Source organism: Microbacterium tumbae (genome assembly GCF_054780175.1).
Genome location: NZ_BAAGWV010000001.1, coordinates 279,662 through 335,549 on the forward strand (window position 1 = coordinate 279,662; position 55,888 = coordinate 335,549).

At 70.0% G+C, this 55,888-nt stretch carries 51 protein-coding genes, 1 tRNA gene and 1 pseudogene (2 of these 53 cut by a window edge); 18 read left to right on the top strand and 35 right to left on the bottom strand.

Annotated features, from left to right (window positions below):
• Nucleotides 1-474, top strand: partial view of a hypothetical protein gene (locus ACYVGQ_RS01305; RefSeq protein ID WP_460782688.1) — the 3' portion only. 15 nt of this gene lie to the left of the window's left edge; the window shows 474 of its 489 coding nt (coding positions 16-489); its start codon lies beyond the left edge, outside the window; its stop codon occupies nt 472-474.
• Here ACYVGQ_RS01305 and ACYVGQ_RS01310 read toward each other — a convergent pair.
• On the bottom strand, nt 358-1,626 hold the full coding sequence (locus tag ACYVGQ_RS01310; protein WP_460782689.1) for a hypothetical protein: 1,269 nt from the start codon (nt 1,624-1,626) through the stop codon (nt 358-360). The genes ACYVGQ_RS01305 and ACYVGQ_RS01310 overlap by 117 nt on opposite strands.
• Before the next feature lie 86 nt (nt 1,627-1,712).
• Here ACYVGQ_RS01310 and ACYVGQ_RS01315 point away from each other — a divergent pair, with 86 nt between their 5' ends.
• Nucleotides 1,713-2,297: a 4'-phosphopantetheinyl transferase family protein gene (locus tag ACYVGQ_RS01315; RefSeq protein ID WP_460782690.1), complete on the top strand. Its 585-nt coding sequence runs from the start codon at nt 1,713-1,715 to the stop codon at nt 2,295-2,297.
• On the opposite strand, the gene ACYVGQ_RS01320 is transcribed toward ACYVGQ_RS01315, so the two are convergent.
• From ACYVGQ_RS01320 to ACYVGQ_RS01355, 8 genes and pseudogenes are all read right to left on the bottom strand, one after another.
• On the bottom strand, nt 2,257-3,615 hold the full coding sequence (locus tag ACYVGQ_RS01320) for a M1 family metallopeptidase (RefSeq protein ID WP_460782691.1): 1,359 nt from the start codon (nt 3,613-3,615) through the stop codon (nt 2,257-2,259). The two genes, ACYVGQ_RS01315 and ACYVGQ_RS01320, sit on opposite strands and share 41 nt — an antisense overlap.
• Nucleotides 3,612-7,532 (bottom strand): Pls/PosA family non-ribosomal peptide synthetase, encoded by a 3,921-nt coding sequence (locus ACYVGQ_RS01325; RefSeq protein WP_460782692.1) that lies wholly within the window; start codon nt 7,530-7,532, stop codon nt 3,612-3,614. Before ACYVGQ_RS01325 ends, ACYVGQ_RS01320 begins: the two co-directional genes overlap by 4 nt.
• An 11-nt stretch (nt 7,533-7,543) precedes the next feature.
• On the bottom strand, nt 7,544-8,269 hold the full coding sequence (locus tag ACYVGQ_RS01330; RefSeq protein ID WP_460782693.1) for a hypothetical protein: 726 nt from the start codon (nt 8,267-8,269) through the stop codon (nt 7,544-7,546).
• Nucleotides 8,270-8,404: 135 nt separating this feature from the next.
• Entirely contained in the window at nt 8,405-9,289 is an 885-nt protein-coding gene (locus tag ACYVGQ_RS01335) for a hypothetical protein (RefSeq protein WP_460783906.1), read from the bottom strand.
• A 90-nt stretch (nt 9,290-9,379) separates the two neighbouring features.
• A pseudogene (locus tag ACYVGQ_RS01340) lies at nt 9,380-9,598 on the bottom strand (tetratricopeptide repeat protein); the annotation flags it as partial.
• Nucleotides 9,595-10,797: an ATP-binding protein gene (locus tag ACYVGQ_RS01345; protein ID WP_460782694.1), complete on the bottom strand. Its 1,203-nt coding sequence runs from the start codon at nt 10,795-10,797 to the stop codon at nt 9,595-9,597. The pseudogene ACYVGQ_RS01340 and the gene ACYVGQ_RS01345, both read right to left, overlap by 4 nt.
• Nucleotides 10,798-10,963: 166 nt before the next feature.
• Nucleotides 10,964-11,054, bottom strand: a tRNA-Ser gene (locus ACYVGQ_RS01350).
• Nucleotides 11,055-11,318: 264 nt separating this feature from the next.
• A complete protein-coding gene (locus ACYVGQ_RS01355) occupies nt 11,319-12,365 on the bottom strand; it encodes a hypothetical protein (RefSeq protein ID WP_460782695.1) in 1,047 nt (348 codons plus the stop codon).
• A 102-nt stretch (nt 12,366-12,467) separates the two neighbouring features.
• Between ACYVGQ_RS01355 and ACYVGQ_RS01360 the strand changes: the two genes are divergently transcribed.
• A complete protein-coding gene (locus ACYVGQ_RS01360; RefSeq protein WP_460782696.1) occupies nt 12,468-13,244 on the top strand; it encodes a hypothetical protein in 777 nt (258 codons plus the stop codon).
• Here the strand turns inward: ACYVGQ_RS01360 and ACYVGQ_RS01365 are convergent, their stop codons facing one another.
• Nucleotides 13,245-13,874 carry a helix-turn-helix transcriptional regulator gene (locus ACYVGQ_RS01365; RefSeq protein WP_460782697.1) on the bottom strand — a complete coding sequence of 210 codons (630 nt, stop codon included), beginning with the start codon at nt 13,872-13,874 and terminating at the stop codon, nt 13,245-13,247.
• Between the two features lie 89 nt (nt 13,875-13,963).
• On the opposite strand from ACYVGQ_RS01365, the gene radA reads away from it, so the two are divergent.
• Complete coding sequence (radA, locus tag ACYVGQ_RS01370; protein WP_460782698.1) at nt 13,964-15,328, top strand: DNA repair protein RadA; 1,365 nt, start codon at nt 13,964-13,966, stop codon at nt 15,326-15,328.
• 7 nt (nt 15,329-15,335) lie between these two features.
• Here the strand turns inward: radA and ACYVGQ_RS01375 are convergent, their stop codons facing one another.
• The 4 genes from ACYVGQ_RS01375 to ACYVGQ_RS01390 all read right to left on the bottom strand — a co-directional run bounded on the left by ACYVGQ_RS01375 (nt 15,336) and on the right by ACYVGQ_RS01390 (nt 19,872).
• Nucleotides 15,336-15,752: a dehydrogenase gene (locus tag ACYVGQ_RS01375; protein ID WP_460782699.1), complete on the bottom strand. Its 417-nt coding sequence runs from the start codon at nt 15,750-15,752 to the stop codon at nt 15,336-15,338.
• A 220-nt stretch (nt 15,753-15,972) separates the two neighbouring features.
• On the bottom strand, nt 15,973-16,620 hold the full coding sequence (locus ACYVGQ_RS01380) for a hypothetical protein (RefSeq protein WP_460782700.1): 648 nt from the start codon (nt 16,618-16,620) through the stop codon (nt 15,973-15,975).
• On the bottom strand, nt 16,620-17,117 hold the full coding sequence (locus tag ACYVGQ_RS01385) for an amino-acid N-acetyltransferase (RefSeq protein WP_460782701.1): 498 nt from the start codon (nt 17,115-17,117) through the stop codon (nt 16,620-16,622). Before ACYVGQ_RS01385 ends, ACYVGQ_RS01380 begins: the two co-directional genes overlap by 1 nt.
• A 226-nt stretch (nt 17,118-17,343) precedes the next feature.
• On the bottom strand, nt 17,344-19,872 hold the full coding sequence (locus ACYVGQ_RS01390) for an ATP-dependent Clp protease ATP-binding subunit (RefSeq protein WP_460782702.1): 2,529 nt from the start codon (nt 19,870-19,872) through the stop codon (nt 17,344-17,346).
• 271 nt (nt 19,873-20,143) lie between these two features.
• Between ACYVGQ_RS01390 and ACYVGQ_RS01395 the strand changes: the two genes are divergently transcribed.
• The 4 genes from ACYVGQ_RS01395 to ACYVGQ_RS01410 are packed head-to-tail and all read left to right on the top strand — an operon-like array spanning nt 20,144 to nt 22,321.
• Entirely contained in the window at nt 20,144-20,749 is a 606-nt protein-coding gene (locus ACYVGQ_RS01395) for a hypothetical protein (protein WP_460782703.1), read from the top strand.
• On the top strand, nt 20,749-21,351 hold the full coding sequence (locus tag ACYVGQ_RS01400; protein ID WP_460782704.1) for a hypothetical protein: 603 nt from the start codon (nt 20,749-20,751) through the stop codon (nt 21,349-21,351). Before ACYVGQ_RS01395 ends, ACYVGQ_RS01400 begins: the two co-directional genes overlap by 1 nt.
• Entirely contained in the window at nt 21,351-22,094 is a 744-nt protein-coding gene (locus ACYVGQ_RS01405) for a hypothetical protein (RefSeq protein ID WP_460782705.1), read from the top strand. The genes ACYVGQ_RS01400 and ACYVGQ_RS01405 overlap by 1 nt, the downstream gene beginning before the upstream one ends.
• Complete coding sequence (locus ACYVGQ_RS01410; RefSeq protein ID WP_460782706.1) at nt 22,091-22,321, top strand: helix-turn-helix domain-containing protein; 231 nt, start codon at nt 22,091-22,093, stop codon at nt 22,319-22,321. The genes ACYVGQ_RS01405 and ACYVGQ_RS01410 overlap by 4 nt, the downstream gene beginning before the upstream one ends.
• Before the next feature lie 117 nt (nt 22,322-22,438).
• Here the strand turns inward: ACYVGQ_RS01410 and ACYVGQ_RS01415 are convergent, their stop codons facing one another.
• The 6 genes from ACYVGQ_RS01415 to ACYVGQ_RS01440 all read right to left on the bottom strand — a co-directional run bounded on the left by ACYVGQ_RS01415 (nt 22,439) and on the right by ACYVGQ_RS01440 (nt 26,512).
• Complete coding sequence (locus ACYVGQ_RS01415) at nt 22,439-22,825, bottom strand: type II toxin-antitoxin system VapC family toxin (protein WP_460782707.1); 387 nt, start codon at nt 22,823-22,825, stop codon at nt 22,439-22,441.
• The gene (locus ACYVGQ_RS01420) at nt 22,826-23,068 is read right to left on the bottom strand and encodes a type II toxin-antitoxin system Phd/YefM family antitoxin (protein WP_460782708.1); all 243 of its coding nucleotides are present in this window, start codon (nt 23,066-23,068) and stop codon (nt 22,826-22,828) included.
• A gap of 51 nt (nt 23,069-23,119) precedes the next feature.
• Complete coding sequence (locus ACYVGQ_RS01425) at nt 23,120-25,228, bottom strand: GmrSD restriction endonuclease domain-containing protein (RefSeq protein ID WP_460782709.1); 2,109 nt, start codon at nt 25,226-25,228, stop codon at nt 23,120-23,122.
• Nucleotides 25,229-25,411: 183 nt separating this feature from the next.
• Entirely contained in the window at nt 25,412-25,675 is a 264-nt protein-coding gene (locus ACYVGQ_RS01430) for a hypothetical protein (protein WP_460782710.1), read from the bottom strand.
• A 63-nt stretch (nt 25,676-25,738) separates the two neighbouring features.
• Nucleotides 25,739-26,044, bottom strand: coding sequence for a hypothetical protein (locus ACYVGQ_RS01435; protein ID WP_460782711.1), 306 nt, complete (start codon nt 26,042-26,044; stop codon nt 25,739-25,741).
• Between the two features lie 81 nt (nt 26,045-26,125).
• Nucleotides 26,126-26,512, bottom strand: a complete 387-nt coding sequence (locus tag ACYVGQ_RS01440; protein WP_460782713.1) for an N-6 DNA methylase — start codon at nt 26,510-26,512, stop codon at nt 26,126-26,128.
• A 70-nt stretch (nt 26,513-26,582) separates the two neighbouring features.
• Between ACYVGQ_RS01440 and ACYVGQ_RS01445 the strand changes: the two genes are divergently transcribed.
• Together ACYVGQ_RS01445 and ACYVGQ_RS01450 are read left to right on the top strand one after the other, a co-directional pair.
• Nucleotides 26,583-26,849: a helix-turn-helix domain-containing protein gene (locus ACYVGQ_RS01445; protein ID WP_460782714.1), complete on the top strand. Its 267-nt coding sequence runs from the start codon at nt 26,583-26,585 to the stop codon at nt 26,847-26,849.
• A gap of 67 nt (nt 26,850-26,916) precedes the next feature.
• On the top strand, nt 26,917-27,258 hold the full coding sequence (locus tag ACYVGQ_RS01450; protein WP_460782715.1) for a hypothetical protein: 342 nt from the start codon (nt 26,917-26,919) through the stop codon (nt 27,256-27,258).
• Between the two features lie 87 nt (nt 27,259-27,345).
• Here ACYVGQ_RS01450 and ACYVGQ_RS01455 read toward each other — a convergent pair whose 3' ends face one another.
• Nucleotides 27,346-29,112 (bottom strand): cation:proton antiporter, encoded by a 1,767-nt coding sequence (locus tag ACYVGQ_RS01455; RefSeq protein ID WP_460782716.1) that lies wholly within the window; start codon nt 29,110-29,112, stop codon nt 27,346-27,348.
• A gap of 64 nt (nt 29,113-29,176) precedes the next feature.
• On the opposite strand from ACYVGQ_RS01455, the gene ACYVGQ_RS01460 reads away from it, so the two are divergent.
• The 3 genes from ACYVGQ_RS01460 (at nt 29,177) to ACYVGQ_RS01470 (ending at nt 31,671) form a co-directional block, all read left to right on the top strand.
• Nucleotides 29,177-30,223 carry an LLM class flavin-dependent oxidoreductase gene (locus ACYVGQ_RS01460; RefSeq protein WP_460782717.1) on the top strand — a complete coding sequence of 349 codons (1,047 nt, stop codon included), beginning with the start codon at nt 29,177-29,179 and terminating at the stop codon, nt 30,221-30,223.
• A 149-nt stretch (nt 30,224-30,372) separates the two neighbouring features.
• Nucleotides 30,373-31,296 carry an endonuclease domain-containing protein gene (locus tag ACYVGQ_RS01465; protein WP_460782718.1) on the top strand — a complete coding sequence of 308 codons (924 nt, stop codon included), beginning with the start codon at nt 30,373-30,375 and terminating at the stop codon, nt 31,294-31,296.
• 165 nt (nt 31,297-31,461) lie between these two features.
• The gene (locus ACYVGQ_RS01470) at nt 31,462-31,671 is read left to right on the top strand and encodes a methyltransferase (RefSeq protein WP_460782719.1); all 210 of its coding nucleotides are present in this window, start codon (nt 31,462-31,464) and stop codon (nt 31,669-31,671) included.
• A 72-nt stretch (nt 31,672-31,743) separates the two neighbouring features.
• Here ACYVGQ_RS01470 and pheA read toward each other — a convergent pair whose 3' ends face one another.
• On the bottom strand, nt 31,744-32,694 hold the full coding sequence (gene pheA, locus ACYVGQ_RS01475) for a prephenate dehydratase (RefSeq protein ID WP_460782720.1): 951 nt from the start codon (nt 32,692-32,694) through the stop codon (nt 31,744-31,746).
• Nucleotides 32,695-32,756: 62 nt separating this feature from the next.
• On the opposite strand from pheA, the gene pgm reads away from it, so the two are divergent.
• Nucleotides 32,757-34,400: a phosphoglucomutase (alpha-D-glucose-1,6-bisphosphate-dependent) gene (gene pgm, locus ACYVGQ_RS01480; RefSeq protein ID WP_460782721.1), complete on the top strand. Its 1,644-nt coding sequence runs from the start codon at nt 32,757-32,759 to the stop codon at nt 34,398-34,400.
• Nucleotides 34,401-34,728: 328 nt separating this feature from the next.
• Here pgm and ACYVGQ_RS01485 read toward each other — a convergent pair whose 3' ends face one another.
• The 6 genes from ACYVGQ_RS01485 to ACYVGQ_RS01510 all read right to left on the bottom strand — a co-directional run bounded on the left by ACYVGQ_RS01485 (nt 34,729) and on the right by ACYVGQ_RS01510 (nt 41,384).
• Nucleotides 34,729-35,844: a glycerate kinase gene (locus ACYVGQ_RS01485; protein WP_460782722.1), complete on the bottom strand. Its 1,116-nt coding sequence runs from the start codon at nt 35,842-35,844 to the stop codon at nt 34,729-34,731.
• Nucleotides 35,841-36,872, bottom strand: a complete 1,032-nt coding sequence (locus ACYVGQ_RS01490) for a LacI family DNA-binding transcriptional regulator (protein ID WP_460782723.1) — start codon at nt 36,870-36,872, stop codon at nt 35,841-35,843. The genes ACYVGQ_RS01485 and ACYVGQ_RS01490 overlap by 4 nt, the downstream gene beginning before the upstream one ends.
• An 88-nt stretch (nt 36,873-36,960) precedes the next feature.
• A complete protein-coding gene (locus tag ACYVGQ_RS01495; protein WP_460782725.1) occupies nt 36,961-37,818 on the bottom strand; it encodes a sugar phosphate isomerase/epimerase family protein in 858 nt (285 codons plus the stop codon).
• Nucleotides 37,819-37,951: 133 nt separating this feature from the next.
• Nucleotides 37,952-39,415, bottom strand: a complete 1,464-nt coding sequence (locus tag ACYVGQ_RS01500; protein ID WP_460782726.1) for a DUF993 family protein — start codon at nt 39,413-39,415, stop codon at nt 37,952-37,954.
• Nucleotides 39,415-40,575 (bottom strand): Gfo/Idh/MocA family protein, encoded by a 1,161-nt coding sequence (locus ACYVGQ_RS01505; RefSeq protein WP_460782727.1) that lies wholly within the window; start codon nt 40,573-40,575, stop codon nt 39,415-39,417. The genes ACYVGQ_RS01500 and ACYVGQ_RS01505 overlap by 1 nt, the downstream gene beginning before the upstream one ends.
• 200 nt (nt 40,576-40,775) lie before the next feature.
• The gene (locus ACYVGQ_RS01510; RefSeq protein WP_460782728.1) at nt 40,776-41,384 is read right to left on the bottom strand and encodes a TetR/AcrR family transcriptional regulator; all 609 of its coding nucleotides are present in this window, start codon (nt 41,382-41,384) and stop codon (nt 40,776-40,778) included.
• A gap of 64 nt (nt 41,385-41,448) precedes the next feature.
• Here ACYVGQ_RS01510 and ACYVGQ_RS01515 point away from each other — a divergent pair, with 64 nt between their 5' ends.
• Nucleotides 41,449-43,545 carry a beta-galactosidase gene (locus ACYVGQ_RS01515; RefSeq protein ID WP_460782729.1) on the top strand — a complete coding sequence of 699 codons (2,097 nt, stop codon included), beginning with the start codon at nt 41,449-41,451 and terminating at the stop codon, nt 43,543-43,545.
• A 177-nt stretch (nt 43,546-43,722) separates the two neighbouring features.
• Here the strand turns inward: ACYVGQ_RS01515 and ACYVGQ_RS01520 are convergent, their stop codons facing one another.
• Complete coding sequence (locus ACYVGQ_RS01520; RefSeq protein WP_460782730.1) at nt 43,723-44,742, bottom strand: LacI family DNA-binding transcriptional regulator; 1,020 nt, start codon at nt 44,740-44,742, stop codon at nt 43,723-43,725.
• 72 nt (nt 44,743-44,814) lie between these two features.
• Here ACYVGQ_RS01520 and galT point away from each other — a divergent pair, with 72 nt between their 5' ends.
• The 3 genes from galT (at nt 44,815) to galE (ending at nt 48,294) form a co-directional block, all read left to right on the top strand.
• Nucleotides 44,815-45,990 (top strand): galactose-1-phosphate uridylyltransferase, encoded by a 1,176-nt coding sequence (galT, locus tag ACYVGQ_RS01525; protein ID WP_460783907.1) that lies wholly within the window; start codon nt 44,815-44,817, stop codon nt 45,988-45,990.
• Entirely contained in the window at nt 45,987-47,171 is a 1,185-nt protein-coding gene (gene galK, locus ACYVGQ_RS01530; protein WP_460782731.1) for a galactokinase, read from the top strand. Before galT ends, galK begins: the two co-directional genes overlap by 4 nt.
• A 142-nt stretch (nt 47,172-47,313) precedes the next feature.
• Nucleotides 47,314-48,294, top strand: coding sequence for a UDP-glucose 4-epimerase GalE (galE, locus tag ACYVGQ_RS01535; protein WP_460782732.1), 981 nt, complete (start codon nt 47,314-47,316; stop codon nt 48,292-48,294).
• Between the two features lie 134 nt (nt 48,295-48,428).
• Here the strand turns inward: galE and ACYVGQ_RS01540 are convergent, their stop codons facing one another.
• From ACYVGQ_RS01540 to ACYVGQ_RS01565, 6 genes are all read right to left on the bottom strand, one after another.
• Nucleotides 48,429-50,588, bottom strand: coding sequence for a malate synthase G (locus ACYVGQ_RS01540; protein WP_460782733.1), 2,160 nt, complete (start codon nt 50,586-50,588; stop codon nt 48,429-48,431).
• Nucleotides 50,589-50,590: 2 nt separating this feature from the next.
• A complete protein-coding gene (locus ACYVGQ_RS01545) occupies nt 50,591-51,016 on the bottom strand; it encodes a GlcG/HbpS family heme-binding protein (RefSeq protein WP_460782734.1) in 426 nt (141 codons plus the stop codon).
• Nucleotides 51,013-52,401, bottom strand: coding sequence for an FAD-binding oxidoreductase (locus tag ACYVGQ_RS01550; protein WP_460782735.1), 1,389 nt, complete (start codon nt 52,399-52,401; stop codon nt 51,013-51,015). The genes ACYVGQ_RS01545 and ACYVGQ_RS01550 overlap by 4 nt, the downstream gene beginning before the upstream one ends.
• Nucleotides 52,402-52,661: 260 nt before the next feature.
• Nucleotides 52,662-53,996, bottom strand: coding sequence for an MFS transporter (locus ACYVGQ_RS01555; RefSeq protein ID WP_460782736.1), 1,335 nt, complete (start codon nt 53,994-53,996; stop codon nt 52,662-52,664).
• 17 nt (nt 53,997-54,013) lie between these two features.
• Nucleotides 54,014-54,943 (bottom strand): polysaccharide deacetylase family protein, encoded by a 930-nt coding sequence (locus ACYVGQ_RS01560; protein WP_460782737.1) that lies wholly within the window; start codon nt 54,941-54,943, stop codon nt 54,014-54,016.
• Nucleotides 54,940-55,888, bottom strand: the 3' portion of a protein-coding gene (locus ACYVGQ_RS01565; RefSeq protein ID WP_460782738.1) for an ROK family transcriptional regulator. The gene runs 260 nt beyond the window's last position; 949 of the gene's 1,209 nt are visible here — the last part of the coding sequence; its start codon lies beyond the right edge, outside the window; the stop codon is at nt 54,940-54,942. Before ACYVGQ_RS01565 ends, ACYVGQ_RS01560 begins: the two co-directional genes overlap by 4 nt.

Genomic DNA, 55,888 nt, shown 5'->3' on the forward strand with positions numbered 1-55,888 from the left:
AGTCAGCGGATCGCCCTGAGCGCGCTCCTGTTCACGGTGATCGCCGTGGTCGGGGTCTCTCTCTGGCTCGACATCCTGCCGGTCGCCGATCAGGAGCGCGTGACGGTCGTCCGGGCCGAGGGGGACGTCGAGGTCGCGGGCCAGGAGCTCCGGTACCGGGCGGCGCGCTGGGACGAGTTCGCCGCGCCGGAGGGGGCGCGGTCCGTCAGCATCCGCCTGCACTCCTCCGGAGGTCCGGACGCGGCGCTGTGCGGCGAGTTCCGGCTGTCCGAGGCCGACGGCGGGCGGACCTGGCTGGACGCGCACACCGAGCTGGACGTACCATACGACGCCGGCGCGCCGTACTGCCAGGAGGAGTCAGCGCCCTACGAGATCCTCGCGGTCTTCCTCATCCCCGAGAACGCCGATGGCCCGTTCGTGCTGGACATCCCCGGAGAGGACGACGTCGTCTTCCGGTTCGCCGTCGAGCCCTGACATCCCGGCATCCAGCCCCGCCTCCGGCCGCCCGACGACCGCGTCGTAGGCGGTCGCCACCAGGGCGACCCGCAGCGGCTCGACGACCGCCGCGATCGCGACGAGGATCAGCGGGAGGAACGCATCCCAGAACTCCGGATCGTGCCCGCCGACGAGCTGGAGCACGCCGCGGGAGCCGGCGCGCTCCAGGAGCGCCCAGAGCGCATAGGCGAGCGCCGCCACGCCGAAGAGCACCGGCCCGCCTCGCCAGATCACGGCGACGGCGGCCCACAGGCTCTCCAGCCGCATCACCAGCGTGCGGGCCAGCGATCGCGCGGTGCCCCGCAGCGCGGAGTCGCTCCACTGACCGAGGCGCGAGCCGATGTCGAAGCTCGTCCCGTAGATCACCCCTGCCACGGTCAGCCAGGCGGCGGGAACCACGAGCACGGCGATGAGGATGCCGACGATCCACACCCCGGCCTCCCAGACGACAGCGACAGGCGCGAGGTTCGCCGCGAACCAGTCTCCGATCCCGCGCAGCCAGCTCGCACCGGCACGCTGTCCGAGCCAGTCCTGCACCCCCGACCACCACTGCCCGACGAGGGTGAACAGCATGAACGTCCAGAGCACCTCGGTGTAGGTCGCGACCGCGTGCGTCCAGGCGGGCAGCCGATGCTGGAGCCTCGCCAGCGCGAGCCGGATCGCCAGGGCGATCACGAGCACCGTGACGGACAGCGCGCCGACGGAGACGAATCCGCCGCGATCCCCGATCTCCTCCGCACCGTACCCGGAATCGGCGAGTGCGATGCTGCTGGCGATGGTGAAGAATGCGTTCCGGTCGGCGTCCAGCATCCCCCAGGCCGCGTAGAACGCGAAGAACGGCAGGACCGAGACGAGGACGGCGCCGCCGAACTCCCGATAGCCGCCGGGCTCGGCGAGCGCCGCGTTCGGCAGCGAGGGACGGACACTGAGGTACATCGCGACGTAGGAGATCAGCCGGGCCGCGACCGCGAGCGGCAGGATCAGGAGCCCGCCGAGCGTGGTGTACCCGCCGACGACGCCGGCGAGCTGGAGCACGAGTCTGTGCACCGCCTCGCCGCCCAGGTACCAGGCTATGAGGGCGGGCCAGTGCCGGGCGAGGATGCGCCCGAACGTCCGGAGGGCCTGCGTCATGCCTTCACGGTACCGTGGGGCGGGATCGATCCGTCGTCATCGGCCGCATCGGATCCGGTGGGTCGCACGGTGGGAAGGGAGCGTGCATGGCAGTCCTTCCCGGTCGCGCCGCGTGCGGGCCGGTCGTCCTCGCGTGGGCCCCCGCGCCGGATCCCGCGGCACGCTCACTCCTCGGACGGGAGCTGCTCGGCGCGCTTCTCAGGGAGCTCGGCGAGGGCGACACCCGCATCGCGCGCCGTTGCGCGCACTGCGGATCCGCCGATCACGGACGTCCCTACACCGTCTCGGAACGGGCCGTCGTGAGCCTCAGCTACGCGGAGGGCGTCGCGGTCGTAGCCGTCGCCCGCAGCACGGACGCCGGTGCCGTCGGTGTCGACGTCGAGCCCGCGTCCGCCGGACCGCTGACCGGCCTGGCGGCCCTGTTCGCACCCGATCCGCCGCCGGACGTGCGGGGCTGGACCGTCATCGAGGCGGCGGTCAAAGCCGATGGTCGCGGCCTGCGCGTACCACCGGGAGAGGTGCGTCGTAGCGGATCGGACGGATCGATCCTCCCCGGCGGCGAGCGTGTTCTGCTGCCAGGCGGCAGGGTGCTCGAGGCCGCCGCAGTCTCGGCGCCGGCCGGCTTCCTGATCAGCGTCGCGATCGATCCCCGCCCAGGATCGGGCCGGTGAGCACGGCGGCCTTCTCCCCCGCAGGACCCGCGGGGAGCTCGGGAAGCGCCTCCTCGTCCAGCCAGCTCCCGAACAGCTCCGCGAGAGACTGCTCGCTGTGCTGCGCGGCAAGCGCGAGAAAGGCAGCCGTCGTCCCCGTCGCATAGGCGTGCGCGGACGTCCAGTCGCGCAGCACGGCGAAGAACGCCTCATCGCCGATCGTGAGCCGCAGCGCATGCAGCGTCAGCGCACCGCGCGTGTAGACCCGGTCGTCGAACATCGCATCCGGGCCCGGATCGGCGACCACGAGATCCTGCGCGAGGTCCGCCAGCCTGGCATGGTGCGCGAGCGCCCTCGCGTGCGCGCTCGGCCCCCCGGCGGCCTCCGACCAGATCCACTCCGCATAGCAGGCGAAGCCCTCGTTGAGCCAGATGTCCTGCCAGCGGGCGAGACCGACGCTGTTGCCGAACCACTGATGCGCGAGCTCATGCGCGATGAGGCGCTCGAGGCCGTGCTCGCCGTCGATGTGGTTGGCGCCGAAGATCGCCGAGGCCAGCGCCTCGAGCGGGATCTCCAGGTCGTCAGGGGTGACGACGACGGTGTAGTCGGTGAACGGGTACGGCCCGAAGGCCTCCTCGAACACCGCCATCATGCGCGGCAGATCCTCCAGATCGGCATGCACCCTGGCGGCGAGCGCCCGGGGGAAGAACACGCGGCCTGGCACATCGCCCAGCGGCATCCGCTCCTCGACGTACGGGCCGATCTGCAGCGTCATGAGATACGTCGCCGTCGGGACGGGGATGTCGAAGGCCCACACCGCCCGCCCCCGCTCGGTCCGTCGGGTCGCCGGGACGGAGCCGACCACCGTGTAGCCGGGATCGGTCGCGATGCGCACCGTGTAGGTCGCCTTGTCGTAGGGCACGTCGTTGCAGGGGAACCAGGTGGGCGCCCCGGTGGGCTGCGAGGCGATGAGCAGACCGTCCTCGAGCTCCTCCCAGCCGAGGGCGCCCCAGCGGGTGCGGCGTGGCGACGGCGTCCCCGCGTAGTCGACGCGCACGCGCACGATCTCGCCCACGGCGACGGCGCCGCCGAGGGCGATCTTCACCTTCCGGTCCGTCTGCGTGAAGCGCGCTTCGGGCCGTCCGTCGACGCGCACCTTCCGCACCCGGAGCCCTACGAGATCGAGCCAGAGCGCGCTGGTCTCCTCCTCGATGCGCACGTCGAGGAGGGCGGTGGCGCTGAGCCGGTTGGCGGAGAGCTGGTACTCGAGATCCAGCGCATAGTGCTCGACGCGGATCCGCGCGTCGCCGGCCTGCGGGATGTACGGGTCCGCGCTCATCCGTCCGCCGCCTGGTATGCGCGGACCTTCACAGCGCGCCAGGGGCCGATCGGGTTCCCGCTCCACCTGCTCCCCGTCGGGACCGTCTCGCCCCGCATCACCAGGGATGCCGGCCCGACGGTGGCGTCGGCGGCGATCGTGGCCGCCGGCAGCACGACGGAGTGCGGGCCGAGCGTCGCGCCGGATTCCAGCGTGACCGTGTCGATGCTCATGACCCGATCATGGAACAGATGGGTCTGAACCACACAACCGCGGTTGACGGTGGCGCCGTCTCCGAGGTGGACGAGATCGGGCTCCGGAAGCCAGTAGCTGTCGGTCCAGACGCCGGTCCCGATCCGCGCGCCGAGGGTGCGCAGCCACACGACGAGAGCCGGAGTGCCGGCTGCCGCATTCGCGAACCACGGCGCGGCGACCATCTCGGTGAACGTGTCCGCCACCTCGGTGCGCCACACGAAGCTCGACCACAGCGGATGCTCTCCGGAGCGGATCGGTCCGACGAACGCCCACTTCGCCGCGGTCGTCGAGGCTGCCGCGACGGCCCCTGCGACCAGGAGCACCACGCCGGAGAGCACGACCGCTGCGAACAGCCCCGCCGTCTCGAGGAGCCATGCCAGGCTGAGGAGCACGGCGAGGCCGAGCGCGCAGGTGAGGACGACCGGGACGATCCGGCACATCTCCCAGAGGGCGCGCGCGAGCCGGAGAGCGGGACGCGGCCGGTAGGTGCGCTCCAGGTCGGAGTCGTTCACGACGCGACGCAGGCGGACCGCCGGCGAGCCGAGCCAGGAGGAGCCCGGCTTGGACTTCTCCGGGGCGACGGCGAGCACGGCGATCAGACCGTCCTTCGGCACGCGGTGGCCGGCGGCGGCGAGTCCTGAGTTGCCCAGGAAAGCGCGCTTGCCGATCCGCGCCCTGGCCAGGCGCATCCATCCGCCGCTGAGCTCGTAGGTGCCCACCATCGTGTCGTCGGCGAGGAACGCCCCGTCGTCGATCGTGGTCATGCCGGGGATGAGCAGGACGGTGGAGGCTTCCACCTCGCGGCCGACCTGGGCGCCCAGCAGCCTCAGCCAGATCGGCGTGAACAGGCTGGAGTAGATCGGGAACAGCAGGGTGCGCGCGGAGTCCAGCAGCCGTTCCGTCGTCCACGCCTGCCAGGCGACCCTGCCGCGCACCGGGTGCACGCCCTCGGTCATGCCGATCGCGAGCAGGCGAACGCACAGCACGACGACGCCGGCGAACACGACCCCGGTCAGGAGCACGGCGGGCACGAGCCAGGCGAGCAGAGGCGCGACGGCGGCGCCGAGCGAGGCGGCGCCGCGGACGCCTGCGGCGAGCACGAGACCGCCGGCGGCGAAGGCCACAAAGGGCAGCAGGCCGAGCAGCGCCGAGGAGGCGCCGTAGGCCCACAGCCAGCGGCGGGGTGAGGGCGGCGCCGTCGGGGCGAAGGGCTTCGAGGCGCCGCCGACCCTGACCGCGGGCGAGCCGGCCCAGCGCTGACGGGCGCGCACCCTGCCGAAGACGGCGGACCCTGGGGCGATCTCGGCGCCGCGGCCGATCTTCGCTCCGGGGGCGAGCGTGCTCCGCGCTCCGATCGTGGCCTCGGAGCCGATCCGGATCTCCCCGATGCGGACGGTGTCGCCGTCGATCCAGTAGCCCGCGAGGTCGACCTCGGGCTCCACGGAGGTGCCGTCGCCGATGTGCAGCATGCCGGTCACGGGCGGGAGGGAGTGCAGGTCGACGTCCCTGCCGATCCTCGCGCCCAGTGCCCGTGCGTAGGCGATCACCCAGGGAGCTCCGGCGAGGCCGACGGCGTCCACCTGCTGCGCGATCTGCTCGGCCAGCCAGAGCCGCAGATGCACGCCGCCGCCGCGCGGATAGTCGCCCCCGCGGACGCCGGCCAGCAGCAGGCGCGCCGCGACGGCGGCGATGGCCATCCGCCCGAACGGCGTCGCGAAGAGCACGAGGCCCACGACGATCACCCACCCTGGCGCGTCGGGAAGGAACTCGAAGCCCGGCACGAGCCGCAGCAGCCAGCTCGCGGTGAGCAGCCAGGTGAGCCAGCGAGCGCCGGAGAGGATGAACAGCGGGATGCCGAGGAGGGTCTGCACCCACTGCATCCGGCGCGGGGTCGGCCGCGCCTCGCTGTAGGCACGAGGTTCCTCCTCGTCCGCCTCCTCCTCCACGGCATCCGCCATCTGCTTCAACCGCGGCAGATCGTAGACGTCGGCCATCGTGAACTCGGGAGCCCTGGTGCGGATGCGGGAGACGAGCTGCGCCGCGGCGAGCGAGCCGCCGCCGAGCTGGAAGAAGTCGGCGTCCTCCGCGTTCGGCCGGGTGCCGAGGACGGCGAACCACTGCTCGGCGAGCCAGGCCGCGGCCCCGGAGAGGGCGGAGTCGCCGGCGCCGGCATCCGGCAGCGGCCACGGGAGGGCGGCCTTGTCGACCTTCCCCGAGGTGCGGATCGGAAGATCCTCCACGACGGCGAGGAGCGGGATGAGCGGGGCGGGCAGGGCTTCGGCGAGCTGGGCGCGGGCGCGCTGCCTGTCGAAGCCCTCCGCGGGGACCACGTAGCCGACGAGGAGGGCGATGCCGGCATCCGTCCTGCGCACCGCGACGGCGGCGGCGGTGACGTCGTCGACGGCCTGCAGCGCCGATTCGACCTCGCCGAGCTCGATGCGTCGACCGCCGATCTTGACCTGGTCGTCGACGCGGCCCTGGAAGAGCAGCCCCGCAGGATCGGCGCGGACCATGTCGCCTGAGCGATAGGCGCGCTCCCAGCCGAGCGACGGCATGGGGGCGTACTTCTCCGCGTCCTTGGCAGGGTCGAGGTAGCGGGCGAGTCCGACGCCGCCGATGATGAGCTCGCCGACCTCGCCGTCCGCGACCGGCTGCCCCTCGGCATCCACGACCGCGAGGGACCAGCCGTCCAGCGGGAGGCCGATGCGCACCGGTCCCCCGGCATCGAGGAGGGCGGCGCAGGCGACGACGGTGGCCTCGGTCGGGCCGTAGGTGTTCCAGAGCTCTCGTCCGTCGCCGACGAGGCGCGCGACGAGCTCTGGCGGGCAGGCCTCACCGCCGAAGATGAGCAGGCGCACGTTCTCGACCGTGTCCTGCGGCCAGAGCGCCGCGAGGGTCGGGACGGTGGAGACGACCGTGATCCCATGTCCGACGAGCCAGGGGCCGAGGTCTTCGCCGGAGCGCACCAGAGCGCGGGGCGCCGGCACGAGGCACGCGCCGTGCCGCCAGGCCAGCCACATCTCCTCGCAGGAGGCGTCGAAGGCGACCGAGAGGCCGGCCAGCACGCGGTCGCCTGGGCCGAGCGGGGCATCCTGCAGGAACAGCCGCGCCTCGGCGTCGACGAACGCCGCGGCGGAGCGGTGCGAGACCGCGACGCCCTTGGGCGTTCCGGTGGAGCCCGAGGTGAAGATGATCCAGGCGTCATCGTCGATCTCGGGCGGCGGCACGATCACGGTCGCCATCGTGCTCGGATGCGGGTCGGGCGTCTCGAGGATCGCTCCCTCGGCCCCGCCCTCGGTAGAGGCGGGCCGGTACACCCCGCCCCCGACGATGACGCCGCGCACCTGCGCCTCGCCGAAGACGAGATCGGCGCGTTCCTGCGGATCATCGGCGTCGACAGGGACGTAGGCCGCGCCGGCGGCGAGGATCGCCAGGATCGACACGTAGAGGGCGCGCTCTCCCGACGGCATCCGCACGCCGACGCGGTCGCCGCGGCGGACCCCTTGCTCCACGAGGCGTGCGGCCGTCACGTTCACGCGGGCGAGGAGCTCGGCGTAGCTGAGCGCGCCATCGGGGTCCTCGATCGCGGAGGCCTCCGGATGCCGCGTCGCCGTGTCGCGGAGGATGTCGATGAGGGTGCGCGGCGCCGGAGCCAGGGGGCTCCGATCGTATCCTTCCTGCACGGGAGCCCCGATCAGGAGGAGAGGAGGGAGATCAGCTGCGCCTTGCTGAGGCGGGAGTAGCCCGTGCGCCCCTCAGCCCGCGCGCGGGTGCGGAGCGCGGCGACGGTGAGCGCGGAGAGGTCGGATGCCGTGTCCGTGATTGCCGTACGCGCGGGAGCCTTTCGCGCGGGAGCCTTGGCCACGACAGACGTGGTCTCGACCGCGCCGGTCACGGCCGGCTCGGTCTGCTCCTGCACGGGTTCCGCAGACACGGATGCCACGGGCTGTTCGGGGGCCGACTTCGTCCCCTCCGCTGAGGACTCCTTCGACGTCTTCTCGGAAGGAGTCCTCTTCGATGCCTTCGCACGCGGAGCCTTCTCCTCGGCCGTCGTAGAGGCCGCCTCGGCGGACCCGGTCTTCTTCGACGTCTTCCCGGCATCCTTCTTCGACGACTTGGCCCCAGCGGCCTTCTTCGCGGCCGCCTTCTCCTCGGCCTTCGCCTTGGCGGCGATCTTGGAGACCGCCTTCTCGACCCGCTCCGTCGCCTCGTTCGCGACCTTGGCGACTTTCTTGGGCTTGTCCGCGAGCCTCTTCTTGGAGACGTCAGCCGCGTCCTTGGCTTCTTCGGCGAGGCTCTTCAGCTTCTTGGCGTCCTTCTTGGGGAGTTGCTTGCTGAGCTTCTTCGCATCCTTCGCGGCAGCCGCGGCGGCGTCGACCGCCGCCTCAGCCGTCTTCTGCGCGCTGGTCTTCTTCGCCATGGGAGTCCTCATCATCCGGTCGGCCGCCACAGCGACCGAGAGTGAACGCCCAGACCATAGCGAAGGCGGGTGAACGGCAATCAAACCCCGCGATCTCGGAGAGGCCTCGTTCCATCGCCGCACGGATGCACGGACTCAGAAGGGACCCTTGGACGGCTTTCCCCATAAGGCATCTGCGTTCGGGCGCCGCGCCCCCAGACGCCACCATGCGTCCGACTCCACCAGCCCGACGCTCTTCTCGATGAGGTCATGATCCGACGGTGGCGGGAGCGGGGGCGCACCCTTGAGAAGCGCCACAAGAGTGATCACGATGACGCTGATGAACACTGCGGCGACAGCGAGCATCACGGGCCCGAAAAACGCACCATCGAGAAAGCTGCCCGCGAGAAGGAGGACATACCCGACCCCGAGCAACACGGCGACCACGGCATAAAGCGGCGCATCCGCAAGCATCACCGTGACCAGCGCGCGGAGATCGCCCCGAAACCGCACCATGAACAGCAGCGCGGCGGTGGAAGCAGCCAGCGGTATCAGAAGCACAACGACGAAGTATGCGACGCGAGAGGGGACATCATCCGGGTAGGCGAAGACCGCGACGGCCGCCCAGAACCCCAGGAGGACTGTCCAGACGAGCGTGGCCCCGACGAAGATCAGAATCCATTTCCTCAACACCGCCAGAAGGTTCTGGAGGTGCAGTCCGTTCGAAGGTTCCGAGCCGGCCAAACCTGCGAACAGACTCATCGCGGCGGCCGTCCTGCCCCGCCGTTCGAGCGTCAGACCGAGCAGCTGCAGTGTGTACGGATCGTTCGGTGCCATCGACAGCGCGACGCGCAAGGCATGCTCCGCGGCCCGGTATCGGCCGATCAGCAGGTGGACGTGACCGAGCACATGATGCGTGTACGCAATGTCGGGGGCGAGCTCGATCCCTCTTCGGGCAGCCGCGAGCGCACGATCCGATGCGTCTCTCCCGTTCACCATGGCGTCTGCGAGTGCGAGGGTGGTGTGGCTCTGCCACGCCATGGGTTCGATCCGTAGTGCACGCTTCGCCGCGTCCAATCCTTCCCAGGGCCGGGCGGACTCGACCGCACTGAGTGCGAAGAGACGCAGAGCGTCCGTGTTCTCCGGGTCCTCTGCGAGGAGTCCCCGGAGATGCCCTCGCGCCTGTTTACCCTCGCCGAGTCGCTCCAAGGCCCGAGCGAGTATCAATCGAGCACGCGAATCGTGCGGCTCGGAGGACAAGACACGTAATGCCACGTCCTTCGCTCTCTGCGGCTGACCTGCGTCCAGGAGCGCTTCTGCAAGAGCCGGATCGCCTCCCGAAGGGCTCATAGGCGCCTCGTGCGCTTCAGGTAGTCCTTGAGGTCGTCGTACATGCCGCCGCTGTTGCCGAACAGGGCGATATTCCGTGCGGACGTCAACCAGTCGCCTATCGAGGAGCGGACGGTGTTGACGGCGTCGAGCAGATCGCTCATCCGGATATGGCGTGTCTCGCCGGTATGGACGCTGTCGAGCAGAGCGGTCTCCGTCGCCGATTCGCAGATATGGGCGATATCCGCCCCGCTATATCCCTCTGTGCGGCGGGCGAGGTCGACGACGTCGACACCCTCGATGGGACGATCACGCAGATGCGTGCGGAAGATCGCCTCCCGCGCGGGCTGGTCGGGGGGAAGGACGAGCACCATCCGGTCCAGCCGACCGGGCCGGCGAAGCGCCGGATCGACATCCCACGGCTGATTGGTCGCAGCCAGAATGTAGACGCCCTCGTTGCCCCCTGCGGACATGCCGTCGAGCTCCTCGAGCAGCTGGGCGACCACTCCGCGCATCGGCGTGGAGCCCATTCCGGTCCTGCGCTGTCCGAGAGCATCCACCTCGTCGAGAAAGATCACGCAAGGGGCATGGCGCCGGGCACGCTGGAACTGCTCATGCAGGTTCTGCTCGCTCACGCCCAGGAACGGATCGAGCACATCCGTGAGCTGCAGCGTGAGAAACGACGCACCGAGTTCGCCGGCGAGCGCCCGCGCGAGATAGGTCTTCCCGCATCCCGGCGGCCCGTAGAGGAGCAGGCCCCCACGAAGCCGCTTCCCGTACAAGCGGCGTAGCTCCGGGTTTCGTAAAGGAGCGAGGAACGAGGCCGTCAGACGATCCTTCACCTGCTCCATGCCGCCGACGTCCGCCAGCGTGAGCGTCGGGCGCTCCGCCTCCGGTTCAACGGGGGACGTGCCGGATGGCGCAGACTCGACGAAAGCAGGGCCGACGATGTCCGCCACCTGCTCTTCGGCTGCGCCCCAGTCATAACCCGAACCGGCCCCGACCGCATCGACCGGCGGTGCGTCGTGCTCGCTGGGCCGCGAGCCGCCGGCGAGCGCCCATCGCATGAGTTCGAGCGCCCGACCGTTGGACGGGTCTGCGGCGAGCAGGATGCCGAGGTGCGGGATCGCTTCCGCGAGCAGGCCGCGTTCGACGAGCAGTTCCACCGCATGAAGCCGCAGCGCCATGTCCTCTGGCGCGTTCGTCACCGCACGCAGCATCGCTTCGACGAGGGTATCCTTCACGCCGCAATCCTATTGCGACGTGAAAGTCGGGAGAGATCCCACAAGTCCAGCGGCATCGTGGGAGTGAAGGAGTGAGGGCTGTTCTCGGATGCCTCCAACCGCCTACCGCAAAACGAAAACCCCTGATGAACAGGGGTTTTCATGGCGGTGACGGTGGGATTTGAACCCACGGTAGGGGGTTACCCTACACAACTTTTCGAGAGTTGCACCTTCGGCCGCTCGGACACGTCACCGCCGAACAGCTTACGCGACCGGCGCCGTCCGCGCTAATCCGCGCCCCGCTCCACCCCGTCGCCCCGCGAGAAACCACTTCGGCGTCGAGAAACCACCGTCGCAGTGGTTTCTCGCCGCTGGAGGTGGTTTCTCGGCGCACGCGCCCGCGCGGCCACGCGCCAGGCGCCGCGCGTTTAACCACCATGAGACTTCTCTTGCCGGATGAGACGACGCCACCCAGACGCAGCCTCATCCGGCAAGGGAAGTCTCGCCGGCCGCCGGCCTCACCAGGCCGCGGCGACCTCCGCGTGAGTGCGCAGGATGCCCTCGGTCGATCCCTCCGGCGCGCGGCCGATGCCGCACTCCGTCGCCACGCCGAACACCGGCGCGAACTTCGACGCAGCCGCGATCCGGCGCTCGGCGCCTGAGGCCCCGTCCTCGCGGTGCACGAGACCGAGATACAGTTCGCCGTCGTAGGCCAGCCCCGCCAGCGGCGCGAAGTACGCCTCGTCGTCGTGCGCGATCGGGACGGGCAGGTGAAGCCAGGTGATCCTCCGCGACGACGCCGCGACGACGGCGTTCGCGTAGCGGACCAGGTTCGCGGCATCCGCCGGCTCGAAGAAGTGCTTCTCGCCCGCATCGCCGTAGCAGAGGTGCACGCCGACCTCGACGTCAGCGGGCACGATGTCCACCAGCGCAGCCAGGCGCGAGACCAGGCCGTCGGAGGGCTCGCCCGGCCACCAGGCGTCCATCACGGCGCCGTAGCCGGACGCGCGCTCGATGATCCCCATCTCGCTGGCGACGTCCCATTGGATCGCGAGATGCTCGTGCGGGATCCCCCCCAGGATCGCCTCCACCTCGCCGCGCAGCGCTGCCGCGTACACCGGCTCGATGGCGGCGCGATCGTCGCCGAAGAAGAACGACGACACGATGGCGACAGGGGTCGGCAGCGACACCTGGAAGCGGATGCCCGTCGGGATGACGCCCTCGTCGCGCAGGCGGGCGAAGACGGCGTAGGACTCGATCGCCGCGGCTGCGTACCCGAGCGGCGGAAGCTGGATCGTCTCTGCGTCCACGCCATCGGCGATCCGCAGCGGGCGCGCGTCCAGACCCGCCTTGAACGGGATCGGCTCGTCGCCGATCCGCTCGAGACCGTCCGCCTCGCCCAGCACGTCGGGCTGGAACATGATCCAGTGGAACCGCTTGCCGACCTCGCCGTCCGGGATGCGCTTGAGCCGGTCGCCGAGCAGCGAGGCCGCCGCCCGCATCGTCGTCTCGGCGTCGTCGTAGTTCACGCTGCCCACCAGGAGGGCGCCCTGCACCTGAGTCATGCACCCAGGGTAGCCCCGCCGGAATATCCCCGGTGCATCCCCTGCGCAGCATCCGGACTCCAAGTTAGGATGTCCTAAACGCATGCCGAGAGGAGCGCACTCATGGACTTCGTGACCTCATCCGCTCTGCAGGAGACGGGCTACGTCGTGCTCGACCGCGAGGAGCGCCGCATCGATCCCGCCGAATGGCAGGGTCTGGAGTACGTCGGCTGGCGCTCGTCCGGCATCACCCGGTTCGCTCCGCTGGCCAGCTACGCCGGCGACGTGGAGTGCAACGGCTTCTGGAACCACACCCCTCCGCGCACCGACAAGGACGGGGTCTGGGTGAGCGGGCAGACCGACATCGCGCCGACGCTCGTCGCGCTCGCGAAGGAGCCGGGGGCGAACATCGGACGCTGCCGGGTCATCGAGCTGCAGCCGAACACCTACGGCGACGCGGTCTACAACCTCCATCAGGACGACAACAACCGCCTGAACGAGGAGGGCACGGGCTGGGTGGTCCGCGGCTTCCTCAACCTCACCGACGACGCCGACTCGCTGCTGATCCTCCGCGAGGACCGCTTCGACCCCGCCACCGAGGTCCGCCTTCCGCTGCCGGAGGGATCCCGCATCCTCGTCGACACCCAGCGCTTCTGGCATGCCGTGTGGCACCGCGGCTCCGCCCCGCGCTACGCGCTGATCACCTCGTGGACGTCCGGTCCCGAGCTGGACGCCTTCATCGCCGCGCACCACGGCGACGCCCGCTTCCCCGGCGCGCCCCTGGACCAGGAGACCATCGACGACGCGCAGGTCGAGCTGCATCGACGGATCGAGGAGCGCAGGCGGGCGTTCGAGGCCGCGGGCGTGACGATGGAGCCACCCGTCCCGCTGTACGGCTGATCAGGCCCGCGCGAGGTCGCCGGCCATCGCGAGACGGATCGTGCACTCCTCGGGCCGCTCGGCCGCCAGGACGCAGGCGGCGACGAGCGGCCCCCCGGCCTCCGTCAGGATGCCCTGCATCAACCCCAGATGCACGGCGCACAGCACCGGACGGTGCTCGGGACGCCCCGCCGCATGCGGGCAGGGGGTGAGATCCACGGTGAGGGCGCCGTCGTCCACGACCGGCTCGAAGCCGCTCTCCTCGAGGTGCTCGACGAGAGCGTCGAGCTGGTACGTGGCCTGCGGGCCGAGATCGGATGCCGTGCCCGGCATCACGCGGCGCAGCAGGTCTCCGCGGCGCGCGGCGGCCGTGACCTTCCGACGAGCCACGGGGCTGGACGCATCGGGGGCTCCCGTCGCCGCGCTGTAGAGCGTGCGCGGTCGTCCGCGGGTGGCGCGGTGCTCGACCTCGGAGATCACGTAGCCGCCCTCCATCAGGCGCTGGAGATGCTCGCGGACCGTGTTGGCGTGCAATCCAGTGGCATCGCAGAGCTCCTGGATCGATCGCCCGGCGCGGGACTGCACCAGGTGCAGGATCTGCACCCGGGAGTAGCTCGAGATGGGCCCGTACACGGGCCTGCCGGTCGCCATGCTCTCATTGTGTCCGATCCGGCTGATCGTCCGCCGGGTGCGGGGCCGTGAATAATCACGGTGTCGGATGCCGCGACTAGCCTTGCTGTATGGCAAAGACCCGTCCCGCACCCCCGGCGTTCGTCTGCACGGAGTGCGGGTGGACCGCCGCGAAGTGGGTGGGCCGCTGCGGCGAATGCCAGCAGTGGGGCACCGTCGTCGAGCAGACCGCCGCGGTGGGCATCGCCCGTCCGCAGGTGACGGCGCAGGCTCCGTCGGTCGGCGCCCGTCCGATCACGCAGATCTCCACCGCAGAGGCGCCGCGACGCACGAGCGGGGTCGCGGAGTTCGATCGCGTGCTCGGCGGCGGAATCGTGCCCGGGGCGGCGATCCTGCTCAGCGGGGAGCCGGGAGTGGGCAAGTCCACGCTGCTGCTCGAGGTCGCCGCCGCCTCCGCGAAGGCCGGGCGCCGTGTCCTCTACGCGAGTGCCGAGGAGTCGCCGGGGCAGGTGCGCCTGCGCGCCGAGCGCACCGGCGCACTCCACGACGAGCTCTTCCTCGCGAGCGAGACCGACCTCGCTACGATTCTCGGGCACATCGACGAGGTTCGGCCGGAGCTCGTGATCGTGGACTCCGTGCAGACCGTCGCCTCCTCCCTGATCGACGGAGCAGCGGGTCAGCCCAGTCAGGTGCGCGAGGTCGCGGCGACGCTGATCCGCATCGCCAAGGAGCGCGACCTCCCGATCGTCCTCGTCGGGCACGTGACCAAGGACGGCCAGGTCGCCGGCCCGCGCGTGCTGGAGCATCTCGTCGACGTCGTCTGCCATTTCGAGGGCGATCGCCAGACCTCCCTGCGGTTCGTGCGCGCCCTCAAGAACCGCTTCGGCCCGACGGACGAGGTCGGATGCTTCGAGATGTCCGGAGACGGCATCGTCGAGGTGCCCGACCCCTCCGGCCTGTTCCTCTCCCAGGGCGCGGCGGAGCCCGGCACCTGCGTCGCGATCGCGATGGAGGGTCGGCGAGCGCTTCCCGTCGAGGTGCAGGCGCTCACGATCGCCGCTTCAGGGCCGAACCCGCGCCGGGTCGTGCACGGGCTCGACGCCTCACGCGTGGCGATGGTCCTGGCGATCCTGGAACGCCGCGCGGGCATCCCCGTCGGCAAGCTGGACGTCTACGTGTCGACGGTCGGCGGGGTCCGGTTCACCGAGCCGGCCGCAGATCTCGCCATCGCCATCGCGGTCGCCGGATCGGTCCGTCAGAACTCGGTGCCGCGGACGGTTGCCGCCGTCGGCGAGCTGAGCCTGGCCGGTGAGGTCCGGCCGGTGACCCAGGCCGCCCAGCGGCGCAGCGAGGCGGCCCGGCTCGGCTATGTGCAGGTCGTCGACGAGCGCTCCGGCACCTTGCGCGCCGCACTCGACGACGTCCGCGCACGCGCCGGCCGCCAACGCCCGAACGATGACATCCCGCCGTTCTGAGGACAGCTCAGCGGGCGATCTCGAGAGCCTTCAGCAGTTCGGCCGGCGGCGCCTGCATGGGATGGGGGCCGGCGATGTCCAGGAAGACCGTCGTCACGGCATCCGCGTGCTTGCTGAGGAACCCGCGCAGCCACTCGGCCGAGTAGATGCCGACGCCGGGCGGGAGATTGGCCGGCTTGTTCTTGGCATCGCTGAAGAGCAGCAGCGCGACGTCGCCCGAGGCCGGGTCGCGGTAGGTCCACACTTCGCCGCTGTCGAGGGGATTGTCGCGGGCGCCGGGCGAGATCAGCGGGACGACGGTCGTCCCGTTGCGCAGGGCCAGGGCGACCGCCGCCATGTCCTGCTTCTCGAGCGCGAGGGCGAGCGCCTCCGAGCGGAACTCCTCAGGTGCCGGCTTCTTCTTCGCGGTCTTCTTGCGTGCCATGCGTCCAGCTTACGAAAAGGGGCCCTCTCGAGTCCTCCATTGGGGACTGGGGTACTCGAGAGGGCCCTCGGGTTCTCCTCCGGCGGATGTCGAAGCGCTGGGGACGCTGAAGTCGACGCCACTGGGGATGGCATGATCACCGAATAGTCCGGAGAACCGTTTCAATGGTATCCCAAAATACTGCTCGTGTCAGCCCCGTACGGGTTCGGCGATATGTTCCTCAGTTCAGGATGAACTGCCTGGTGGCCATGCTGTCGAACCCGCCGATCGAGACGGCCACGTGATATGAGGCTCCCCCGCCCGGCGCCCTCGGCCGATTCCCGTCGTCACAGGTGTCGACGCTCGACCGGGTGCGATCCCACACCACGGGCTCCGCACTCGTGACGGTCTCGCCCGCCTTCAGCGTCGCGATCTGATCGCTCGGGTTCTCCTGGCAGTCGGTGGAACGCCACCAGGTGTCCGCACCGCTCGTGATCACGAACTGCTGCGTCGTCGTCCCGACGTTGATGGTGCAGTCGTCGGCGCCGTTGTTCGTCAACGAGATCGACAGCTTCGGCAGCACGCCGTCGGCGTATGCCTCGGCATCCGTGGTCGCCTCCACGAGGATGTCGGGCGCCTCACAGACGACGAGCCCGGGCGTCTCCGAGGTGGCGGGCGTCGGCGTATCCGTGGCATCGTCCGTCGGCGGTGCCGTCGTCTCCACATCCTCGGCGGTCGGCGTCCGGATCGGCTCCTTCTCCCCGCCTTCCCATGGTCTCGCGATCAGAATCCATCCGGCAGCGGCGACGACGGCGACGACGAGCAGGGCCGCCAGGCCGAACACGAGACGCCGTCGGCGATAGACGGCGGCGGACTGCCGTGGTGCCATCAGATCACCTTCAGCATCCGGGTGTTGCCGAGCGTGTTGGGCTTGACGTGGGCGAGGTCGAGGAACTCGGCGACGCCCTCATCCGGGCTTCGCAGCAGCTGCGAGTAGACATCAGGATCGACGACCTGCTCGCCGATCGGCGAGAAGCCCCGTCGGGTGAAGAAGTCCACCTCGAAGGTGAGGCAGAACAGGCGGCTGAGCCCGAGCTCGATCGCACGCTCCTCCAGGGCGTCGACGATCGCCCGGCCGACGCCACGGTGCAGCCAGTCGTCGCGGACGAGGAGGGTGCGGACCTCGCCGAGGTCCTCCCACATCACGTGCAGGGCACCGCATCCGATGAGCTCTCCATCGCTCTCCGCCACGACGAACTCCTGCGTCGCGCCGTACAGCACGGCGAGGTCCTTGCCGAGCAGGATGCGTCGCTCCACCATCGGCTCCAGGAGGCGATGGATGCCGAGGATGTCGGCGCTGCGCGCGGGGCGGACCGTGTGACTCACGCCGTCCAGCCTAGGACGCGCACCCCGGGACCGCCTGGACGGCGCGCGACGACTGCACGCGCCCGTCTCTCCATCGGGAAACCCAGACCGACCGGCCTCAAGCCCGGCGTGTCGGGCCCAAACACGCCGGTCCGCACGCGGATGGTCTGGGTTTCCCCGCGTAACGCACCGGCCTGAGTACGAGACGGGCCCGGATGCCGAAGCATCCGGGCCCTTCTCGTTCAGATCACTCGCCGCTGGCGACCGCCAGGTCGGGAGTTCCTGAGATGGCGCCGCCGGTGTTGACCCCGACCGAGACCTTCTCGCCGCGCGGGCCGGTCTCGAACAGGAACGTGCCGTCCTCGGCATCCACCTTGACGTGGTCGCCGGCGTTCAGCTCGCCGTGCAGGATCTTCTCGGACAGCTGGTCCTCGATCTCGCGCTGCATCGCGCGGCGCAGCGGCCGAGCGCCCAGCGCCGGGTCGAAGCCGACCTCGATGAGGCGCTCCTTGGCGGCCTGCGTGAGCTCGACCGTCATGTCGCGGTCCAGCAGACGGTCGCCGAGACGCTTGACGAACAGATCCACGATCTGCACGAGCTCGGTCTTCGACAGCTGCGGGAAGACGATGACGTCATCGACGCGGTTGAGGAACTCGGGCTTGAAGTGGCGCTTCAGCTCCTCGTCGACCTTGCCCTTCATCCGCTCATAGCTGGTCTGCGCGTTGCCCTCGATCTGGAAGCCGACCGGGCCTCCGGCGATCGCGGAGGATCCGAGGTTGGTCGTCATGATGATGACCGTGTTCTTGAAGTCCACGATCCGGCCCTGGCCGTCGGTGAGACGGCCCTCCTCGAGGATCTGCAGCAGCGAGTTGAAGATGTCGGGGTGGGCCTTCTCGATCTCGTCGAACAGCACCACGCTGAACGGCTTCCGGCGCACCTTCTCAGTGAGCTGGCCGCCCTCTTCGAAGCCGACGAACCCGGGAGGGGCGCCGAACAGCCGCGAGACGGTGTGCTTCTCACCGAACTCGCTCATGTCGAGCGAGATCAGCGCGCCCTCGTCGTCGAAGAGGAACTCCGCGAGCGCCTTGGCGAGCTCGGTCTTTCCGACGCCGGTGGGACCGGCGAAGATGAACGAGCCGCTGGGCCGCTTCGGGTCCTTGAGGCCGGCGCGCTGGCGACGGATCGTGCGGGAGAGGGCCGCGATGGCCTCCTCCTGACCGATGACACGCTGGTGCAGGGCCTTCTCCATGAAGACGAGCCGCGAGGACTCCTCCTCGGTGAGCTTGAACACCGGGATGCCGGTCGCCTGGGCGAGCACCTCGGCGATCAGGCCCTCGTCGACGACCGCCTTGGTGGCGACATCGCCCGAGCGCCACTGCTTCTCGAGACGCAGCCGCTCGGCGAGCAGGCTCTTCTCCTCGTCTCGCAGCGACGCGGCCTTCTCGAAGTCCTGCTCCTCGCTGGCCAGCTCCTTCTGCTCGCGGACCTTGGCGATCTTCTCGTCGAACTCGCGCAGCTCGGGCGGGCTGGAGAGGATGCTGAGGCGCAGGCGCGCCCCGGCCTCGTCGATCAGGTCGATGGCCTTGTCGGGCAGGAACCGGTCGGAGACGTAGCGGTCGGCGAGGTTCGCCGCCGCGACGATCGCGCCGTCCGTGATCTGCACCTTGTGGTGCGCCTCGTAGCGGTCGCGCAGCCCCTTGAGGATGTTGATCGCGTGCGGCAGGCTCGGCTCGTTGACCTGCACCGGCTGGAAGCGGCGCTCGAGCGCAGCGTCCTTCTCGAAGTGCTTGCGGTACTCGTCGAGCGTGGTCGCGCCGATCGTCTGCAGCTCGCCGCGGGCGAGCAGCGGCTTCAGGATGCTGGCCGCGTCGATCGCACCCTCGGCGGCACCCGCACCCACGAGGGTGTGGATCTCATCGATGAAGACGATGATGTCCCCGCGCGTGCGGATCTCCTTGGTGACCTTCTTCAGCCGCTCCTCGAAGTCGCCGCGGTAGCGGGAGCCGGCGATGAGCGAGCCGAGGTCGAGCGAGTAGAGCTGCTTGTCCTTCAGCGTCTCGGGCACATCGCCCTTGACGATCGCCTGGGCGAGACCCTCGACGACGGCGGTCTTGCCGACACCGGGCTCGCCGATCAGGACGGGGTTGTTCTTGGAGCGGCGGGAGAGGATCTGCATGACCCGCTCCGCCTCCTTCTCGCGCCCGATGACCGGGTCGAGCTTGTTGTCGCGCGCGGCCTGCGTCAGGTTGCGTCCGAACTGGTCGAGCACCTGGGATCCGCCCTGGTTTCCCGCGGGCGAGTCGTTGGTCTGCGCGCCGACGGCGGCCGGCTCGCGGCCGGGTGCTCCGGAGAGCAGCTGGATGACCTGCTGGCGGACCTTGTTCAGGTCGGCGCCGAGCTTCACGAGCACCTGGGCTGCGACACCCTCGCCCTCGCGGATGAGGCCGAGCAGGATGTGCTCGGTGCCGATGTAGTTGTGGCCGAGCTGCAGCGCCTCGCGCAGGCTCAGCTCGAGCACCTTCTTGGCACGCGGCGTGAAGGGGATGTGGCCGGTCGGCTGCTGCTGCCCCTGACCGATGATGTCCTGCACCTGCTCGCGCACGGCGTCGAGGGAGATCCCCAGGGACTCCAGAGCCTTCGCGGCGACGCCCTCGCCCTCGTGGATGAGGCCGAGCAGGATGTGCTCGGTGCCGATGTAGTTGTGGTTGAGCATCTTCGCCTCTTCCTGGGCGAGGACGACCACTCGACGGGCTCGGTCCGTGAATCTCTCGAACATGTTCACTCCTTGATTCGTTCCCCGCTGGCCTGCCTTGCCGGTACGCCTGGGGTCGAAGCGTTGATACATCGAGAGTAACGACCGGCGCGATGCAGTATGCCCATGTTCGCCGTGGGCATAGCCGGGCGTCCCTGCGCGACGCCGCCGGGCTCGATGGACCCGCTCGAGCCTTCCGCGCACCCCCAAGAACCGTGCCACCCCTTGACGGCCATATCGACTGTCGTTATGTTAATGATCATCGATAACAACGAATATCGATAAGGAGTTGATCATGAGCATGACGGAGGCCACCCTCGATCACCGCGATCGCGCGGCCGTGCTGATCGTCAGCTGGCTGTCCGCCGTCGCCCTCGCCCTGACGCTCGCCGGACTGGGCTTCTCGGTGTCGCACATCCTTCTCGCGGACAGCGTGTCCATTCCCGGCGTCCTGCCCGCGCAGCCCGAGACCCTGGGCGCGCTCTCGGGCGGCCAGGTGACGGCGAGCGCATCCGCCGTCGACGTGGAGGTGACGGACGCGCCGGCATCCGTCCGTGCGCCGCTGGTCGGCGCGGCGGTGACGTCGGCGCTCGTCCCGCTGGCGGTGACGGCCGTGCTCTTCTTCGCGGGGCGGCAGGTCGCACGGCAGCGGTTCCGGCAGAGCCTGGCCATCGGGATCGGAGCCCTGGCGGCGGTGACGTTCGGAGGCGCGCTGTTCGCACCCTTCCTCTGCGCCGTCGCCGGCGCGGAGGCGCTCGAGCTCGGCCCGCTGGGCGCGGATGCGCCGTTCGCCTTCACCGTCGATGGGATGGCCCTCGCGGTGCCGGCGCTGCTCCTGCTGATCGGCATCCTCCTCGCCGTCAGCCACCATCTGCAGCGCGACGCGGAAGGGCTGGTGTGATGAGATCCCCGAAGCTGCAGCAGCAGCGCGACCGCAACGACCTCAACACGACGATCGTCGTCGGCCTCCTCGCGATCGGATGGCTGCTCTACGACGGCATCCGTCGCCTGGCCGAGCTCTTCCAGACCGCGGGGTCCGTGACCGTCGCGACGCGCGTGCCCGCCCAGGACGTCGCCGTCGGCGACGGCGCGGAAGCCGTCATGACTTCGGCGATCCTCACGGTGCCCGACGTCAGCGACCTGAGCGTCATCTCCCTCGTACTCGCGATCGTCGCGCGTGCGGCACTGCTGATCGCCGTCGCCGTGCTCGGTGTCGTGCTCTGCCGTCGGCTGCTGCGCGGCGTCGTCTTCGACCGCGTGAACACGCGCCTGACGCTCGGGATGTCGATCGGGCTGCTCGCGGCGGGCCTCGGGCCGGTGTGGTTCGAGAACATAGGACTCAACGGTGTGTTCGCTGCTCTCGGCGCGGCGTTCGACGAGTTCCGCTGGCCGCTGTTCGGCGACGCCGTCCCGCTGTTCGTCGCCGCGATCGCGGTCGGGATGCTCGTGCTCGTGTTCCGCCGAGGGGCGGAGCTGCAGAAGGATGCGGAGGGTCTCGTCTGATGATCAGCTTCTCGGGCGGCCTGTGGGAGTCGCTGGCGAACATCGGGATCGCTCTCGCCGTGATCGCGGTGATCGTCGGCTTCGTGGTGTGGCGCGGTCGCCGGCGCGGGAGCAGGACGATCGCCCTCGACGCGGCGCTCACCGTGTCGAGCTGGTGGCTGTTGCTGTCCGCTGTCGGCGCCGTGATCATCGTCGTGAAGGTGTTCGCGACGGACTGGGCGGAGTTGAACGGGGCGACCTCCGTCTGGCTGCCCTGGCCCGAGGGCATCCCGTGCTCGGACGCCGGCGCGGCGAACATGCTGACGTGCAGCGGCGAGGACCTCTCGCAGTTCACGGTCGGCGGGGCGTCCCTCGGGCTCAGGATCCTGGCCGGCACCGCTCAGCTCTGCACGCTGGCCTTCACGACCGTCCCCGCCGCGATGTTCGCGGCGATCTGCTTCCAGACGCTGCGCGGACGCACGTTCTCGCGCACCGTGACACGGGTTCTGACGGCCGGGGCCGTGGCGGTGCTGGTGCTGGGGTTCGCCGCCGACCTGCTCGGCTCGGTCGCCGCCACGGTGGCGCTGCGCGAGGCGTTCCCCGAAGGATCGGAGTGGCACCCCTGGGGATTTCGCCTCACGGTGACCCCGCTGCCGTTCGTCGGCGCGCTGGGCCTTGCCGCCCTGGCCGCGGTGTTCCGCCAGGGGATGCGTCTACAGCGGGAGCATGAGGCTCTGCAGCGGGACACCGAGGGATTGGTATGAGCCCGGCGGAGTCCGAGGACGAGTTCACCGGCATCCACTGCCGGCTGGACGAGCTGCTCGCGGCGCGCGGCATGACGCTCACCGAGCTGAGCGCCCGTGTCGGCGTCAGCATCGTGAACCTGTCGGTCCTGAAGAACGACAGGGCCAGGGCGATCCGCTATTCGACGCTGCGCGCGATCTGCGACGCCCTGGAGTGCGAGGTCGGAGAGCTGCTGGTCCTGGCGTAGGGGTGTGCCCCCTGTACGGATCACGTTCGGCTCTCCGCGACGGATCGCGGATCGTCATCGCGTCCGCGGAGCACGAGAGCGGCAAGGAATCCAAGGACTCCCCCTCGGCAGAACCGTTCAGATCAGGCGAGCCGGGACGCCGTATTCCGCGATCTTCCTGTCCGCGGTGAGCAGGGTGATGCCCTCTGCCCGCGACTGAGCGATGAGCATCCGGTCGAACGGATCGCGATGGATGCCGGGGAGGCCGGCGACGCCGGCGGCGTGCGCGCCGATGATCGCGAGCTCGACGTAGCCGTTGTCCCGCAGCTCGCGTCGCAGAACGTGAGGGTCCGCGTCGAAGTCAGACCTCCCCAGCCCTGACTTGATAGCGACCTCCCAGATGCTCACCACGCTGAACAGCAGCTCATTCCGCTGGTCCGAGAGGAGCTCCGCGATCGAGCGCGGAAGCCGATCGGGGAGGTACGCCGCCCAGAGCAGCACGTGAGTGTCGAGCAGAAGGCGCATTCAGTCGCCGCGCCCCTCGAAGAGATCGGCGATCGCAGAAGCGTCCATCTCGTCGAAGTCCTCGGGGATCCGCGCTTGCCCCTCGAGGAATCCGAGCCGTCGCCGTGCCGGAGGCGCATCGATCCGAATGAGCTGGGCGACGGGCTTGCCCGCCTTCGCGATCGTGATGACCTCCCCATCCGCGACGGCGTCGACGAGGCGCGACAGGTGCGTCTTCGCTTCATGCATGTTCACAATGGTCATCCGAGCTCCTCGACTAAGTCCTCTTAGTCTAGTTCATTTTGACTCATCTACTCAGCGCGAGCGCGTTCCCGCCGCGACGACCTCCACGAGCGGGGCAAGCCCGCCATCATGTTCAAGAGCCCAGAACTCGAAGCCGCTGATGTTCGTCACCTCGAGATACCGCGCGGCGTCGTCGAGCGTGTCGAACTCGTGGATGCCGTCGATCTGCACGGTGCCGTCGGGGGTGATCACGGCATCCACCACCCAGTCCGGATCGAGCGGGTCGAGCTGGTCCCCCGGCAACAGGTATCCCTCGTCGAGGAGGTTCGCGAGCGAAGGCTCCGCGGGCAGAGCCCCGTCGGGCACATCGACGGCCAGCAGACTGGTCGGTCCTCCATCGCGCGAGAGCTGTTCGAAGCCATCCCTTGTGACCTCGGCGATGAGCTTGCGGCGCTGCGCCAGGAAGTCGTCATAGGGCAGCCGATGCCAGTTCTCGGGCAGCGCATGCCAATAGTGCTGCTTGACCATCCAGCCCTCATCGGCGCCTCGCTCGGCGACGAGCTCGGGCCAGTATTCGGCGGGTGCGCGGTCGGAGATCCGCTGGTTCGTGTGCCAGTCGGTGGGCGCGAAGTTCGCGACCTGGTTGATGCGCTTGGTGTCGCCGATGCCGAGCACGCTCTCCTGGTAGTGGCGCGGCACGAGGTGGTGCCCTTCCAGCCCTTTCACGGCCGGCAACGACGGGTCCATCCATTCCCGGATTTTCATCCGGAGCATGAACATGTCCGCATCGAGGTAGTTGAGGGCGGCGAGATAGCACTGGTAGACCGGCGAGAGCTTATAGCTCGACGACACCAGCAGCTGCGGAGCGTTGAACTCCCAGAAGTCGTTGGTGACCGCGACGCTGATCGTCTTGTCGACCAGTCCGGCGAATCCCTCCGCATCGCCGGGGGCGAGCGCGGCGAACATGTCGAGGTCCTTCTGGATCTGCGATTCACTCGATCCGGTGTAGCGGCCGGTGAGCTGAGCCATGAAGAACCATCGCGCGATGAGCGTGCGCAGTCTGGTCAGCTCCACGCCGTACCGCGTGCGGCCGAGGAGGAAGACCACGTAGCTCGCGACGAGGTTCATGCTCGAGGTGATGCCGGAACGCGACCGGAAGCCCGCGGTCTGGATCGAATGGATGAACTCCGTCCAGTTGATGCGGTCGGTGACGATCGGCAGCGCCTGCCGCAGCTTGTCGAGCTCACGTTCTTGCTTCTCGCCGTCGACCTGGCCGGTGGCACGGTCCTTCGCCTGCAGGTTCGCATACGCGTCGATGAGCTTCGCCCGGTTCTGGCCGATCGCCACCATCGCGCGCACGACGTGCCCGGTCTCCACGGCGAGGTAGGGATTCCGCGGCGTCCAGGAGATCCGCTCGCCTGCGATCTCCGATGCACGCTCGGGCGTCAATCGCGAAGAGCGCGCGAAGTCCTCGATCTGATCACGTCCGTCGGGCCAGAAGACGCTCAGCCAGGTGAGGATGTAGTCGTATGCCTTGAGGTTCATGCCCTCGGAGTTGATGCGGACGAAGATGTCGGCCACCAGTCGCTTGTCGACGTCCTTCTGGATGTGCACGACCTCGAACTGATACTTCGCCAGATCGACGAGTCGGCTGAAGACGATGCGGAGCTCCCGTTTCTGATCGCGTGTGATCTCTCGCCCCGCGCCCTCGAGCCCCTCTATGAAGTCATCCTGCGCGTCGAAGGGGGAGCGGAAGACGTCGGCGATGTCGCTGATCCATTCCGTCGAGCGCTCGGTCGCGACGGTGGCGACTTCGAATCGCTCTGTGAAGGGGTGGAAAGCGATCTTGATGGATTTCTGACCGTAGGTGTCGTCCTGGACCTTCAGCCCCTTCATCGCCGCATAAAGACTTGTGAGCCGCTGCTGCCCGTCGACGATCTGATGGGCCGCGGACAGCTTTGCACGACCCGATATGGCACGGGTCGCGTCCTGCTCCGCGACATCCCAGAACATCAGCGTCCCGACCGGGTAGCCGCGGTACATCGAGTCGAAGAGGTCACGGACCTTCGTCGTCGGCCACACGAACGGCCGCTGGAGATCGGGAAGGCTGATACTGCCCTGCTGGACCCCGGAGACCAGTTGCTCCACCTGCCACGACACGGTCTTGAAGATCGCTGACACGACGCTCCTTCGGCTTCTCCGACCGCGCGCGTGCACGGCTTCTCGGAGCATAGCGCCCGGGTGCGACAGCGCGGATGATCAAGACTCCGCAGACGAGACGGCACCGCGGATGCCGGAGGCGAGCGCCGCCGGCGACAGGAAGGAGGACGAAAGAACGCACCGGCCGCTCCCGGCGAAGAGCCATCACTCGACCGCCACGACAGTGTCATACAGCCCGTAGGCCCGCAGGCCCTCGTGCGATTCGATCCCCGTGTACGACAGCGATGCATCCTCGTACCGCCGGAACGCGAACACCGCCTGGTTCATGTGACCGGCGTTGAAGACCCCGAGACCGACGAGCAGATTGAAGTCCTCGACAGTGAGGCCGGTGACAGCCTGGAACAGATCGGGCTCGATCTTCGTGATCACATCCTGCAGAGTGTTCTCCCGGTAATCGGTGAGATACATGAACGCGGGTATCCGGGTGGCGAACTTGATCAGCTTCTCCTGGATCTGCCTCCGCGTGGACTTTCACTCCTTCTCCTCCGCGGTGAGAGTCTTCTTCTCCCCCAGTGTGATGTCGTCTCCCTTTGCCTTCCTGGCCTTCGACACCGCCTCGCTCTTGTTCACCACCGTCTCGAACACTCCGGCCCCGAGGGCGCGGAAGCCCTCGATGTTCATCACGGCGTCCGTCGCGGCCTGGGAGGCCATGATCCTCTTCAACGTCAGGTTGTCGACGTTCACGAGCAGCGCGGATTCCCACTTCCGCGCGAGCAGGGTGGCAGAAGTCCCTGACATCGCGATGTCGAGGATGCCGGCGGCATCCACCTGCGTCATAGGCGAGCATCCACAGCGAATGCTGCAGGTAGGGGAGCAGGCGCGTGTCGGAATAGGGGAACGGCGGACGCTGCCCGACCTTCAGCGCATCGACCTGCGTCGGCGCATAGCTGCCGCGGCGACAGTACCCCAGAGATTCTCGCGACATTCGGCCGCGTTGTCCGACAGCAGCTCAATGCCGTAGACGCACATCATCGCGAACAGCGCGTAGTGCCGCTTCTCGAAATCGCTCCTGCCGTGCCGCGCCTGGACAGCCTCGAGCTTGCGCTCCAGCACCGGTACGAGAAAGTTGCCCGAGCCGCAGGCCGGCTCCAGGAAACGGGAGTCGATCCGCTCCGTCTCCGCCCTGACCAGATCGAGCATGTCATCGACCAGCCAGCGCGGCGTGAAGACCTCACCGTGGTCGGCTACGCGCTGCCGCGACTTCACAAGCCGCTCCGACGCCGAGGTCTTATCGTTCGCACTCACAGCCAGAGTGCACAAGTACCCGTGGACACCCGCCCTGGTGCGATCGACCGTGGCCCAAGACTCTTGAGGGATGGCCCGAACCCCCTCCGCCGCTGCCGCCCTGATCGGCGGTCGCATCGCGGCGGAACGCAAGCGCCGAGGCCTGACTCAGGACCAGCTGGCGGTGCTCAGCGACATCGACTCCTCGAACATCCGCAGCTACGAGGCCGGCCGCTCGATGCTCAGCGTGCTGACCCTCGTCCGCATCAGCGAGGCGCTGAAGGTGTCACCGGGAGATCTCATCGAGGGGCTCACCCCCGACCTGTTCGGCAAGAGCTCCCAGCGCGACGCAGGCTGAGCCGCATGGGCACCTCTGCCCCGCATCCGTACCTATCAATGAGCTGAGAACGCGATACCGTTGTCCTATGAACATCGACCGGAATCTGCGCACCCGCCTCCTCGCCGTCCTGCCCGTCGCAGCGCTGGCGTTCTCCCTCACCGCCTGCGGAGGGGCCGCCGCAGAGCGCCCGTCCGTCCCCGAGCTCAGCGAGGGCATCACGACGATCCTCGACGATGCGGGCATCGCCGACCAGTTCGACGACGCGTCCATCGACTGCATCTCCGAGGCCCTCATCGCCTCGGAGATCTCCGACCAGGATCTCGCCAACCTCGCCGAGGGCAAGGACGAGCAGACCTCGCAGGAGGCCTTCGACCTCGTCCAGTCCGAGATGACCACCGCCACCCAGGAGTGCCTCACAGCCGGCTGAGTCAAGCCCCGGGGAGGACACGAGGCCCCGCGCAGATCCAGGTCTGCGCGGGGCCTCGCGCGCGAGCTTCGACCGACGCGATCCGTCCTACGCCCGCCCCTGCGGCCGCGTCACCCCACGCGTGTCCATCGCCAGCTCCTCGGCATCCATCGCCGTGATCAGCTCGCGCATCAGCTCCTCGTCGAGGTTGCCGGCATCCCGCTCCTCCAGGAGGATCTCGCGCCGGACGTGCAGCCACCCCTTCGACAGCGCCACGAGATCCTCGTAGGACGGACGCGTCACGGCCTCCTCGGTCTCCTGAGCCTCGTCGGTGTCCTTCTCCACCCGCGTCATCCGCTTGGTGAACGCGTCGAACAGGGCGAGATCGGCAGGACCGTGCTTGGCCTCCCACTCCGCCCGCTGCCTCTCCAGGTACTGCTTGCCGACGAGCTTGGTGCGCTTGCGGACGGCGGCCAGCGCCTTGGCATCCTCCTCGTGGTCCACGTCGCTCGCGACCCCGAGCCCCTTGATGAGCAGCGGCAGCGTCAGCCCCTGCAGCATCAGCGTCCCGACCGTGACGATGAACGCGACGACCACGATCGCGTGCGAGGCCACCGCGTCGAGCGTGGCGAGATCGGCCGCGGCGAGCGCCGTCGCCAGGGTCACGACGCCGCGCATGCCCGCCCACGAGATGATCGCGTTGTCCTTCCAGTCGAGTCCCGGCTCGGCGAGCCTCGCACGGATGTCCGCCGCCTTGACATCGCGCCTCGACTGCTGCGACGCACGATCAGGATGCCGCTCGGCGAACCGCTGTCTGCGCGACGCCTCGATCCTCTCGCGCTCCGCCCATCTCCCGGACGCCACCGCTTTGTCCCAGCGGCGCACCCGCAGCCTCTGCTGCCAGGTGTCCCAGGCGTGCACGGGATAGATGTACAGCGGCCGGACGACCAGCACCACCAGCAGCACGATGCCCGCCAGGATCAGGACGTGCTCCACCGACTCCGAGCCGAGATCGCTGAGCACCCGCGGGAAGGAGAGGCCGATGTAGGCGAACACGAAGCTCTCCAGCAGGAAGTCCGCCGACAGCCACAGCGGCGCCTCCTGCTGCCGGGTCGTGTAGTCGGTGCGCGGTGCGTTGTAGCCGACGTAGAGTCCCATCGCGACGACGGCCAGAACGCCCGATCCGCCGAGATGCTCGGCGATCGCATACGCCCCGAACGGAACGAGCAGTCCGAAGGTCCCGATGACGACGGGGTCGGAGATCCGCATGCGCAGCTGGTGGAGCAGGATGCCGAAGACGAGCCCGATCCCCACGCCGACGGCGACCGCCACGACGAACTGCCACACCCCGTCGCCGACGCCCAGCGTCGCACCGGCGAGGATCGCGGCGAACACCCGGTACAGCGTCAGCGACGTCGCATCGTTGATGAGGCTCTCGCCCGACAGCACGGTCATCACCCTGCGCGGCAGCCCGAGACGGCGGCCGATCGCGGCGGCGGACACGGCATCCGGAGGCGCGACGATCGCGCCCAGCAGCAGCGCGCCGGTGAATCCCAGCGAGGGGAACACCAGCCATGCGACCATGCCGACGGCGAACGCCGTCAGCAGCACGAGCCAGATCCCGAGATTGCGGATCTGCGGCAGGCTGCGCTTGAACCCGACGAAGGAGACGTCCAGCGCCGCCGAGTAGAGCAGCGGCGGAAGCACGAGGTTCAGCAGCACGTGTCCGTCGATCTCCAGCTCCGGCACGAACGGCAGGAAGGATGCCGCAAGCGCCACCGCGGTCACGAGCAGGGGCGCGGGCCACCCCCGCCACCGCGCGATCGCTGCGACCGCGAGTGCGCCGACGAGGACGTAGAAGAGCTCGGCATCCATGGCAGAAGGTTACCCGGCCACTCCGGTGGGAATGCCCGCTCCGGCATATTCGTTGAATCTGAGGATGAACGCCGTAGCTCCTGCCCTCTCCGTCCTCGATCTCGTCCCGGTGCGCACCGGGCAGACCAGCGCCCAGGCCATCGCGGCTTCTCTCTCGCTCGCGGAGACGGCCGATCGCCTCGGCTATCGCCGGTACTGGTTCGCGGAGCACCACAACATGCCGGCGGTGGCATCGACCACGCCCCCTGTGCTCATCGCCGCCGCTGCGACGCGGACCTCTTCGGTCCGCCTGGGCTCTGGCGGGGTCATGCTGCCCAATCATGCGCCCCTCATCGTCGCCGAGCAGTTCGCCGCTCTCGAGGCGATCGCCCCCGGTCGCATCGATCTCGGGCTCGGCCGCGCGCCGGGCAGCGATCCGGTCATCACCCAGTTGCTGCGGGGCTCCGGCACGACGAGCGACGTCGAGCAGTTCCCCCGCCATGTGCAGGACATCGCCCTGCTCGTCGGCGCGCAGGGTGCCACCGTGCAGTTCACCTCGGGCGGCGAGTACGCCGTGCATGCGACACCGGCCGCGACCGGAGTGCCAGAGGTCTGGCTGCTCGGTTCCAGCGACTACTCGGCCCAGCTCGCCGCGGCGCAGGGACTGCCCTACGTCTTCGCCAACCACTTCTCCGGCCAGGGACTCGAGCGCGCCCTCGACCTGTACCGCACGGGCTATCAGCCCAGCGAGGCGCATCCTTCGCCGGTGACCTTCCTCACCGTGAACGCCGTCGCCGCGCCCACGGCAGCGGAGGCGGAGGAGCGAGCCCTCCCGCAGCTGAGGATGATGTCGCGCCTGCGCCTGAACAAGCCGCTCGTCGCGCTGGAGACGGTGGAGGAGTCCCTCGCCGCCGCGCCGGACGCCGCGACGGACCAGATCATCGAGGCGACCCGTTCGCGCTGGTTCGTCGGCACGGGCGAGTCCGTCGCCGCCGAGGTGCGGGAGTTCGCGGCGAAGCACGGCGTGGACGAGGTCATGCTGTCCCCCGTCGCCGGCACGTACGAGTCCGAGCCCCTGGATGCTTCCCCCGGTCGCGCTCAGACGCTGGAGCTCACCGCCGCCGCGCTCTGAACCGCCCGTCGTTCTAGCGCCCCGTGCGGGATGGAAAAGGTACCTCCACGGCGCGATGCAGGTACGTTTTCCATCCCGCACGGCTATCCACAGCGGAGGGATATCAACAGTTCCCGGAGGCGAGGGGCGTAGGGAGGGAACATGTCGGGATGCGCCATCGAATCGACCTCCCGGCCTCCCTCGGCTCGTCCTTCTCCGTAGGGGCGGCCGCAGCACACGGCATCGGCCGCCGACGCGCGGAGGCCCGTGACCTCGCACGTCCGTTCCACGGAGTCAGGGCGAGGCACGCACCGGACTCCTTCCGCGCCCTCGCGTTGGCGTACCAGCCCCGCATGCGCGCCGGCCAGGCCTACGGCGGCCGGACGGCCGCGCGGCTATGGGGGCTGCCGTATCCGCGACGATGGTCCCCCGGAGAGGACCTCGTCGTCGTGGACACGACGACGACACCGCCCCATGCGAAGGGGATCGAGGGGCGACGCCTCGACCGCACCCGGATACAGGAGTTTCGCGTCGGGTCGCTCCCCGTCATCGACATGGTCGCGACCCTGTTCATGTGCGCGAAGGATCTCACGGCGGGCGAGCTCGTCGTCATGATCGACGCCGTTATCACGACGTCCCCGAACTACCCCGGGCTGATCCAGGGGGGACGTCCGATGGTCCCCGTCGACGACATCGCGGAGCGCCTCGCGGCCTGGGGGCGATTCCGGGGATGCGCAGCAGTGCGGGAGGCTCTGCCCAGAGCGAGAACACGGGTGGAGTCCCCGAAAGAGACGGAGACTCGCCTGGCCATCGTCGGTGCGGAGCTGCCTGAGCCCTTCGTGCAGTATCAGGTTTTCGACGGAGGCCGTTTCATCGCGCGGGTCGACCTCGCCTACCCCGAGTTGAAGATCGCGATCGAATACGAGGGCGACGGGCATCGCACCGACAAGGCGCAGTGGCGCAGGGACATCGCCAGACAACGCGAGCTCGAGGCACTCGGCTGGATCGTCGTCCGCGTCACCCAGATGGATCTGCGGGATGGTGCGCGTACCCTCATCGCCGCCGTCTCCGCCGCCCTCGCCAGTCGCCGCTGATCCCCGTGCGGGATGGAGCCGCTGATCCCCGTGCGGGATGGAAAAGGTACCTCCACGGCGCGATGCAGGTACGTTTTCCATCCCGCGTCCGGTGCGGAGTACCGAGGAGGGTGGCGCGGAAGACAGGCGGGGCGTAGCGTCGAGACCAGCGGAAGGAGCTCAGAGATGAGCGTCACGAAGAGCCGCGGCCTGTGGGTCGCGTACGGACCGAACGGCGTGAGCGGAAGCATCCGCCACGAGGAGGACGGCTATGTCGTCGTCATGGCCGGAGCGGATGCCTCCACCGGCACCTACCCGAGCCTCGAGGCGGCGAAGGGATCCCTGCACTCGCATATGCCCCCGGGAAGCGACTGGCCGCGGTACGAGCAGCATTGACGGGCGGGAGCAGACCGGGGCCGACTGCATCCGCACGGGGAAGAGAGCCCTGGCGGGAAGGCGACGAGGGCGTCAGGCCTCCGGCTCGCCGGAGAGGAGCCCGCGCAGCCAGTCGCGCGCCTCGATGAAGATGTCGTCGGCGTAGCGGTCGGGGTACTGCACGATCTGGCGGTCGGCCCTCGGATACGACCCGAGGAACACGACGCGGGGACTGAAACGGCGGATGCCGAGCAGAGCGTCGGCCATGCGCTCGTCCTGCACATGTCCGTCCGCGTCGATCACGAACCGGTAACGCCCGAGCTCGTCGCCGATGGGACGCGACTCGATGAGCGAGAGGTTGATGCCGCGCGTGGAGAACTGCTCGAGCATCTCCAGGAGCGAACCGGGATGGTCGTGCGGCAGCTCGACGATGAGGGAGGTCTTGTCCGCGCCCGTGGGAGGCGGCGGCGTGGTCGTGCGGGTCACCAGCACGAAGCGGGTCACCGCGTTGTCGTTGTCGCCAATCTCGCTCGCCAGGACGTCGACGTCGTAGTGCCGCACGATGCCGGGGGCGGCGATCGCCGCCTGCGCCGGAAGGGTGCCGTCCAGCATCCCGATCGCGCTGGCGACGTTGCTCGCCGCAGGAAGGTGCGAGTGCTTCGGCAGGTTCTCGCCCAGCCAACCGTGGCACTGCGCATAGGCGACCGGATGCGCGGCGATCACGCTGACCTCTTCGAGCGTCGTGCCCCGAGGAGCCACCAGCACGAAGTTGACCTTGACAAGGTACTCGCCGACGATCCGGAGCCCTGGAAGGACGGCGAGAGCGTCCTGCGTCGTGGACACCCCACCCTCGACGGAGTTCTCGATCGCGATCATCGCGGCATGGCTGCGTCCTTCGAGAACGTCCGCGAGCGCCTCCCCGACGTTATGCACAGCCCGCCAGTCCTGGCCACGGGCTTCGGCGACCTGATCGAGCGCCGCCTCCGTGAAGGTGCCGGCAGGGCCGAGGTAGCTGTAGGTGCGCCGTTCAGTCACGCGTTTCACCTTAGCCCTCCCTGGCGCGCCCCGAAGATGCACGCCCAGCCCGATGGGGGCAGACTGTCTACATGACGAGCCGTGCCGGCCTCCCCGCGGAGGAATCAGACCTCATCGACGTCGACGAACTCATCGCCGCCTACTACGATCGCCACCCGGATCCCGCCGCTCCCGCGCAGCGCGTCGCCTTCGGCACGAGCGGGCACCGCGGTTCCGCGCTGTCCGGCAGCTTCAACGAGAACCACATCCTCGCCACCACCCAGGCGATCGTGGAGTACCGCGCCGGCCAGGGCATCACCGGTCCGCTGTTCCTCGGCCGCGACACCCACGCGCTGTCGCTTCCCGCCGAGCGCACCGCCATCGAGGTGCTCGTCGCGAACGGAGTCGGCGTGCGCGTGGACGCCCGCGACTCCTGGGTGCCGACCCCGGCCCTCAGCCACGCGATCCTGACCTACAACCGCGATCTCGCACCCGACGCCCCCGGCCGCGCGGACGGCATCGTGGTCACGCCGAGCCACAACCCCCCGCGCGACGGCGGCTTCAAGTACAACCCCCCGCACGGCGGACCAGCCGACACGGATGCGACCGGCTGGATCGCCGACCGTGCCAATGCGCTCCTCGAGGCGGGGCTGGAAGGCGTGCGGCGCGAGAGCTTCGCCGACATCGACTGGGACGGCCTGACCGGCTACGACTTCCGCGAGGCCTACGTGCGTGACCTCCCGAGCATCATCGATATCGACGCGATCAAGCGCGCGGGCGTCCGCATCGGCGCCGATCCGCTCGGCGGGGCATCGGTCGACTACTGGGCGCTCATCGCCGAGATGCACGGCATCGACCTGACCGTCGTGAATCCCGAGGTCGATCCGACCTGGCGCTTCATGACGCTGGACTGGGACGAGAAGATCCGGATGGACCCGTCGTCGCCGTCCGCCATGGCTTCGCTCGTCGCCAAGAAGGGCGACTTCGACGTCCTGACCGGCAACGACGCGGATGCCGACCGTCATGGCATCGTCACCCCGGATACCGGGCTGATGAATCCGAACCACTATCTCGCGGTCGCGATCGACTACCTGTTCTCACACCGCGCCGAGTGGCCTCGGGATGCCGCGATCGGCAAGACCCTCGTCTCGTCGATGATCATCGACCGCGTCGCGGAGTCGCTGGGCCGGCGGCTGCTGGAGGTCCCGGTCGGCTTCAAGTGGTTCGTGCCTGGGCTCCTCGACGGTTCCGTCGCCTTCGGCGGCGAGGAGTCCGCGGGCGCGTCGTTCCTGCGCCGGGACGGCTCGGTCTGGTCGACGGACAAGGACGGCATCCTGCTCTGCCTGCTCGCCGCGGAGATCATCGCCGTGACCGGGAAGACGCCTTCGGAGCGCTACGCCGAGCTGGAGGAGGCGTTCGGCGCCTCCGCGTACCAGCGTGTGGACGCCCCCGCGACGCCGGAGCAGAAGGCGACGCTGGGGAAGCTGGCTCCGGATGCCGTCACGGCGACCGAGCTCGCCGGGGAGCCCATCACCGCGAAGCTCTCGCACGCACCGGGCAACGGCGCAGCCATCGGCGGGCTGAAGGTGCAGACCGAGCACGCCTGGTTCGCGGCACGCCCCTCCGGGACGGAGGACGTGTACAAGCTGTACGCGGAGAGCCTGCGGGGCCCGGAGCACCTCGCGCAGGTGCAGGAGCAGGCCCGCGCCGTCGTCTCCGCCGCCCTCGAAGGCTGAGCTCCCTCCCGCGCGCGTTGCGGGAGCGCGCGCGGGTCCCAGACCGCACGGTGCGGGGCGCCGCCGGTCCCCAGACCGCGCGTTGAGGGAGGACGGCGCAGCCGGCCGAGTCGAAACGCAGCCCGCGGAAACCCCGTTTCGACTCGCTCCGCTCGCTCAACGAACGGAGCGGGGAAAGCCCGACCCCTCCATCCGCACGTTGAGCGAGGACGGCGCCGCCGACCGAGTCGAAACGCAGCCCGCGACAAGACCCGTTTCGACTCGCTCCGCTCGCTCAACGAACGGGGGGGGGAAGCTCACCCGCTCAACGAGGGGGGACTCCGCCCGCTCAGCGAACGGCGGAAGCCTGGCGCGCCAACTCCGCGCCCGCGGCCCGCAGCCACCGGGCGGCATCCGCCTGCGCGGCATCCGCGGAGCCCGCCAGCTCGGTCAGCGAGACGGATGCCGCGAAGGCTGCGGTGTCGGCGTCGGACGTGATGCGGCCGGCCACGAGCATCGCCGTCGTGCCGGCATCCGCCGCCGTCTCCGCGACGAACGAGGGCACCTTGCCGTCATTGGACTGCCCGTCGAAGGACCCCTCGCCGGTGACGACGACGTCCGCATCGACGATCGCGGCCGCAAGATCGAGGAGCTCGGCGACGGCTCCCGCGCCGGGGGTCAGCGTCGCGCCCCAGGCGACCAGAGCACCCCCCACACCGCCGGCCGCCCCGGCGCCGGGATGCGCGGGGTCGAGCTCGAGCAGACCGGCGAGCCGGCCCAGCGCGGCATCCACGGTCCTGATGTCGCGACCGGCCGTCAGTCCCTTCTGCGGACCGAAGACGGCGGCCGCCCCACGCTCGCCGCAGAGCGGGTTCGTGACGTCGGTCAGCACCCGCACCTCCGGCGCCCCCCAGAGCCCCGCGGTGTCGACGGCGTCCACCGCGCAGAGTCCGGCCGCTCCCGGAGCGACCTGCGCTCCTTCGCGATCGAGGAAGCGGGCGCCGAGAGCGGTGAGCAGTCCGATGCCGCCGTCCGTCGAGGCGCTCGATCCGATCCCGAGCACGAGACGCGACACGCCGTGGTCGAGCGCGGCGGCGATGGCCTGCCCGAAGCCGGTGCTGTCGGCATCCCATGGCCGCAGCTCGTCGAGCAGTTCGATCCCCGAGGTCGAGGCGAGATCGACCACGGCGGTGCCGTGCGGCGCATCGGGCGCCGGAGGCAGCAGCAGCCAATGGGTCTCGACAGGCTGTCCCGCCGGACCGTCCACCACGACCGGCATGCGCACGGCGCCCTGGATCGCCGCGGCGAAGGCCGCCACCGTCCCCTCCCCGCCGTCGGCCATGGGCCGCAGCACGACCTCGGCATCGGGCTCCATCTCCAGCCAGCCGGCGGCGACCGCCTCTGCGGCATCCGCAGCGGTGATGGATCCCTTGAAGCTGTCCGGTGCGACGACGATCCTGGTCATGGTGTGCTCTCCCTGACGACGACCTCGAGCTCCAGCGGGGTCTGCGACCAGTCCTCGTCGACCGTCGCGCGGAACGCCTGATAGCCGACCTCGACCAGCGGCACGTGCACGGTGGTGAGCGACGGCGTGACGTCGAGGCTGGCGGGGACATCGTCGAAGCCGCACACCGCGATGTCCGCTCCGACCGAGCGGCCGGCATCCCTGATCGCGGCCATCGCGCCGATCGCGACGACATCGCTCATCCCGAAGACGATCGTGCCCTCGTCGATGCCGTCAGCCAGCGCCTGCGCCATGGCGGTGGCGCCCGACTCCCGCTCGAACCCGGCGCGATAGACCCGCTCCACCGCCCCGCCGGCGGAGGTGAAGCCCGCGGTGAAGCCCGCGACCCGGTCGTCGGAGGTGCGGATGCCTTCGCGCGCGGCGAGGACGATCGCACGCCGGTATCCGCGCAACGCCATCGCCTCGCCCAGCATCCGGCTGCCGCCGAGGTTGTCGATCTGCACGACACGCTCGTCCGCGATGCCCTCGCCGAACGACACCACGCGCCCGCCGAGCCGCGAGAAGGCCTCGACCTCGGAGCGCATCGCATCGACCTCGCCACCGCGGGACGCCACCAGGATGAGTCCCTGCGGGCGCTGGCCGCGGAGGGTCCTGACGAGGCGCAGCTCGCGCTCGGGGTCGCGCTCGGTCACGGCGATCGTCACGATGAGGCCCTGCTCATCGGCTCCGCGGGCGACACCGGACGACACCAGCCCGAAGTACGGGTCGGCGATGTCGGCGACGAGCAGCGCGATCACCGGGCTGGTGCCGCGCACCGTGGCCTGAGCGAGGATGTTGGTCGTGTAGCCGAGCGCCTCGGCCGCGAGGCGCACGCGCTCGCGGTTCTCGTCCTTGACGTTGCGGGCAGAGCCGTTCAGAGCGCGGGATGCCGTCGCCAGCGAGACGCCGGCCTCCCTGGCGACATCGTGCAGAGTGGGCGTGGCGCCTCGTCCTGGGCGCGCCGCTGCTCTGCCCTGAACGGAGTTCATGACAGTGAGCCTAGGGCTTCCGGGGTCCGAATCGCGCAAATGGGTGCGTTCCGGCCCGGGGAGGGACCAATCGCGCGATTCGAACGGGTCACGGCAGGTGCGGGCCGACGACGGCGTCGAAAGCGGCGGCGGTGCGGCGCACCGCCTCCAAAGGCGCGGTGGCCCAGACGTCCTCGTTGAAGATCTCCACCTCGATGTCGCCGGTGTAGCCGGCATCCACGACCGCGCGCGTCAGCGAGCCGAAGTCGATGACGCCCTCGCCGGGGTAGTGCCTGCTCAGCAGCACGTCGGCGGCCAGCGGCGTCTTCCAGTCGCACACCTGATAGGTCGCGATGCGCCCTTCGCGTCCTGCACGTGCGATCTGGTCGAGCACCTGCGGATCCCAGAAGATGTGGAAGGTGTCGACGGTCGCGCCGACCACGGCGGGGTCGAAGTCCGCCGCGATGTCGAGCGCCTGGCCGAGCGTCGAGACGACGCAGCGGTCGGACACGTACATCGGATGCAGGGGCTCGATCGCGAGCGTGACCCCGGCGGCGGCGGCGTCGGGGACGAGCTCGCCGATCGCGTCGCGCACCCGCTCCCGGGCGCCGGCGAGATCGCGAGATCCCTCCGGAAGGCCCCCGGCGACGAGGACGAGGATCGCGGTCGAGCCCTCGGCCCCCGCGGCGGCGAGCGTCGCGGTCTCCTCGATCGCCCGCCGGTTGTCGTCGAGCGCCGCGGTGCGCGCCGGACCATCCAGGGTGAAGAACCCGCCACGGCAGTGCGTGGTGAACCGCAGCCCGGAGTCGGTCAGCAGGGCGGCCGCCGTCTCCAGCCCGACCTCGTTCACGGGCTCGCGCCAGGTGCCGATCGCCTCGACGCCGCCGTCGGCGGTCGCCTGCAGCGCCTCGGCGAGGCTCGCGTACTTGATCGTGGCCTGATTGAGGGACAGCCTCGGATGCGTCATGCCGCCGCCCCCTTCGCGAGTTTCGGATGGCGGGAGATCCCCCGGATGGCTGAGGATCCGTCGGCGAGTCGTCCGACATCCGGGCTTTCGCCCGCCATCCGTGCGGCCGATGGCGTCCGTTGCACGTCCACGGTCATGCGTCCACTCCGTTCAGGCGCAGCATCCCGTGCCAGCGCTCGCGGGCGAGCTCGGGCTTCTCGAGCGCGAGCGAGGCGTTCGCAAGCTCGACGATGCGGCTGAGGTGCGGGAGGCTCCGCGCGGAGTGGAGGCCGCCCACCATCTGGAACGCCGGCTGATGGCCGTTGAGCCAGGCGAGGAACGCCACGCCCGTCTTGTAATAGAAGGTGGGCGCGGCGAACACCTGGCGACTGAGCGCCTCGGTCGGGCCCAGGATGCGCTGGTAGGCGGCTGCGTCTCCGGCATCCAGCGCCTGGATGGCCGCGGATGCGACCGGCGTGATCGCGGCGAACGCCCCGAGGAGGGCGTCGGAGTGCCCGTTGGCGCTCGTCGAACGGGTCGTGCCCTCCCCGCTGGCTCCCTCCCCGTTCGTGGAGCGAGCCGCGCCCTCCCCGCTCGTTGAGCGAGCCGAAGGCGAGTCGAGACGGGCCTCGGCGGATGCGCGTTTCGACTCGTCGCCGCGCTCCTCGCTCAACGAACGGGAGGAACCGCCGCGCCCCCCGCCCAACGAACGGGAGGAATCACCGCGCTCCTCGCTCAACGAACGGGAGGAATCACCGCGCCCCCCGATCGACGAACGGGAGGAATCGCTCTGTCCCTCGATCGACGAACGGGGAGCACCGATCGAATCGCCCCCGATGAGTCCGACGTAGTTGAAGTCGTCGCCGGTGAACATGCGCACCCCCTCGGGGAGGCGGGCGCGCACCGAGACCTCGCTCTCGGCGTTCAGCAGGCTCATCTTCACACCGGCGACCTTGCCCGGGTTCTCCGCGATGATGTCCAGCAGGACGCCGGAGGCCGTCTGCCAGTCCGATGCTCCGAAGTAGCCCGCGAGCTCCGGGTCGAAGGCCGTGCCCAGCCAGTGCAGCACGACCGGGACCGTCGCCGACGACAGCACCGCGCGATACACCCGACGGTAGTCGTCGGCCGAGGTCGCGACCCGCGCGAGGTGACGGGATGCCATCAGCACGGGGCCGGCGCCCTGCTCCTCGGTGAAGTGCAGCTGCTCCTTGTAGGCGTCTGACACCTGGTCGAGCGAGATGTGCGTCTCGTCGACGTGATCGGTGTTGACGCCGACCACGACGGAGCCGCCCTCCTCACGGGCGACCTGGGCGCTGCGGGCGATGAGCTCCCGGGTGGCGGCGGCATCCAGACCCATGTTGCGCTGCGCGGTGTCCATGGCGTCGGCGACGCCGAGACCCCAGGAGTACACGTTGCGGCGGAACGCGAGCGTGGATTCCCAGTCGATGTCGGCCGGCCGCCCGGGGGTGTTGTCCCCCCAGACCGCCGGCACGACGTGCGCGGCCGCGTACGCGACGCGACTCTGCAGCGGCGACGTCGGGCGAGCGTATGCGCCGGAGTCGTTCAGCGCGGCATCCGACAGCGATCCGTCGGCAGCGAGCAGGCGAAGCGTCGACATCAGATCGACAGCTTCTCGATCGCGATCTTGCGTCCCTCGGCGCTGGAGGTCAGCCCCGCCTCGGCGAACTGCACGCCGCGCGCACCGGAGAGCAGATCGAACGCGTAGTCCGTGCCGAGCACGTAGGACTCCAGGTACTCCTCCCACTGCTGGCGGAAGCCGTTGAGGAACACGTCGTTCGTGGGAACCTGCTGCCAGTCGGCGTCGTAGTCGTGGGCGTCCTCGAGATCGGGGTTCCACACCGGCTTGGGCGTGGCGTTGCGGGGCTGGATCTTCGCGCCGAACAGACCGACCACGGCCGAGCCGTGCGTGCCGTCGACCTGGAACTCGACGAGCTCGTCGCGGTTCACCCGCACGGTCCAGGAGGAGTTGATCTCGGCGATGATCCCGCCGTCGAGCTCGAAGATGCCGTAGGCGGCGTCCTCGGCGGTGGCGTCGTAGTGCTCGCCCTTCTCGTCCCAGCGGTCGGCGATGTGCACCGCGGCCTGCGCGTAGACGCTCCTGACCTCCCCGAAGAGGTTCTCCAGCACGTAGTTCCAGTGCGGGAACATGTCGCTGATGATGCCGCCGCCGTCCTCGGTGCGGTAGTTCCAGCTGGGGCGCTGGGCGGGCTGCCAGTCGCCCTCGAACACCCAGTAGCCGAACTCGCCGCGGACGGAGAGGATGCGTCCGAAGAAGCCGGAGTCGATGAGGCGTTTGAGCTTCTGCAGGCCGGGCAGATAGAGCTTGTCGTGCACGACGCCGGTCTTCACGCCGGCATCCTTGGCGAGGCGCGCGAGCTCGAGCGCCTCTTCGAGCGACTCGGCGGTCGGCTTCTCGGTGTAGACGGCCTTGCCCGCGGCGATGGCCTTGCGAATGGCCGCCGCACGCGCCTTGGTCACGAGGAAGTCGGCGTAGATCTCCCACTGCGGATCGGCGAGCGCCTCATCGAGATCGGTCGTGTAGTCCTCGATCCCGTGGAGGGCCGCGAGCTCGGCGAGCTTCTGCTCGCTGCGGCCGACGAGGATCGGCTTCACGGTGACCTTCGTGCCGTCGGAGAGCTCGATGCCGCCCTGGTCGCGGATCGCGAGGATCGAGCGCACGAGGTGCTGGCGGTAGCCCATGCGCCCCGAGACGCCGTTCATGATGATCCCGATCTCGCGGGGTGTCGACTGTGACATTGCTGATCCGTTTCCGTGTTGCGGGAGGCGAGGCGAAGCGGAGTACAGGTAAACGCTTTCCGCTTGAAAGAACTCTGGCACGGGAAAGCGACTTCCGCAACTCCGAGAGGACGGCGAGGCCCTCGATGGCCGGTGCCGTCAGCGAGACCGCGACACCGCGCCTTCCCCGGCCTGCCGCGCCGCGGCCCGCCGGGCCGCGCTCAGTCCTCGGATGCCGGCTTCAGCAGCTCCTCCAGGAGCACGCGCATCGCGGCGACCGGATCCGTCCCGTCGGCGAGCCAGCGGATCTGGATGCCCTCCCAGCCGCTGATCACGAGGGCGGCGAGCTGATCGGCCGGCAGCACGGAGCGGATCCTGCCCAGCGCGCGATCATGCTCGATCAGCGCGGTGTACGACTGCGTCACCGCGGCATAGCGGGCGACGAGCCAGTCGTGCGCCTCATGCTCGGGATAGGTCGCCTCGGCGGCGACGATCGAGAACATCCGCACGAGCTCACGGCGTCCGAGATTGCGCTGCACGCTGCCCAGCACCATCGAGAGGAACCCGTCCCGGCGGGAGCGCTCCTCCGAGTCCGGCGCCGAGCGGTCCTCCTGCTCCAGCACGGCCGAGAGCAGCGCGGCCTTGGTCGGGAAGTGGTGCAGGACGGTGGTCAGGCCGAGGCCCAGGTCCTTGGCGATCTGCCGCATCGAACCGCCCCGGTAGCCGTGCGCGCCGAACACGGCCGTCGCCGAGGCGATGATCTCCGCACGACGCGACGCCGTCTTCGCGTAGGGTCCGCGGCGCGCGGGAGGGGCTCCGGCATCCGACATGCCTCACAGCGTACCCGGGCGCAAAAGCGTGCACGTGCACGGGTTCTGCCCTACAGTGTCCTTCGTGACGACGACATCGAAGAGACGGCGCTGGGTGCTGGGCGGATCCCTGGGCGCCGGGCGCCTGCGCTACGGCGCGGACTACAACCCGGAGCAGTGGCCGCGGGAGACGTGGCAGGAGGACATGCGCCTCATGCGCGAGGCGGGCGTGAACATCGTCTCGCTCGGGATCTTCTCTTGGGCGCACCTCGAGCCGCGGCCGGGCGAATGGGACTTCGCCTGGCTCGACGAGGTCATGGACCTCCTCCACGCGAACGGCATCGACGTCGACCTCGCCACCGCCACCGCATCCCCGCCGCCCTGGCTCACCGCGAAGCATCCGGAGGTGCTCCCGGTGACCGCCGACGGCACCGTGCTCTCCCCCGGAGGACGGCAGCACTGGCGCCCCACCTCGCCGATCTTCCGGGAGTACGCGCTGCGCCTCACGCGCACCATCGCCGAGCGCTACGCCGACCATCCCGCGCTGGTGGCCTGGCACATCTCGAACGAGCTCGGCTGCCACAACCTGTACGACTTCTCCGACGACGCCGCCCGCGCCTTCCGGAGCTGGCTGCAGGAGCGCTACCGGAGCCTCGACGCCCTCAACGACGCCTGGGGCACCGCGTTCTGGTCTCAGCGCTACAGCGACTGGGACGAGATCCTGCCGCCCCGGGTCGCGGCGGCGCAGCGCAATCCCGGGCAGCAGCTCGACTTCCAGCGCTTCAGCTCGGATGCCGTGCGCGATCACCTGCGCGCGGAGGCCGCGGTCCTGGCCGAGGCGACGCCCGGCGTGCCGCGCACGACGAACTTCATGGTCGCCAGCAACGTCCGCGACATCGACTACATCACCTGGGCGGACGATGTCGACTTCATCGCGAACGACCACTATCTGCTCGGCGGGGAGATCGGCCGGGACGACCTGTCTTTCTGGGCGAACCTCACCGGCGGCATCGCCGGCGGCGAGCCCTGGTTCCTCATGGAGCACGCCACGGGGGCTGTGAACTGGCGCGAGGTCAACCCGCCCAAGCGGCCGGGCGAGCTGATCCGCGACGCCCTCACGCACGTCGCCCACGGCGCGGACGCGGTCTGCTACTTCCAGTGGCGCCAGTCCCGGGCGGGAGGCGAGCGGTACCATTCCGCGATGGTCCCGCACGCCGGGGCGTCCAGCCGGATCTTCCGCGATGTCGTGACGCTCGGCGGCGAGCTCGACGCCCTCGCCGCGGTCACCGGATCACCGCGGGAGCGGGCGGCGGTCGCGATCCTGTTCGACTACGAGTCCTGGTGGGTGAGCGGGCGCGACTCCCACCCCACGACGAAGCTGCGCTACGAGGTCGAGGTGCGCGACTGGTATCGCGCACTGCTGGATGTCGGGGTGCGCGCGGACGTCCTGCCCGCACGCGCGGACCTGGACGGCTACGACGTCGTCGTCGCCCCGATGCTGCACGTCATGACGGATGCGCTGCGCGCACGCCTCGAGCAGGTCGTCGCGAGCGGGCGCCATCTGATCACCACGTACTTCTCCGGCATCGTCGACGAGAACGATCGCGTCTGGCTGGGCGGATATCCCGGCGCCCTCAGGGACCTGCTCGGGATCACCGTCGAGGAGTTCGCCCCGCTGATGGCCGAGGAGAGCGTCCGGCTCGAGTCCGGAGCCGAGGCCCAGGACTGGACGGAGTGGATCTCGCACATCGCCGACGATGTCGAGGTGCTGGACCGCTATGCGGAGGGCGATCTGGCGCACGCCCCGGCGGTGACCCGCCGGAGGACCGGAGCAGGCAGCGCCGTCTACGTCTCCGCCGACATCGGCCGCGACGGCATCCGTGCTCTCCTGCCGCGGCTGGAGATCCCCGCCCTCACCGCCGACCCGCTCAGCGCCGACGGCCGCGTCGAGGTGCGCGTGCGCGCCGGTGACACGGAGCGCTTCGTCTTCCTCGCGAATCGCACGGACGAGGCGGTGGACGTCCCGGCCACCGGCCGTGCCATCGGCACGCTCACCGCCCAGGACGGCGGGATCGTGCGCATCGAGCCGCGTTCGGTCGCGATCATCGCCGAGCCCCTGCCCGCGGATGCCTCGGATGCCTCGGATGCCTCGGATGCCGGTCTGGTCGTCGCGCGACTCTGAGGCCACGCCCGTCGAGATCAGGACATTCGCACCGGGTCAGGAGAGATGACCTGACATCCTCCCGACCCGGCGGCCTTCCCCCGATCCCGATCGTCCGTCGACAGGGCCCGGGCGTCGACAGGGACAGTCCGTCAACGAGGCGCTGCGTCGGCAGCGCCGGTGCGTCGGAGAGACGTATCAGAGGGAAGCGCGTGCGACGCTGGAGCGCTCCACGAGCACGGTCGGGATCACCTCCGGCTCCGCAGCCGCATCCCCTTCGATGGCCGCGACGAGCTCGGCGACCGCGCGATGCGCGAGTGCTTCGAAATCCTGGCGGATCGTGGTCAGCGGAGGACGGTAGTCCGCCGCGTCCGGAACGTCGTCGAAGCCGATGACGCTGACGTCCTCCGGGACGCTTCGTCCCGCCTCCGCGAGGCCCCGGAGGAGTCCGAGGGCCATCTGATCGTTGGCGCAGAAGACGGCCGACGCCTCCGCGAGCGCACCGGCGGCGCCATGACCGGATGCCGCCGACCAGTCGCCGCGCACCACGACAGGCGACAGGATCCCGGCGTCCGCCAGAGTCTCGCGCCAGCCGCGCTCACGCTCCGCAGCGGCGAAGGAGTCCTGCGGGCCTCCGAGATGATGCACCGTGCGGTGGCCGAGGGCGAGCAGGCGGGCGGTTGCGGCAGCCGCTCCTCCGGCGTGATCGCTGTGCACGGAGCGCAGGCCGGTCTCACCGGGCGCGTCGACGACGACGAGGCGCAGTCCCACCGGACGCTCGGATGCCGGAACGAGGGCGGATGCCTCGTTCAGCACGATCGCGCCGTCCACGCCCTGGTCGGCCAGCCGGCCGAACGCGCGCGTCACGCCCTCGGGCCCGGCCGCCGTGACGACGGTGAGCGCGTAGCCGCGCTCCTCCGCGGCCTCGGCGGTCGCCTGCAGCATCCGGGAGTTGCCCACGGTTGCGAGCGTCGTGACGACGAGGCCGATGGTCTGCGTGCGGCCGGTGCGCAGCGCCCTCGCCGCCGGGTGCGGGCGATAGCCAAGGTCGGCCATCGCCCGTTCGACCCGTGCACGCGTCTCCGGATCGACGCGCGGACTGTCGTTGACGACGCGGGAGACGGTCTGGCCCGACACGCCTGCTCGCGCAGCGACCTCCGCCATCGAGACGCGTCCCGATGCGGCGCGCGCACGGCGCGGGGCGCTCTCCTCGCTCATCGGCTTCCTTCCGTCCGCAACTCCTGCATGTTGACGTTATCATCGCCGACGCGATACCGTGTTTACGTGAACATGCAGGAATCAGAACTGACGGTGACCGCGCTCGGGGCCGGCGTCGTCAAGAGAGCCACCCGTCTCGCGGACGGCAGGGAGCTCTTCTACTACGACGATCCGGACACGACCCTCGGCTCGGAGCGGGCCGTCGACGCCCGCGCACTCGATCCCCGCCCGAACACGGCGACCATGCGCATGGACATCCTCACCGGCGATTGGATCACGGTCGCCGAGGGTCGGCAGAACCGCGTCATGATGCCGTCCGCCGATGCCGACCCGCTCGCACCGCAGACGCCGACGAACCCCTCGGAGGTCCCCTCGCACTACGACGTCGCCGTCTTCGAGAACCGCTCGCCCGCCTTCGGGCCCGCCCTGCCGGACGGCTTCGGCGGCGTGCCGGCCGCAGCGAACCCGCCCCGCGGAATCGACGACCTCGCCGCCCTCGGCCTGGAGCGCGCCCGCACCTCGGTGGGCCGCTGCGAGGTGGTCTGCTTCAGCCCCGAGCACACCGGCTCCTTCGGCAGCCAGAGCGTCACGAGAGCCAGGACCGTCATCGAGGCCTGGGCCGACCGCACCGCCGCGCTTTCCGAGCTGCCGGGCATCGAGCAGGTGTTCCCCTTCGAGAACCGCGGCGAGGCGATCGGCGTCACTTTGCCGCATCCGCACGGCCAGATCTACGCGTACCCCTATGTGACCCCCCGCACGAGCCGCGTCCTGGACAGCATCGACCGCACGGCGCCGGACCTGTTCGCCCGCATCCTGGAGTCCGAGCAGGGCTCGGAACGCGTCGTCCTGCAGGGAGAGCACTGGACGGCCTTCGTGCCGTTCGCCGCCCGCTGGCCTCTCGAGGTGCACGTCATGCCGCACCACCAGGTCGCCGATCTCTCCGAGACCTCGGATGCCGAGCGCGACGAGCTCGCACCGCTGTATCTGAGGCTGCTGCAGGGCGTCGACGCCCTGTACGAGACCCCGACGCCCTACATCGCCGCCTGGCATCAGGCGCCCGTGCACGTCGGCCGGGAGTCGGTGCGCTTGCACCTGCAGCTGACGAGCCCCCGACGCGCTGCGGACAAGCTGAAGTTCCTGGCCGGCAGCGAGTCCGCCATGTGGGCCTGGGCCGCCGAGGTCGCACCGGAGGACGGGGCCGCCCGCCTGCGCGATGCGATCGCACGAGCGGACGAGGCGTCCGCATGACCGCCACGACCACGCAGGATGCCGCCGGGACGCTCTTCGTCCGGCTCACCGGCCGCGATCCCCTGGGCCTCTGGTCGGCCCCGGGACGCGTGAACCTCATCGGCGAGCACACCGACTACAACGACGGCTTCGTGCTGCCGTTCGCGATCCCGCACCGCACCGTCGCAGCCGTCGGCATGCGCGACGACGACCGCATCCGCGTGACCTCCGCCTTCGACCCCGAACCGGTCGAGGTCGCCCTCGACGAGCTCGACCGGATCTTCCCCACGGCGACCGGCGCCGAACCGGCCGTCCCGGAATGGGCCGCCTATCCGCTGGGCGTCGCCTGGGCCCTGCAGCAGAGCGGGGCCAGAGCCGTCGGAGTCGACATCGCACTCGCCTCCGACGTGCCGATCGGCGCCGGGCTGTCCTCCTCGGCCGCGATCGAGGGAGCGACGGCATCCGCTCTCAACGACCTGTGGAACGCCGGTCTCGACGCTGTGCCCCTCGCACGCATCGGACGCCGTGCGGAGAACGAGGCCGTCGGGGCGCCCACCGGGATCATGGACCAGATGGCGTCCATGCTCGGGGCGCCCGATGCCGCCATCTTCCTGGACTGCCGCTCGCTCGAGACCCGGATCGTCCCTCTCGGCGTGGCGGAGGCCGGACTCGCGATCCTCGTGATGGACACGCGCGTCAAGCACGCGCACGCCACCGGCGGCTACGGCGAGCGGCGAGCGGCGTGCGAGCGCGGGGCCGCGATCATGGAGGTGCCCTCGCTGCGAGACGTGTCGGTCGGAGACCTCCCGCGCGCCGAGGAGCTGATGGACGACGTCACCTTCCGCAGGGTGCGTCACGTCGTGACCGAGAATCAGCGCGTGCTCGACACCGTCGCGACGCTGCGCGAGCGGGGTGCGCGCGCGATCGGCGATCTGCTCGTCGCCTCGCACGCCTCGATGCGCGACGACTTCGAGATCTCCGTGCCCGAGCTGGACACCGCGGTCGAGGCGGCTCTCGCGGCCGGGGCCATCGGCGCGCGGATGACGGGCGGAGGCTTCGGCGGAGCGGCGATCGCCCTGATCGAGGCGGATGCCGTTGACGCGGTCTCGGGCGCCGTGCGCGGCGCATTCTCCGCATCCGGATTCGTCGAGCCGCACCTCTTCACGGTGACGCCCTCCGCCGGCGCGCACCGCGACGCCTGATCCGCCCCCGTCCCGTCCGCCCCGCCCCTCGAGACTGCGACACCACGCCGAAACACCGGCGGATCGCCGCCGGCTCGGCGTGGTGTCGCAGTTTCGCGAAAGAATGGAAGAACGAGCCGCGTCGGCGGCAGGAGAGGAATGCATGTCCTGGATCGTCACCGGCGGCGCCGGCTATATCGGAGCGCACGTCGTGCGCGCACTCTCGGCCGCCGGCCTCCCGCCCGTCGTACTGGACGACGTGTCCAGCGGGCAGACCTCGTTCGTCCCCGACGGCGTCCCCTTCGTGAGGGGCACGATCCTCGACCGCCCGCTCGTGGAGCGGACTCTGCGCGAGCACGACGCGGAGGGCGTCATCCACGTCGCCGGCTTCAAGTACGCCGGCGTCTCTGTGCAGCGCCCGCTGCATACCTACGCGCAGAACGTCGAGGGCACGCGCGCCGTCCTCGAGGCGATGGAAGCGGCGGGCGTCGCCAACATCGTGTTCTCCTCGTCCGCGGCCGTGTTCGGCACGCCGGACGCCTCCCTCGTCGTGGAGGACACCGCGAAGAGGCCGGCCAGCCCCTACGGCGAGTCCAAGCTGATCGGCGAATGGCTGCTGCGCGATCAGGCGACCGCGACCGCGGCCTCCGACACGCCGCTGCGGCACACCTCGCTGCGGTACTTCAACGTCGTCGGGTCCGCCGATCCGGCGGTGTACGACGTCAGTCCGCACAACCTCTTCCCGATCGTCTTCGAGGCGCTCCTGGCCGGGAAGACGCCGAAGATCTTCGGCGACGACTACGACACCCCCGACGGCACGAACGTACGCGACTACGTGCACGTCGGCGACATCGCCGCAGCCCACGTCGCCGCCGCGAAGCGCCTGGCCGGCGGCGAGCCGATCGAGCCGGCCTACAACCTCGGCTCCGGCGACGGCCTGAGCGTACGGCAGATCATGGATGCGGTCGCCCGGGTGACCGGCATCGACTTCACCCCCGAGATCGGCCCCCGCCGCCCCGGCGACCCCGACCGGATCGTCGCAGCCGGCGATCTCGCCGCCCGCGACCTGGACTGGAAGATGCGCTACACGGTCGACGAGATGGTCCGCACCGGGTGGGAAGCGCGTCGCGCCGCCGACGCCTGACGCCCCGCGGGGGCTTCCGCCGCCCCGCGAGACCGCGTCGGCCCAGTGAGGCGTCCCCTCGCGAACGAGACCGAGTCAGGCAGAGGATGCTTCACGCCGCAGAGGACGCCTCGCCGGCGACGGCGCCGTAACAGTCAGCTCGCCTTCTTCTGCCGCCGGATGCGTTGGAGGATCGGCTCGGTGTAGCCGTTCGGCTGCCGCGCACCAGCGACGATGAGCTCGCGGGCGGCCTGGTACGCGAGGCCCGGACCGTCAGGACCGACGAGCTTCTCGTAGGCGGGGTCGGCGGCGTTCTGCTCGTCCACGACGGCCGACAGCCGCTGCAGGGCGTCGTCGACCTCCGCCTCGGAGATCACACCGTGCGTGAGCCAGTTCGCGAGCAGCTGGCTGGAGATCCGCAGCGTCGCACGGTCCTCCATCAGGGCGATGCCGTGGATGTCGGGCACCTTCGAGCATCCGATCCCCTGATCGACCCAGCGGACGACATAGCCGAGGATCGACTGCGCGGCGTTGTCGAGCTCGAACCGGCGCACCTCGTCGGGGATGGGGCCGACGGCGAGCGGCGGGATGAGGATGTCGTCGATCGGCACCCTCGGCTCTCGCGCCTTCTCCCGCTGGACCGCGAAGGCATCCACCCGGTGATAGTGCAGGGCGTGCAGGGCCGCCGCCGTCGGGGACGGCACCCAGGCCGTCGTCGCGCCGGAGCGGACGTGCGCGATCTTCTGCTCGAGCATGTCGTGCATGAGGTCGGGCATGGCCCACATGCCCTTGCCGATCTGCGCACGGCCGGCGAATCCCGACCGCAGCGCGACGTCGACGTTGCGCTGCTCGTACGCCGTCATGAACGGCTGCGAGCGCATCTCGCCCTTCGGGACGACCGGTCCGGCGTGCAGGGAGGTGTGGATGTCATCGCCTGTCCGGTCGAGGAACCCGGTGTTGACGAACACGATGCGCTCCGGGGCTGCCGCGATGCAGGTCTCGAGGTTGACCGTGGTGCGGCGCTCCTCGTCCATGATGCCGACCTTGATGGTGGCAGCGGTGAGACCGAGAAGCTCCTCGACGCGGCCGAACAGCTCCGCCGTGAAGGCGACCTCGGCCGGTCCGTGCATCTTCGGTTTGACGATGTAGAACGAACCGGTGCGGGAGTTGCTCCCTCTGCTCTCGCCGCGCAGGTCAGGCAGGGCGCCGAGTGCGGTCATCGCCGCATCGAGGATGCCCTCCGGAACCTCGCGACCTTCGGGATTGAGCACGGCATCCGTCGTCATCAGATGCCCGACGTTGCGCACGAGCAGGAGCGAGCGGCCGTGCAGCGTCAGCGGGGAGCCGTCGGGGGCGACGTACTCGCGATCGGGATTCATGGTGCGCAGGAAGCTGCGCCCGCCCTTGGTCACGGTCTCGGAGAGGGTTCCGCGCATGAGCTCGCGCCAGTTGCGATAGCCCAGCGTCTTGTCCTCGGCGTCCACGGCGGCGACCGAGTCCTCGAGGTCCATGATCGTCGTGACGGCGGACTCGAGCACGATGTCCTGGATGCCGGCGGCATCCGTGGCGCCGATGGCGCCGTCACGGTCGATCCGCACGTCGAGATGCAGGCCGTGGTGCACGAGAAGGATGCCGGTGGGCTCCTCGAGCGCGCCGGTGCTGCCGGCGAAGGCGGTCGCATCCCGCAGTCCGGTGCGCGCACCGGACGCCAGTTCGACCTCGAGCGCGCCGTCGCTCACGCGATAGGCGACCGCTTCGGCATGGGAGCCGGAGATCAGCGGCGCGGCCTCGTCGAGAAGCTCCCTGCCGCGGGCGATCACGGCTGCTCCTCGGACCGGGTTGTAGTCCGCCCCGCGCGCGAGATCTCCGCTCTCGTCGATCGCATCCGTGCCGTAGAGGGCGTCGTACAGCGAGCTCCAGCGGGCATTGGCCGCGTTCACGGCGAATCGGGCGTTCAGCAGCGGCACCACGAGCTGCGGCCCCGCCTGCGCGGCGATCTCGGCATCGACGTCCGCCGTCGTGATCTGCGCCTGGACCGGCGGCACGAGATAGCCGATCCCGGTGAGGAAGGACCGGTAGTCCACAGCGTCCGGGATCCCCGGGTTCGCCCTGTGGTAGTCGTCGATCGCGCTCTGCAGGCGGTCACGCTCGGCGAGAAGCTCGACGTTGCGGGGCGTCAGGTCCCGGAGGATGCCGGCGAGGCCGGCCCAGAAGACGTCGGCTTCGATCCCGGAGCCGGGCAGCGCCTCCTCCTCCACGAACGCGGCCAGGGGATCGGCGACCTGCAGACCGGCGCGGGATCGGTACTCGCTCATCGTCACGCCTCGATCTCGTCCGCGCCCAGCGCCGCCAGCGTGGCGGCGGCGATCACCGCGTCCTGGTCCGGAGTCCCGCCTGCGACTCCGAGCCCGCCGACGAAGACGCCGTCGAAGAAGAGCGGCACTCCGCCCTTGATGCCGGTGAGGATGCCGCCCGTGCCGTGTTCCAGGAGGGTCACGTTCTCCGGCGGGATCGCCGCCGAGGGCTTGCGGGTCGAAGCGGCGGTGCTCGCCTTGCGTCGGCTGGTCTCGACGCTGTGCGGCGGGGCGCCGTCCGCACGGCCGACCGCGACGAGGACGAGTCCGGGATCCATCACGGTGACGACCGCCTTGACCCCCGCATCCGCGGCATGATCGATGCCCAGGGCGACCGCGCGGGCGGCGGTCTCCCAGCTCACGGCGGGAACGGAACGGTACGTGCTCATCGTTTTCTCCAGTCGTCGGCGAACACAGCGCCGGGGTTGAGGATGTCGTCGGGATCGAGGGCGGCCTTGATGCGATGGTTGAGCTCCATCACGTCTTCACCGAGATATCCGGGCAGCCAGGCCTTCTTGAGCCGGCCGACGCCGTGCTCGCCGGTGATGGTGCCGCCGAGGGCGATGGCGAGGTCCATCACCTCGCCATAGGCGAGATCGGCGCGGGCCCGCTGATCGGCATCCGCCGGATCCAGCACGATCAGCGGATGCGTGTTGCCGTCGCCGGCATGGGCGATGACGGCGATGGTCACCTCGCGGTCGCGCGAGATCCGCGCGATCCCGGACACGAGGTCGCCAAGGCGGGGCAGCGGGACGCCGACGTCCTCCAGCAGCAGGGCGCCCTTCTTCTCGACGGCGGGGATCGCGATGCGCCGGGCCGTCACGAAGGCCTCGCCCTCGTCGGGATCGTCGGTGGCGTAGCACTCGGTGGCGCCGTTCGCCTCGCAGATCTCCTCGATGCGCGCCGCCTGCGCCTTCGCGTGCTCGCCCGGCTCGTCGGACTGGATCACGAGCATCCCCTCGGCGTCGCGGTCCAGGCCCATCCGCGTCTCGTCCTCGACGGCGTTGATCGTCGCACGGTCCATGAACTCCAGCATCGACGGGCGCATCTCCCGCGAGATGTCGAGCACAGTCTGCGTCGCCCCGGCGAGGGTCGGGAAGCTGGCCACCAGGGTCGTGGGCGGCAGCTGCGCGGGGATGAGGCGCAGGGTGATCTCGGTGATGACGCCCAGCGTCCCCTCGCTGCCCACGAAGAGCTTGGTGAGGGAGAGACCGGCGACGTCCTTGAGGCGGGGGCCGCCGAGCTTCACGGCGCGGCCGTCTGCGAGGACGACGGTCAGGCCCAGCACGTAGTCGGTCGTGACGCCGTACTTCACGCAGCACAGCCCGCCGGCGTTCGTGGCGACGTTCCCCCCGATCGAGCAGAACTCGTAGGAGGAGGGGTCCGGCGGGTACCAGAGACCGTGCGCGGCCGCCGCCTTCTTGACCTCGGCGTTGAAGGCGCCGGGCTGGACCACGGCCATCCTCGTTGACGGGTCGACCCGGATCTCCCGCATCCGGTCGAGGGAGACGATGACGGCGCCGTCGACGGCGGAGCTGCCGCCGGAGAGGCCGGAGCCCGCGCCGCGGGGGATCACGGGGATCTTCGCGGCGGCGGCCGCCCTGACCACCGCCTGGACGTCTTCGGTCGAGGTCGCCCGAACGACGGCGACGGGTGCGCCCGCGCCGGGGTCGTTCGCACGATCCCATCGATAGGCGTCCATAGATGCCGGGTCGGTGATGACCGAGCCGGCGGGGAGCGCGTCCGAGAGCGCATCGAGGAAGAGTGTCGTCATCGCACTGCCTCCGTCCTGATGGGGCGAGACCTCTGCCGAGAGTACCATCGAAACGAAAAAGTGTTTCCATTCAATAGAAAAACTGCTCCGAAAGGCGGCCCGCGCTTCCGCAGGCGACGACGCGATCGACGCGCCGAGCGCATGCGCTCCCCTCCGACGGAATGCGCCCGGTCGCTCTGCAGCCGAGGCACAGATCGGCATCGCATCTCCGGCACACGCTCTCCCACAGAGCGCGGAGGCACGCCCGCGGAGGGGAGGCGTCAGACGACGGGCAGGTCGCGCGTGCGGATCGGGTATAGCCAGAAGCACAGCCAGGCCAACGCCGTGAGCGCCATCGGGATCACGGCGAGCATGAGGCGGATGCCGCCGTCCACCGTGGCGGGCTGCGCGTCCTCCAGGGCGGCGTCGTAGCCCGCGGCGTTCAGCACCCAGGCCGCGACGAGCGCCTGGATCACGACCGAGCCGCGCACCACGAACCCGTTCACGCCGAAGTAGACGCCCTCCCGGCGCCGGCCGGTGCGGACGGCGTCCTCGTCGATGATCTGCGCCAGCACGACCTCGAGCAGCTGCAGCAGGCCGCCCACCCCGACTCCCACCCCGACGGCGACGAGCGCGGCGGCGAGGGTCCCGCTCGGCAGCAGGTAGCCGAGCACGGCGATCCCGAACGCCCCGACCGCCCACAGCAGAGCCGTGCGGGGGCTGGTGCGGCGCACGACACCGCTCCACAGGATGATGGCCGGGATCGCGGTCACGAAGGTCGCCCCCAGCAGCAGGCTTCCCTCGCCCTCCTCCGCGTGCAGCGAGTAGCGGACGTAGAACGGGGTCGCGGCGAGGATCACGGCGATCGCGGACTGCACGAACAGCGACCCGAGCACATAGGGGACGAAGGCGCGGTTGCCGAAGGTGTAGCGCAGCTGGGCCCCCCAGGTCATCTCCTCCGCGTTCTCTGCGGGCTCGCCCGTCCGCTCGACCATGCCGCCGGCGAAGGACCACGCCAGCATCACGAGGCAGACGAATCCGAGGGCGATGGCCATGCCGGGCCAGCCGATGCCGCCGTAGAGCAGCGGCGCCCCCGCCGTGCCGAGCACCATGCCGACGATCGCGAAGATCTGTCGCGGGACGTTGCCCCTGGCGCGCTCCTCGGTGGTCCGGAAGATCTCGGGGAACAGCGCCGAGATGTTCAGCACCACGACGACGTAGGCGACGTCGTACACCGCGACGACGATGAGGAACCAGGCGATCAGCCCGCCGACGGGGAGCGCCGGCGGCATCCACACCAGCGCGAAGGCGACCACGAGGGGCACGATCCCGACGCCGATCCAGGGGATGCGCCGCCCCCACGGCGTGCGGATGCGGTCGGACAGCGCGCCGACGATCGGGTTCAGCACCGCGTTCAGGATGCCGTGCGCGATCATCGCCGCGGCGATCCAGGACGCGTCGACACCGAGATGGTCGACGTAGAAGTAGACGACGAAAGCCGAGAAGGTCTGCGCCATCAGCTGGGCGGGGAACCCCGAGGCGCCGAAGGCGACGGTCTGCGCCCTGCTCGGAGCCGAGGCGAGGCGACGGTCTCGGATGCGGGTGACCAGACTCATCGCGTGCTCTCCTCGGGTCAGCGGCTCCCGCCGCGCTGGACGTCGCGCAGGGCACGCCAGCCGACGCGGACGAGTCCCTCCTCGGCGATCGTAGCGGCGACGAGCGGATCGGTGAGCAACCGCCGTTCGTAGCCCCTCTTCGCCGCGCTGAAGTCGACGGCGGCACGGAGCTCGGCGTCGTCCGCCATGGGATGCAGGTAGATCTCCGTGACCCCGGCGGGGACGGCCCGGAGCAGAGCCAGGAACGCTTCGCGCATCTGCTCGTACGTCTCCTCCGCCGCGGTGCCCTCCTCGCCGAGCGGGAAGGGATGCGTCCACAGCCGGTCGAGGATCACCACGCCCGCGGCGTCCGCCGCCGCCGTCATCCGATCCAGGACCGGCTGCAGAGCGTCGTCGATGCCGGAGCCGTCGACGACGCGGGGCAGGCGGAACGGCAGACCGTTCGCGGCCGCGAGGGCGAACACCTCGCCGAGGAAGTCCCGTCCGGCCTCCAGGCCGTATACCGATCCCATGTGGTTGTCGAGATGGGTGACGTCGGCGCCCGCGGCGAGCGCCGCCTCGAGCTGCGCAGCGAGCTCGGCGGCGACGTCCGCAGCGTCAGCCTGCTGCTCGACGGCGAGACTCGTCGTCGGGAAGAAGCCGTCGTCGTCGACGAGGGAGGAGCGGATGCCGGTGAGCGGCCGCCAGCGATAGCGGGTCCACTCGCTCGTGAGCACGAGATGCACCCCGATGTCGAGATGGCGGTGCGCGCGGGCGAAGGCGAGCGCCTCCGGCGCCCACGGGCACGGCACCATCAGTGTCGTGGAGTCCAGGTGCCCGGAGACGAGGAGCTCCGTGACGGCCGTGTTCGCCGCGTGGCACATGCCGAAGTCGTCGGCGTTGAGGATGATCGCCCTCGCGTCGGCGGGGAGCCCGAGACGCGCGACGAGGTCGGACGGTGCGGTCATGGGAGCCTTCCCTCGGGGGTGGCGAGGATCTCGTGGAAGAGCGTCTCGCGGAGCACGGCGGTGGCCTCGCCGATCGCGCCGATGATGGTGGCCTCCTTGCCGAAGGCGGACACGCGGAAGACGATCGGCAGCAGATGCGCGTAGGCCTCGGCGGCGCGGTGCACGGCGTCGACGAGCGCGGGGTGGGCGGCGTCGCCGGCGAGGATGAAGGCGGCGGGGTCCAGCACGAGGGTGACGCTCCCGGCGATGAGCACGATGCGGTTCGCCATCTCCGCGACCATCCGCTGCGCGGCGGGGTCGCCGTCCGCGGCGGCGTCCAGATGCGCCACCGTGCTCAGCGAGGGATCCCGCCCCTGCGTCAGGGCGAGGTCGGCGACCACGAGATCGTTCAGCACCGGAGCCCCGACCGGAAGCGGCGTCTGCGGAAGGTACTGGACCTCGCCGGCGATGCCGGAGGCGCCGCGGTGAAGCATCCCGTCGAGGACGATGCCCGCGCCGAATCCGTCGTCCAGCGCGAGGAGGGCGAAGCTGTCGAGCCCTGCGGCGGTCTCGCCGCTGAGCTCGGCGACGGCGGCGAGGTTGACGTCGTTCTCGAGTCGGACCTCGCAGCCCAGCGCTGCGGACAGCGCCGAGCGGAAGGCGCCGCCGTCAGGGCCGGCGTCGTCGCGGATGGATCCGTCGCGCGAGACGATGCCAGGAACGCCGACGACCGCGGCGCGCAGGGGGGCGCGCGCCGCGGTCAGCAATGCCGAGATGAGGCCGACGATGCGGCCGACCCGGTCGTCCAGATCCTCCGCGGGGGCGAAGGAGTCCTGCCGCTCGGCTCGAACGGCTCCGGTCGAGTCCACGACGGCGATGTGCACCGAATGATGATCGATGTGCACCGCGGCCGCGCATCCGAGCGACGGTTCGAGCGAGACCCGGGTCGCCGCCGGTCCGTGCGTC

Bases quoted from the DNA above. Each gene is read 5' to 3' on its own strand.
- ACYVGQ_RS01310 (WP_460782689.1), bottom strand. From the start codon at position 1,626: ATGACGCAGGCCCTCCGGACGTTCGGGCGCATCCTCGCCCGGCACTGG.
- ACYVGQ_RS01315 (WP_460782690.1), top strand. From the start codon at position 1,713: ATGGCAGTCCTTCCCGGTCGCGCCGCGTGCGGGCCGGTCGTCCTCGCG.
- ACYVGQ_RS01320 (WP_460782691.1), bottom strand. From the start codon at position 3,615: ATGAGCGCGGACCCGTACATCCCGCAGGCCGGCGACGCGCGGATCCGC.
- ACYVGQ_RS01330 (WP_460782693.1), bottom strand. From the start codon at position 8,269: ATGGCGAAGAAGACCAGCGCGCAGAAGACGGCTGAGGCGGCGGTCGAC.
- ACYVGQ_RS01335 (WP_460783906.1), bottom strand. From the start codon at position 9,289: ATGGCGTGGCAGAGCCACACCACCCTCGCACTCGCAGACGCCATGGTG.
- ACYVGQ_RS01345 (WP_460782694.1), bottom strand. From the start codon at position 10,797: ATGCTGCGTGCGGTGACGAACGCGCCAGAGGACATGGCGCTGCGGCTT.
- ACYVGQ_RS01355 (WP_460782695.1), bottom strand. From the start codon at position 12,365: ATGACTCAGGTGCAGGGCGCCCTCCTGGTGGGCAGCGTGAACTACGAC.
- ACYVGQ_RS01360 (WP_460782696.1), top strand. From the start codon at position 12,468: ATGGACTTCGTGACCTCATCCGCTCTGCAGGAGACGGGCTACGTCGTG.
- ACYVGQ_RS01365 (WP_460782697.1), bottom strand. From the start codon at position 13,874: ATGGCGACCGGCAGGCCCGTGTACGGGCCCATCTCGAGCTACTCCCGG.
- radA (WP_460782698.1), top strand. From the start codon at position 13,964: ATGGCAAAGACCCGTCCCGCACCCCCGGCGTTCGTCTGCACGGAGTGC.
- ACYVGQ_RS01375 (WP_460782699.1), bottom strand. From the start codon at position 15,752: ATGGCACGCAAGAAGACCGCGAAGAAGAAGCCGGCACCTGAGGAGTTC.
- ACYVGQ_RS01380 (WP_460782700.1), bottom strand. From the start codon at position 16,620: ATGGCACCACGGCAGTCCGCCGCCGTCTATCGCCGACGGCGTCTCGTG.
- ACYVGQ_RS01390 (WP_460782702.1), bottom strand. From the start codon at position 19,872: ATGTTCGAGAGATTCACGGACCGAGCCCGTCGAGTGGTCGTCCTCGCC.
- ACYVGQ_RS01395 (WP_460782703.1), top strand. From the start codon at position 20,144: ATGAGCATGACGGAGGCCACCCTCGATCACCGCGATCGCGCGGCCGTG.
- ACYVGQ_RS01400 (WP_460782704.1), top strand. From the start codon at position 20,749: ATGAGATCCCCGAAGCTGCAGCAGCAGCGCGACCGCAACGACCTCAAC.
- ACYVGQ_RS01405 (WP_460782705.1), top strand. From the start codon at position 21,351: ATGATCAGCTTCTCGGGCGGCCTGTGGGAGTCGCTGGCGAACATCGGG.
- ACYVGQ_RS01410 (WP_460782706.1), top strand. From the start codon at position 22,091: ATGAGCCCGGCGGAGTCCGAGGACGAGTTCACCGGCATCCACTGCCGG.
- ACYVGQ_RS01415 (WP_460782707.1), bottom strand. From the start codon at position 22,825: ATGCGCCTTCTGCTCGACACTCACGTGCTGCTCTGGGCGGCGTACCTC.
- ACYVGQ_RS01420 (WP_460782708.1), bottom strand. From the start codon at position 23,068: ATGACCATTGTGAACATGCATGAAGCGAAGACGCACCTGTCGCGCCTC.
- ACYVGQ_RS01430 (WP_460782710.1), bottom strand. From the start codon at position 25,675: ATGTATCTCACCGATTACCGGGAGAACACTCTGCAGGATGTGATCACG.
- ACYVGQ_RS01435 (WP_460782711.1), bottom strand. From the start codon at position 26,044: ATGACGCAGGTGGATGCCGCCGGCATCCTCGACATCGCGATGTCAGGG.
- ACYVGQ_RS01445 (WP_460782714.1), top strand. From the start codon at position 26,583: ATGGCCCGAACCCCCTCCGCCGCTGCCGCCCTGATCGGCGGTCGCATC.
- ACYVGQ_RS01450 (WP_460782715.1), top strand. From the start codon at position 26,917: ATGAACATCGACCGGAATCTGCGCACCCGCCTCCTCGCCGTCCTGCCC.
- ACYVGQ_RS01455 (WP_460782716.1), bottom strand. From the start codon at position 29,112: ATGGATGCCGAGCTCTTCTACGTCCTCGTCGGCGCACTCGCGGTCGCA.
- ACYVGQ_RS01460 (WP_460782717.1), top strand. From the start codon at position 29,177: ATGAACGCCGTAGCTCCTGCCCTCTCCGTCCTCGATCTCGTCCCGGTG.
- ACYVGQ_RS01465 (WP_460782718.1), top strand. From the start codon at position 30,373: ATGCGCCATCGAATCGACCTCCCGGCCTCCCTCGGCTCGTCCTTCTCC.
- ACYVGQ_RS01470 (WP_460782719.1), top strand. From the start codon at position 31,462: ATGAGCGTCACGAAGAGCCGCGGCCTGTGGGTCGCGTACGGACCGAAC.
- pgm (WP_460782721.1), top strand. From the start codon at position 32,757: ATGACGAGCCGTGCCGGCCTCCCCGCGGAGGAATCAGACCTCATCGAC.
- ACYVGQ_RS01485 (WP_460782722.1), bottom strand. From the start codon at position 35,844: ATGACCAGGATCGTCGTCGCACCGGACAGCTTCAAGGGATCCATCACC.
- ACYVGQ_RS01490 (WP_460782723.1), bottom strand. From the start codon at position 36,872: ATGAACTCCGTTCAGGGCAGAGCAGCGGCGCGCCCAGGACGAGGCGCC.
- ACYVGQ_RS01495 (WP_460782725.1), bottom strand. From the start codon at position 37,818: ATGACGCATCCGAGGCTGTCCCTCAATCAGGCCACGATCAAGTACGCG.
- ACYVGQ_RS01500 (WP_460782726.1), bottom strand. From the start codon at position 39,415: ATGTCGACGCTTCGCCTGCTCGCTGCCGACGGATCGCTGTCGGATGCC.
- ACYVGQ_RS01505 (WP_460782727.1), bottom strand. From the start codon at position 40,575: ATGTCACAGTCGACACCCCGCGAGATCGGGATCATCATGAACGGCGTC.
- ACYVGQ_RS01510 (WP_460782728.1), bottom strand. From the start codon at position 41,384: ATGTCGGATGCCGGAGCCCCTCCCGCGCGCCGCGGACCCTACGCGAAG.
- ACYVGQ_RS01520 (WP_460782730.1), bottom strand. From the start codon at position 44,742: ATGAGCGAGGAGAGCGCCCCGCGCCGTGCGCGCGCCGCATCGGGACGC.
- galT (WP_460783907.1), top strand. From the start codon at position 44,815: ATGCAGGAATCAGAACTGACGGTGACCGCGCTCGGGGCCGGCGTCGTC.
- galK (WP_460782731.1), top strand. From the start codon at position 45,987: ATGACCGCCACGACCACGCAGGATGCCGCCGGGACGCTCTTCGTCCGG.
- galE (WP_460782732.1), top strand. From the start codon at position 47,314: ATGTCCTGGATCGTCACCGGCGGCGCCGGCTATATCGGAGCGCACGTC.
- ACYVGQ_RS01540 (WP_460782733.1), bottom strand. From the start codon at position 50,588: ATGAGCGAGTACCGATCCCGCGCCGGTCTGCAGGTCGCCGATCCCCTG.
- ACYVGQ_RS01545 (WP_460782734.1), bottom strand. From the start codon at position 51,016: ATGAGCACGTACCGTTCCGTTCCCGCCGTGAGCTGGGAGACCGCCGCC.
- ACYVGQ_RS01550 (WP_460782735.1), bottom strand. From the start codon at position 52,401: ATGACGACACTCTTCCTCGATGCGCTCTCGGACGCGCTCCCCGCCGGC.
- ACYVGQ_RS01555 (WP_460782736.1), bottom strand. From the start codon at position 53,996: ATGAGTCTGGTCACCCGCATCCGAGACCGTCGCCTCGCCTCGGCTCCG.
- ACYVGQ_RS01560 (WP_460782737.1), bottom strand. From the start codon at position 54,943: ATGACCGCACCGTCCGACCTCGTCGCGCGTCTCGGGCTCCCCGCCGAC.